Below are 54,280 nucleotides of genomic sequence, written 5' to 3'. Positions count from 1 at the left end.
GGCCCGGGCTCATCGCCCGCGCCGACAATAAGGTTTCGCAGGCCTACTTCAAGAGCGCCTGCGCCTCCTCGATGCCGAGGGCGGCCGGTTGCGTGCAGGTCGTGGTCAGGTCGATGAAACGGCCCTCTTCGCCAGATTTCAGGATCGAGGTCATGACGTCGACGCCGTGCAGCGTGCGGTCGAGCGAGCAACGCGCATCGCGGCCTTCGATCAGTGACATCGCCATGTCGGCAAGGCCGGCGGTGCGGTAGTTGGCGCGCGATCCGTTCGGGCTTTCCTGATTGATCTTGCCGAATGGATGCTCCCAGGCGTCGAGCTGCTTGATGTCCTTGTCGCGGCCGCTTGCCTCGACGGTACCGCCGAAGAAGTTCGGATCCGGCACGTAGAGCGAACCGTCGGTGCCGTAGAGTTCCATATTGGCATGGCGGTGCGACCAGACGTCCCAGCTCGCCGTCAGCGTCACCGTGGCGCCGTTGACGAATTCGAGCAGCGCCTGGATCGTCGTCGGCGTCTTGACCGGGATGATCTCACCGTTGCGCGGCTGGCTGGTGATGGTGCGGGTCGGCGACGCCATCGAGGTCATGCCGCCGACACGTTTGACCGGGCCGATCAGGTTGATCAGGTTGGCGATGTAATAAGGGCCGAGATCGAGGATCGGGCCACCGCCCGGCAAAAAGAAAAAGTCCGGGTTCGGATGCCACATCTCCATACCGGGGCTCATCACGTAACAGGCGCCCGAGGTCACCCGGCCGATGCCGCCGTCATCGATGAACTTGCGGGCAAGCTGATGGGCGCCGCCGAGGAAAGTGTCGGGCGCACAGCCGACGGCAAGGTTCTTTTCCTTGGCGATGCGACGAAGCTCCTCACCCTCCTCGAGCGAAAGCACCAGCGGCTTTTCGGAATACACGTGTTTTCCGGCCTCGAGGATCGCCTTCGATACCCGGAAATGCGCATCCGGGATCGTCAGGTTGACGACGACGTCGATCTCGTCATTGACGAGAAGCTCATCGATCGTCTGCGCTTTGACGCCATATTCCTTGGCGCGCGCCTCGGCCGCCTGCGCGTTGATATCGGCGCAGGCCAGCACCTTCAGCCCCTTGAAGAGCGGTGCCAGTGAGAAGTAAGTGGTGGAGATATTGCCGCATCCGATGATGCCGACGCCAAGTTCCCTAGTCATGATGAAGCCTCAGTAGGTCTGGAAGGATGCGATCGAGCGGCTGATGTTGCGGTCGATGTCATTCGGGTTATCGTGTTCGACGACGTAGTGCTTGGCCTTGGTGGCGCGCAGCGCCGTCATCAGCCTGGCCCACTCGACCTTGCCGTGGCCGACATCGGCCCAGCCGCTCTCATCCGCCGCTTCGCCCGCCGGCGCGATGTCCTTGACATGCACGGCGGTGATCCGCGGTCCGAGCTTCTCGACCCAGGCGAAGGGATCGGCGCCGCCACGGATAACCCAGGCGATATCGGCCTCCCAGGAAATGTCGGGCGCGCCTTCGAAGATGTGCTCGATCGGCCGCGAGCCGTCCTGCAGCTTGAAGAATTCGAAATCGTGATTATGCCAGCCGAATTCGTAGCCGGCAGCCTTATACGGCTTGCTGATCTCCTGCAGGCGCTTGCCAAAGGCGACCCAACCGGCGGCGTCGGACGGGCGTTCCTCGGCCGCCAGATGCGGCGCATAGATCGAATCCATGCCCAGGGTCTTGGCAATGTTCAGCGACTTCTCGACTTCCTTCTCCAGGAAATCGGGGCTGAAATGGCCGGTCGCCATGACCAGGCCGTTCTTGTCGAGATCGGCGCGAAGGCTCTTCAGCCCGGCATCATCGAGATCGGCATAGATGCCGCCGAAGCCCTCGACTTCGGCATAGCCAGCCTTGCCGAGCTTTTCGAAGATCGCCGAATAGGGCTGGAAGTTGCGGGCGCTATAGAGCTGGTAGCTAAGTTTCGTCATCATGTTCTCCTTGGGCCTCGTGCCCATTCTTGCAAGATCAATCTGCCGACTGGCAGGAATACAGGTCGTAGAACCGGAACTCCGGAAGCGCGCCACGATCAAGCGGCCGTGCTGGGGTAAAGGTGATCCGGCGGCTCTCGCCGGCCGCAAGATCGAAGGCGTTGTCGGAATATTTGCCGTCCGTCTCGGTCTCGATCATCACGAAAAGCGCAAGTCCCCTAGCGGTGACGTTGATGTCGACGGCGCCATTCTCCTCGACATATTCGTGGGTGACAGCAAGCCCCGCGGGCTCCAGCTCCAGCGCCTTGTAGGTGCCGTTGACGTAATGCCCCTCGCCGCCCGTACCGTTCGACGCGGTGAAGTGCCAGGCAAGCAGCGTTCCCTCTGGAATATCGGAGACGTCGATGCTCGTGGCAGTGACGGCCGCATCCGGCGAACACACGGCCTGCACGTCCTTCAGATGCCGGCGTTCGCCCTTCGTCGTCAGCAGCGAGATCGAAAGATCGACGCTGACATTGGCAAGCGTGTCGTTAACAAGCGAGAAGCGGATCGTCTTTCCGTCATCGGAAGGAATGGCAGCGACCGCGACCGGCTGGAAGAAGCGCTTGACGAGGTAGTGCATCGCTTTCCAGCGGCCGCCATAGTCGAGGCTCGACCAGGAGGCCACTGGCCAGGTGTCGTTGAGCTGCCAGTAGATCGTGCCCATGCAATGGGGTTTGAGCGACCGCCAGTATTCCACCGCCGTCTTGATCGCCAGCCCCTGCTGGATCTGGGAGAGATAGACGAAGTTCGGAAAATCCTTGGGGAAGCGGAAATAGCGGAACATCGTGCCGGCGATGCGCTCGTTGCCGCCGGCATTCTTCTGGTGCAGCTCCATGACGGGGGAAGCGACGTTCATGTCCTTCTCCTCGGCATAGGTCCTGATCACAGGCAGCGACGTATAGGACTGGAAGCCGAATTCCGAGCAGAAGCGCGGACGCACCGAGCGGTAATTGTCGAACGACTTGTTCTCGTGCCAGACCGACCAGTAGTGCATGTCGCCGGACCCGTCCGCATGCCAGGCATCGCCGAAATCGAGATAGCCGGACGCCGGGCTCGACGGCCACCAGAGCGCGCCGGGCAGCGCCTTCTTCACCGCCTGCTCGATGGTGCGGTTGAGGCGATCATAGGAGACGAGATAGCGGTCGCGGTCCTTCCTCGATTCCTCAAACCAGGTGAGCGCACCCACCAGCTCGTTGTCGCCGCACCAGAGCACGATCGACGGATGCGAGGAGAGCCGGCGCACCTGGTAATCGACCTCGATCGTTACATTGTCGAGGAAGTCCTCGGTCGAGGGGTAGAGGTTGCAGGCGAACATGAAGTCCTGCCAGACCATGAGGCCCAGTCGGTCGCAGAGATCATAGAAATGATCCTGCTCGTAGAAGCCGCCGCCCCAGACGCGGATCATATTCATATTGGCGGCTTTGGCCGATTGCAGCAGGTCCTCGGTCTTCTCAGGCGAAGACAGCGAAAACAGCGCGTCGGCCGGGATCCAGTTGGCGCCGCGGCAGAAGACCTCGTGGCCGTTGACCTTGAAAGCGAAGCGGCTGCCTGACGCATCCGGCGTGGTGATCAGCTCGATGGTGCGAAGACCGATCTGCTTGGTCACCTCATCCGTCGGCAATTCGACGGATAGCCTGTAGAGCGCCTGCTCGCCGCTGCCGGAGGGCCACCAGAGGCGCGGGTTGTCGATATGGAAGAGGTGGTTGACATGGGTCTCGCCGTTGACGCCGACATCGAGGCGCACGCGCTCGCCGTCGAGCTCGAAATAGACCTGGGCAATGTCTGGCCCCTTGGAAAACAGCGTCGCCGTCACTTTGAGATCGACCGAGCCGTCATTATTGTGGGTCTGGCGGGTGACGACGTGTTCGATGCGCGCCGTTTCGAGCTTTTTCAGCGCGATCGTCCCGTAGAGGCCGAGCGGCGCAATGGCAATGTTCCAGTCCCAGCCGAAATGGCATTGCGGCTTGCGCAGCATGTTGCCGTCGGGGATCGGCGAATTGCCCGTGCTGTAGGGAATGTAAAAGGGCTGCTGCTTCTGTCGCGCAGCGCCGACGGCAATGTTGGAGGCAAAGACGATGCGGATGCTGTTGTCGCCTGATTTCAGCATGCTGGAGACGTCAGGCCGGTAGCGGCGGAAGCTGTTGTCGGCTTCGAGCGCCAGGAAGCCGTTGACGTGGACGCTGGCGACCGTGTCGAGATAATCGATATCGAGATACCAGTCGCCTTCGACCTCCGGAAGCGTGAAGCTGCGCTCGACGGCCCATTCGCGCTCGGCCACCCACTGCACCTTTTCCTCGTTGCGGCCGAAATAGGGATCGGGGATCAGGCCTGCACGGTGGAGCGCGGTGTGCACGTCGCCCGGCAGCATGATCGCAGTACGGATCTCGCCGTCGACAGAGGCGAGCTGCCACGAACCGGAAAGGTCGATGTTGAAACCGTTCTTCGGCAAGGATGTCATAGTAGTATCCTGATCGGGCCGCTCCTGGGAGGCGCCGGACAAGCCGGACCGCGGCCGAATTTGGCTGGCCTGATGGCCGATTGGAGGTAGGGCGGCGCCATTTCGGCCCCGCCCGCAGAGTTCTCTAGAGACGCAGCTCGCTTTCGGCATCGAAGACCGAGGCAACCGTCATGTCGAAGCTGAGCTTCACCTTGGCTCCGACGTTGAAGCGGCGTGCGCCGTTGACACGTACAGACATCGTGTGACCGGCATGTTTCAGCCACAGCAGATTGTCCGCGCCCATCGGCTCCTCGATATCGACGGTGGCGTCATGTTCTTCGCCGCCGGTATTCTCGTTAACCTTGATGTGTTCAGGACGAACGCCGAGAACCACTTTGCGGCCGGGCTGCAGCGTCTCGCCAGCGTCGTAGTCAGCGAGCGAGAAAATGACGCCGTTGGCTAAAAAGGCAATGCCCTCGCCTGATTTGACCAGCTCACCGTGCAGGAAATTCATCGACGGCGAGCCGATGAAGCCGGCAACGAACAGATTGCGCGGCCTGTTATAGATCGTCGTCGGATCGTCGAGCTGCTGGATGATGCCGCTCTTCATGATGGCGATGCGGTCGGCAAGCGTCAGCGCCTCGATCTGGTCGTGGGTCACGTAGATCATCGTGTTCTTCAGCGACTGGTGCAGGCGCTTGATCTCGACGCGCAGCTCCGAGCGGAGCTTGGCGTCGAGATTGGACAGCGGCTCGTCGAACAGGAAGACGTCGACGTCGCGCACCAGTGCCCGGCCGATCGCCACGCGCTGGCGCTGGCCGCCGGATAGCTCAGCCGGCTTGCGCTTCAGCAGCGGCTGAATCTGCAGGATTTCGGAAGCACGTGCCACCCGCTTGTCGATCTCGGCCTGCGGCACCTTGGCGACGCGAAGACCGAATGACAGGTTCTTCTCGACGGTCATCTGTGGATAGAGCGCATAAGACTGGAACACCATGCCGATGCCGCGGTCCTTCGGCTCTTCCCAGGTAACGTTCTTGCCCTTGATGAAGATCTGCCCTTCCGAGGCGTCGAGCAGGCCGGCGATGCAATTCAGCAAGGTCGACTTGCCGCAGCCGGACGAGCCGAGCAGCACCAGGAATTCGCCGTCGTTGATGTCGAGATTGAGATCCTTCAGCACGCTCACCGCGCCGAAATTCAGGGACAGATCCTTGATGGAGACGCTTGCATTCATATTCATGAGATCAACCCTTCACTGCGCCGGCGGCGATGCCGCGGACGAAAAGCCGCCCCGACACGAAGTAGACGATGAGCGGCACGAGACCGGTGAGGATCGTTGCCGCCATGTTGACGTTGTATTCCTTCACGCCCTGGACGGAATTGACGATGTTGTTGAGCTGCACGGTCATCGGGTAGGTATCCGGCCGGGTGAAGACCACGCCGAACAGGAAGTCGTTCCAGATGCCGGTCACCTGCAGGATCATCGCGACCACGAAGATCGGCAGCGACATCGGCAGCATGATCCGCAGGAAGATCTGCCAGAAGCCCGCCCCGTCGACACGCGCCGCTTTGAACAGTTCCTCCGGCAGCGACACGAAATAGTTGCGGAAAAGCAGCGTCAGGATCGGCATGCCGAAGATCGAATGCACGACAATGAGGCCGGTCAGCGTGCCGTAGATGCCGATTTCGCGCAGGATGATGACGATCGGATAGATCATCACCTGATAGGGAATGAATGCGCCGACGATGAGGATCGAGAAAAAAAGCTCGGATCCTCTGAAGCGCCAGTTTGCCAGCGCGTAGCCGTTCACCGAGGCGATCGCGATCGAGATGATCACCGACGGCACCGTGATGCGAACTGAATTCCAGAAGCCGCGCGACAGGCCATCGCAGTTGAGCCCGGTGCAGGCCTGCGCCCAGGCTTTCACCCAGGGTTCGAAGGTGATCTCCATTGGCGGCGAAAAGATGTTGCCGAGACGGATTTCCGGCATGCCCTTCAGCGACGTCACGACCATCACATAGAGCGGCAGCAGATAGTAGAGCGCTGCGATCGTCAATGTGCCATAGAGCATGATGTTGCGCGCCGACACCGCAGGGCGCGGCCGGGGGCCGCTGGGGCCTTCGCCGAGTTTCGGCGCGACGGCGTCGATGCCGGCAGACGTGGTGTTGAGAGTTCCTACATCAGCCACGCTTGCGCCCTCCGCCGAATTCCAGATAGGCCCACGGAACGATAATGATCGCGACTGTGACGAGCATCATGGTCGAGGCAGCAAAGCCCTGCCCCAGGTTCTGCGCCTGGAACATGTAATCGTAGACATATTTCGCCGGCACTTCCGAGGAGATGCCCGGTCCGCCCGATGTCTGCGCGACCACGAGGTCGTAGACCTTGACGATGCCGGAGGCGATGATGACGATCGTCGTGATGAAGACCGGCCGCATCATCGGGATGACGATGAAGAGATAGGTCCTCCACATCGGAATGCCGTCCACACGCGCCGCTTTCCAGATGTCCTCGTCGATCCCACGCAGGCCGGCAAGCATCAGGCACATGACGAGACCCGTCCCCTGCCACAGCGCCGCGATCAGAATGCCGTAGATGACGATTTCAGGCGTATAGAGCGGATTGAAAGTGAAACTTGTCCACCCCATCGAGCGCACCACAGCCTGGATGCCGAAATCGGGGTTCAGAACCCATTGCCAGACGAGGCCCGTCACGATGAAGGACAGCGCGAAGGGATAGAGAAAGATGGTGCGGAAAGTGTTTTCGAAACGGATCTTCTGGTCCATCAGCGCGGCAAGCATGAAACCGATGACCAGGCTGAAGATCAGCGAGAGAATGCCGTAGACAGCCAGATTCTCGATCGCCGTCACCCAGCGCGGCGCAGCCCACAGGCGCTCGTACTGATCGAAGCCGACAAAGCTCAACCGCGGAAGGAGCTTGGAATTGGTGAAGGAATAAAAAACCGTCCACAACGTCCCACCGACAAAGATCACCAGCGCCGTCAGGATCATCGGAATGGACGCAATCTTGGCATTCAGATTGCGCAGTAACTTATTTGGCCGGCCTGCTCGCGCTTGACCCGTCATGAATACTTCTCCTCAAATCGCAACTGAGACCAGTGACAGATCGGCAAGGCGCCGCCTGTCGTCTCCATCTCCGAAACCTGCTGAAGATACCAGAGATACGCCGCCGCCCGCCGGACCATCACCTGCCGTCCGGAACGGTCCGGCACCATGGGTGCCGGACCGCAAGGGCAGCGAATCTGCTGATCAGTCAGCAGAAGCGATGATCCCGGCGAAACGCTTCTGAGCGTCTTCCGGCGTCATCGACGGATTGGCGAAGAATTCGGAGAAGAGGTCTTCCTTCTGCTTCTGGCTGTCGGCCGAAAGCAGCTGGTCGGTGCCTTGGATCACGTTGCCCTTGGCCAGGATGTCGAGACCCTTCTTCATGCAATCATTGGCGGCGGCGAGATCGACGTCGCCGCGAACCGGCAGCGAACCCTTCTTCAGATTAAAGGCAACCTGGGTCTTGGGATCGAGCAGGGTCTTGGCAAGCACGGCCTGCGCCTTGGACTTTTCTTCGTCCTTCAGCAGCGGGAAGTAGAAGGCGTCGCCGCCAGTCGAGATGATCTCGTTCACGCCGAGGCCCGGCAGGCAGGTATAGTCGGTACCGGCCTTTTGACCGGCGAGCGCGAACTCACCCTGCGACCAGTCGCCCATGATCTGGCCGCCGGCCTTGCCTGTGATGACAAGGTTGGTGGCCTGGTTCCAATCCTGGACGTTGCTGCCTTTGGCCATGCGCCGAGCGTCGTCGGCCGCCTTGAAGACCTTGGCGATTTCGGGACCGGCGGCAACTTCCGCATCCTTGTCCTTGAAGACCTTGTTGAAGGTATCCTTGCCGGCGACCGCAACCATCAGCACGTCGAAGGCGCCAGTTGCCTGCCACGGCTGACCGCCGACGGCGAGCGGAATGATGCCGGCCTTTTCGAGAGCCGGAGCAGCAGCGACGAACTCGTCCCAATTCTTGGGAACCTCGACGCCGGCCTTCTTGAAGGCGGCGTTCGAAAGCCACAGCCACTGCCAGGAGTGGATGTTGACGGGAGCGCAGTAGATCTTGCCGTCGATGGTGCAGGAATCGAGCAGGCTCGACGGACGAATAATGTCCTTCCACTTCTCGGCGGTCGCCACATCGGTCAGATCGCGCATCAGGCCGGCCTGGACAAGTTCCTCGGCCTGGCGGCCATGGTTGAACTGGGTTGCTCCCATCGGATCACCGCCGGTGATGCGGCTGATCATGATCGGACGGGCAGTGCCGCCGGAACCGGCGATAGCACCGTCGACCCAGTGGTTGCCGGTGGCGTCGAATGCCTTTGCCAACTCGGCGACGGCAGCGGATTCGCCGCCCGATGTCCACCAGTGCGTGACTTCGAGATCGGTGGCGTTGGCGGCGCTGAACGGAAGCGCGACCGAAGCGGCAAGCACGGCCGCCATTATACGGATTTTCATGAGTTCTCCTCCCTCACTGAAACGTTGCCGGAAAAACTTAGATCAATCGATTTCTCCACGCAACTGCCCGCAGGCAAATTTTTCCGTGATAACCGGAATTGCTACTTCTGCCTGTTTACATCAGGAGCACTGCATCCCCTTGAAACGATACCAGGCCGGGCGTTCCCGCACATGCGTTGCCACTTTATCAGTTTGAATTTGCGTAATAATTTTACACAATAAATTTAGCCTTCCAATTCAGTCTCTTCGCAATCGCAATAAAACAGAGCACGGATTGCCGATTCAACCTATACGTACAATGTTGCAATGCACACAACAAAAAGCACTCGACATTTCTACTGTATCGTTACAGATTGCATTCTTCAGGGAGGTGCGATTTTGGCATGCGGCGGGCTTACGACGCTGGAAAAAGCCTCTATAAGCGACACCAATTCGCGCAGGACGGCCTAAAGGGATGGAAAACAAGGGAAATTTCGGGAACGCGGCATCGACGCCGGCAGCGCGCGAGCGCCCGACGTTGAAGACGATCGCCTTCATGACGGGCCTTGGCGTGACGACGGTGTCGCGTGCGCTGAAGGATGCGCCGGATATCGGGGCCGAAACCAAGGAGCGCGTGCGCATGGTCGCCCGCCAGCTCGGCTACCAGCCGAACAGGGCGGGTGTGCGCCTCCGTACCGGCAAGACCAACGTCATCGCCCTCGTCCTCAGCATCGACGAGGAGATCATGGGCTTCTCGAGCCAGATGGTCTTCGGCATCTCCGAGGTGCTATCCGGCACGCCCTATCATATCGTCATCACGCCGCATTCGCACAGCAAGGACCCGATGCTGCCGGTGCGCTATATCCTTGATACCGGCTCGGCCGACGGCGTCATCATCTCACGCATCGAGCCAGACGATCCGCGCGTAAGGCTGCTGAGCGAGCGCGGCATGCCCTTTGCCACGCATGGGCGCACCGATGCGGGTCTGACGCATCCCTTCCACGATTTCGACAACGAGGCCTTCGCCCATAAGGCGGTGGAAAAGCTGGTCAAGCGCGGCCGGCGCCGCATCGCCCTGCTGCAGCCGCCGAGCAAACTCACTTACTACGCCCATATCCGCATCGGCTTCCAGACCGGCCTGCATGATTATGGCGCCGAGGAAGTGCCGCTGCGCATCAACACCGACGCCCCGCTCGCCGACATCCGCGACGTCGTCGAGGTGATGATGCGCTCGGCCAACGCACCGGATGGCATCGTCTGTTCGGCCGGCAGTGCTGCAATCGCCGTCAATGCCGGCATCGAAGCCGCCGGCAAGGCGCTCGGCCGCGATCTCGACATGGTCTCCAAACAATCGGTGCCGATCCTCAACTGGATCCGCCCCGAGATCATCACCGCCCAGGAGGACGTCCGCCACGCCGGCCGCGAAATGGCCAAAGCCGTCATCGCCCGCATCGACGGCGTCGAACCGGAACTGCTGCAGAGCATTAGTCAGCCGACCTGGCCGGAGAGTGGCAGGTAGGCAGTCGGTTGAAGGAACGGACCGTCGGGTTCAAATCCGACGATCCGCTTTGGATCATCACAGGTCTTCGACGACGAAATTCACCAGTCGCCCCGGAACCAGAACTTCCTTGACCACCGTTTTGCCGTCGAGCAAGGCCATAACGGAAGGTTCGGATCGCGCCGCTGCAAGCAGCGCCTCGCCGAGATCGGCGGCGGCTTCGAAGCGGTGGCGAACCTTGCCGTTGATCTGCACGACATATTCGCGGGTCTCCATCTCGATCATTGCAGGATCGAAAGTGGGCCAGGAAACCCATGTCAGTGTTTCCCCGTGACCAAGCTTGCTCCATAACTCCTCCGCGATGTGAGGCGCAAAGGGTGCGAGCAACAGCACGAATGTCTCCACCACTTCGCGCGGACGCACTGCTTCCGCCGTCAGTGCGTTGGCCAGTTCCATCAGCCGGGAAACCGCGGTATTGAACCGAATTGCTTCGATATCCGCCGTCACGGTCTTCACCGTCTGGTGGCGCAAGCGCAGAAGCTGCGGGCTGGGGGCCGCCTCCAGCACCACTGGAGAGAGGCCATCGCTCTCGTCGCAGACAATGCGCCAGGCACGCTCCAGAAACCGACGCACGCCGATCACGCCAGCGGTCTGCCAGGGTTTTGCCGCGTCCAGAGGTCCCATGAACATCTCGTACAGGCGCAAGGCGTCGGCCCCGAACTGATCGACAACATCGTCGGGATTGACAACGTTCAGCCGCGACTTCGACATCTTCTCGACGGCGCGCTGCACTTCGACCGACCCAGCGAACCATCTGCCCTCCTCTTCGACGACCGACGACGGCGCGTAATACCGGCCAGCCGCATCGCGGTAGGAATGAGCAAGGATCATGCCTTGGTTGAACAGCCGCTGGAACGGCTCTTCCGTCGAAACGACGCCGATGTCGTAGAGCACCTTATGCCAGAAGCGGGCATAGAGCAGGTGCAGGACCGCGTGCTCGGCGCCGCCGACATAGAGATCGACCGGCATCCAATAGCGCTCGGCCTCGCGCCCGACGGGTTTGCTGGTGTTCTCCGGATCGAGGAATCTGAGATAATACCAGCAGGAGCCCGCCCATTGCGGCATCGTGTTGGTCTCCCTCCGTGCCGGAATGTCGGTGCCCGGCACGGTCGTTTCGACCCAGGCCTGCGCACGGGCAAGCGGCGGTTCGCCATCCGGCGTCGGAGCGTAGTCGTCCAGTTCAGGCGGCAGCAGCGGCAGGCATTCCTCGGGCAGCGGCATCACCGAACCATCCGCCAGATGCAACACCGGGATCGGCTCACCCCAGTAGCGCTGGCGGGAAAACAGCCAGTCGCGCAGGCGGTGTATGACCTTCGGCCAGCCCGCGCCGTTCGCCTGCAGCCAGGCGATGATGGCGGATCTCGCCTCCGGCGAGCCCAGGCCATCCAGGAAGCCGGAGTTGGCCATCGCCCCCTCGCCCTCATAAGCCGCCTTTTCGATATCGTCCTCGCTGTCGATCACGCGAATGATCGGCAGGTCGTGCGCATGGGCAAAAGCGTAGTCGCGCGCGTCATGAGCCGGCACCGCCATCAGGGCGCCGGTGCCGTAGCCAGCCAGCACGTAATCGGCCACCCAAACCGGCAGCCGGGCTCCGTTGACAGGGTTGGTCGCATAAGCGCCGGTGAAGACGCCCGTCTTCTCGCGCCCGGCATCGGCCCGCACCGTCTCTTCCAATCCTTCGGCCTCGGCTATATAGGCGGCCACTGCCTCGCGCATTTCCGGCTCGATGATGGCGGCAACGGCAGGATGCTCCGGCGCGAGGACGATATAGCTTGCTCCGAACAGGGTCTCGGGGCGCGTCGTGAAGACGGTGATGACCTCTTTGCCGTGCTTGAGCGGAAACCGGATTTCGGCGCCCTCGGAGCGTCCGATCCAGTTGCGTTGCATGGTTTTCAGGTTTTCGGGCCAGTCGAGGCCGTCCAGTCCCTGCAGCAGCCGATCGGCATAGGCCGTGATGCGCAGCATCCACTGGCGCATCCTGCGGCGAATGACGGGATCGCCGGTCTCGACATAACGCCCGTCCCTGACCTCCTCGTCGGCAAGCACTGAGTTCTGGGCCGGGCACCAGTTGACCGCGACCTCCGCCTGATAGGCGAGGCCCTTCTCGAACAGCTTCAGGAAGATCCACTGCGTCCAGCGCACATAGGCGGGGTCGGTCGTGGCAAACTCGCGACTCCAGTCATAAGAAAAACCCAGCCTCTGCACCTGCCCGCGAAACGTCTCGATATTGCGCTTTGTCGTGATATCGGGATGCACACCAGTCCGCATCGCGTGGCGCTCCGCCGGCAGGCCGAAACTGTCCCATCCCATCGGATGCAGGACGTTGAAGCCGCGCATGCGTTTGTAGCGGCACGTTATATCCGTGGCCGTATAGCCGAGGGGATGGCCGACATGCAGGCCCGCACCCGAAGGATATGGGAACATGTCGAGTGCGTAGAATTTCGGTCTGGCCGGATCGATCTCCGCTCGAAAAATACGGTGATCGGCCCAATAAGCCTGCCACTTCGGTTCGATCGTCTTGGGATCATAAGGCATGCATCACTCCTGGCGCCGGCCGGCTATGCCGGCGACGTGTCCTAAAAATGAGAGGTACTCTTTGGTTCAGGAGCAGCTACGGCTGCCGGTGCTCCGGTGACGTCCGGCAGCCGCGGCTAAGTCGAAGCGCGCGCGAAGTTGCGGCGCACGACGTCTGCGCGACGCTCCGGACGAAAAAAGCGCGATGTGGCTTTGGAAGCGATCTGGTGTCCATGGACGGTGGCTCAAGGCAAATAAGGAGAAAGCAAACGACAGTATCAACCGGCTCCGATCAGGAGGCCGTGGTGGTAAGTCGTGCGTCGCGTGCGCGAACGCCTGCTGCTTGAGTTGCCATAATCATAAACCAAGAGTGCCCGATATGATCGCTCCTGCCAAGAGTGCATTCGCGCGAAAATCAGGATCTGTTCAAATCCCCCGGCGCGCTCTTTACCAGTTGATCGAGCACCGCCGCGATCTTCGGGTTACGCACCTCACCGCGCCGGGTAATGGCATAGATGCCCCGGTAGGTGGATGGCACCAGCGGCTTGACGGTCAGGCCTTCGCCAAAATCTCGAAGCGCCAGTCCGGGCATCACCGAAATCGAGCATCCGGCTTCGACCAGCGCGAACACGACTTCGAAACTATCGCTGAAACCGTTGATGACGGGCTCGTAACCGATGTCGCGGCAGGCCTGGCGGATGGCCCTGCAATAGGCGCTGGAGGCGACGTCGAGAGCCCAATGTTCATCCCTCAGCTGTGCGAGTTCGATGACGGGCTCGCTCTCCAGCCTGTGGCCAGCGGGCAGAAGCACGAAGAGCTGGTCGCGGCAGAGGAACAGCGTGTCGGCCGTGCCCTCCAGCGTATGCGGATCGAACGATATGTCGTCGGCAATGACGATATCGGCCTGCCAGGCCCGGAGCGCCGCCACGCCTTCGGCAGGTCCCATCGTCGTCATGACGATGTCGAGATGCGGATGGTCGATGGCGAGTTGGCGCATTGCGGCGGGAATGAAGGAGGAAGCCGCGGACGGCTGGGTGGCGATCCTCAGGTCGCCGGCGACGATATTCTGCAACTCGGCAATATCGGTCCTGGCTTCCTCGACAATGCCGAATATCCGGTCGGCATGCACAACGAGCCGCTGTCCGGCCGGTGTCAGCGTCACCCCTCGCCCGCGCCGCTCGACGAGCGCAATGCCGATTTCGTCCTCCAGTTGGGCGATCTGCTGGGAAACGGCCGATGAGGAAATGCCGAGCGCGTCGGCCACCGCCGCCATCGTCTCGCGGCGCGAAAGCTCGCGAAGCGTCCGTAATCTGAAAAAATCCAAACTTGGCTCCCTCGGCGGATCAATCAGCCATAATTTCTAACTTATATGCTTATTTTAATTAAGTAGACCTGAAGGAAAACGCACCCTACCGTCGGATTCGTTAGCGTGCATCGGCTCGAAAAAGCCCAGATTGCCCGCCATCTCAGAGACGAGTCACGGGGGATATCGACAGGATGCAGCAAAGCGGCGTGCCCTATTTCAGCCAATGGGAAACACCCGGCATGACGCTGCCGGTGCTTACCAAAGGATCGCAGGCTCTGCTCGGCGATCCGCTCTGGCGCCATTCGGGAGCCGCGACGATCGAGGAATATGCGCGCTGGGCGGTCAATGTCTGCGGCATGGCCTGCCTGAAGGTGATCCTTGCCGCGCGCGGCGAGATCCATCCTACACTCGAGCTTGCCCACGCCTGCACCGCCTATGGCGGTTATGTCGTCAACGAGATCGATGCATCGATCAAAGGGCTGATCTACGCGCCCTTCGTCCGCTTCGCCGCCGACCGTTTCGCGCTTAGCGCGGAGACGATGACCGGCGTCGAAACATCGGCCATTCCCCAGCTTCTGTCGAAGCGCCGGTTCTTCATCGCCTCGGTGAACTCGGGCATCCGCTGGCCGGAGCGCGAGCCGCCGTCGAAAGGCGGACACCTGGTGCTGGTGACGGCAGCCAGCGACGAGACAATCCGCTTTCACAACCCGTCCGGTCATGACGAAGCGAGCCAGGCCGATGTGACGCTGCCGCTAGCCGTCTTCGACCGCTTCTTCGCCAACCGCGGCATATCGGTCGACGCCTGATCCCTTTTTAAATCCTTTCGGAGGCTTTCATGACCCCATCCCCAAACAGGCTGCGCATTGTCGTGCTCTTCGGCGGCCGCTCGGCCGAGCATGAGGTTTCCGTGCTCTCGGCAACCAATGTCATGGGCGCGCTCCAGCCCGAAAAATACGACGCCATCCCTGTTTTCATCACCCGCGAGGGACAATGGCTGCTGAGCAATTTCGAGGACGGCATACTGGCGACACCTTCATCGGGCATGGAAATCTGCCTGGTGCCGGGTGGGCGCGGCCGGATGCTGGCGATCCCGGCTCATGGTGCCCCGCATGAGCTGGCGAGGATCGACATCCTGTTTCCCGTGCTGCACGGCCCGCATGGCGAAGACGGATCAGTACAGGGTGCGGCGGAGGTGGCCCGCATTCCACTCGCCGGTTGCGGCATCCTGGGTTCGGCCGCAGCGCTCGACAAGGACATCGCCAAACGCCTGCTGAGGGCGGCGGGCCTGCCGGTAGCGCGTGCGGTGACGATCCATCAGGGTACTGCCCCTTCGCTGGCAGCCCTCGAAGGTGAGCTCGGCCTGCCGCTCTTCATCAAGCCCGCGCGCCAGGGATCGTCGGTCGGCGTCGCCAAGGTCCATGCCAGCCAGGAATTCGCGCCCGCCCTTACTGAGGCCTTCCGCCACGATCGCACGCTGCTCGCCGAGGAATTCGTGCGCGGCCGTGAGATCGAATTCAGTGTGCTGGAGGATGCGGCAGGAGAACTCTTCGTCTCCCGGCCGGGCGAGATCGTGCCGGCGGAAAGCCACGGCTTCTATAGCTACGATGCCAAATATATCGACGAGAAAGGTGCGGCGTTGAAAGTGCCGGCCGAACTGCCGCAGGAGGTCGAGGCTGCCATGCGCGACGTGGCCGCAAAAGCCTTCAGAGCCGTCGGCTGCGATGGCATGGCCCGCATCGACCTCTTCCTGACGGATGACATGCAGTTCCTCGTCAATGAAATCAACACCATCCCCGGCTTTACCGATATCAGCATGTATTCCAAGGCGATGGCGGCAAGCGGCGTCACCTACGCCGAAATCATCGACCGCCTGGTGGACCACGGCTTGGCGCGCGACCGACGGGCGGCCTGACGGGAGCTCGATCATGAACAGGTCGGTCTTGATTTCGGGGTGTTCCGGCGGCGGAAAATCGACGCTGCTTGCGGAACTTGCCGCCCGCGGTCATGCCGTCGTCGAAGAGCCCGGCCGACGGATCGTCAAACAGGAACTCGAGGGCGACGGTGCGGCCCTGCCCTGGGTCGACATGGCGGCATTTGCCCGCCGCGCAATCGAGATGGCGATCGCCGACCACGCGGCGGCGCGTGAGCAGCTGGGCTGGACGTTTTTCGATCGTGGGCTGATCGATGCGGCGACAGCGCTGCAGCACCTCACCGGAGAACCGGTCCTGGAAAAATTGAGCGCCACCCGCCGCTATCACCCGAGGATTTTTCTCACACCGCCATGGCCCGAAATCTATACGACCGACCCCGAGCGGCGCCACGGCTTCGACGAGGCGGTCGCCGAATATGATCGACTTGCCGCCGTCTATCCGACGCTCGGCTACGACGTCGTCATGCTGCCGAAAATCGCGGTCGCCGACCGGGCGGATTTCATCCTCGACTGCCTCTCTCGGGAAACGAGGCAGCAGTAGACGAGACGTCAGTGCCTGCGAAAAACGCACCACTGGAACGACTGCCGGCCACCGCCGGGTGTCGTGTGTTCCTCCCGCCAGTCACGCTGAAGCGCGAAGGTGGACGAGAATTCAGTCGCAAGCGCCACCGCGTCGTAACGCTGGACCGGCAAGCCGCTGCACCGTTCCGGCCCGTCCGGCGCGAAGGTCGCGATGATCACGGCGCTGCCCGGCACCGTGCCGGTTTCGAGCGCGCGGCGATAGGCCAGCCGTTGCTCCGGTTCGGTGAGGAAGTGAAAGACGGCGCGGTCGTGCCACACATCGTAGTGGCGGTCGGGCTGCCATGAAGTGACGTCGGCAACCACCCAGGCGATGCGGACGGCTTCATCCCGCAGCCGCGCCTTGGCGACTTCGAGCGCCGGCGCGGCAATGTCGAGGACGGTGAGGTCGGACCACCCGCGTTCGACAAGACGGTCGACAAGGCTCGATGCGCCGCCGCCCACATCGATCAGCGACGCCGTTGCCGGCAGTTGCAGCTCGTCAAGCGCCCGCAAGGAAGGCCCAGGCGTCGGCTGATACCAGCTGACGCTGGCGGAAGGTTTCGTGCGGTAGACCTCGTCCCAGTGTTCCCGCTTCTCGCCCGTCATCCGATATCCCCATCTCTTGCAGAGCCCAATTCCCTAACTGATCAACATGTAAGAACTGAGACGTCTGCAACCAATCGCGGTGCGCCCAGGACCATGTTCCGCGTTTCAGGACGCGAGGTGACGGTAAACGAGATCGGCAGGATCCATTCGGGGTGCTGCGGGATCGAGACGCGCGCCCAGCCGTTTGGCAACGGCAACGGATGCAGCATTGCCGGGAGCGATATAGCTGACCAGCGACGGCAGCTTGAGCGTCGCGAAGGCCCAGTTGCGCAGCGCGAGCGCCGCTTCGGTCGCATAGCCTCTACCCTCGTATCCCTCGTAGACGAACCAGCCCAATTCCTTTTCGGGAAAGAGCGGTCCGTGATTGATCCCCACCTGACCGATGCATTCGCCGGTTTCGCCAAGCTCGATCATCAGCGCTCCGTGCCCGAAAAGCTGCCAAAGAGCGACGTCGTGACAGAACATTCCCCAAGCCGCGCGCAGATCGAACGGGCCGCCCATTCCGACGGATCGCGGCGACGCCATGATCTCAGCATAGGCGGCGAAATCGCCGATACCAGGCATGCGGAGCTTGAGACGCTCGGTTCGAATGGTCATCGCGCCCGCTTCGGACATGTGGTCACCTTCTCTGTCAGCTTGGGTTTGGAGTTTTGGCCGTTGAACGGAATATTCTAGCTTTCAAATGCCGGAGCGAATTGCAACGTCCCGCTTGGCGGAGGTCCGCGAAAGACAATCCGCTGCACCAGCCGCGTATCGAGGTCGAGATACGTCAGTTGTCCATCGCTGCTGAAACCGACACGGCTGTATATCTCGGGATTGCCGATCAGGGCGCATCCACTGGCGCCCATCTCGTTCAACAATTCGAGACCCCGTGCAATCATCGCCTTGCCGATACCCTGCCGCTGTCTCTCCGGCTTGACCGATATCGGCCCCAGCCCGAACCAGCCGTCATGCGCACCGTCGATCGTCACCGCCGAAAACGCCACATGCCCGAGAATCTCGCCGCCCTGCTCGGCCACCAGCGATATCTTGAGATCGCCCGCCGCGCGAAGTCTGCGGACAATCTCCGCTTCCGTACCGTCGCTGTAGGGCATCGGCTTGAATGCGGTCGAGGTCAGATCATGGATCGCATCGATATCATCAGGCGTTTCGTATCGGATAAGCATCTCTGTCAATTCCTCAAGCGCGTTGTCGTCAGTGCTGCCCGTACAAACAGTGTCTTATCCCACTGAAACGAAGTGTCGTAGATCCCAGAAAAATCTCGCGGGGATTCCGCTACCCTCTTCCGCAGAAGATTTCGAGGCTATAGACCTAGGCTCGTGGGCACCGTCCTGCTGATCGAAACATCGGAGCGTACCATCTCTGTCGGCACCGTCCGAAGGGTATTTGCGTCTCCGCAATCAGAGGTTCTGCGATGAATGATATCGCCGATCACGGTGTTCGTTTCGGACGAATTGCCGCCATGCTGCCGGTCAAGGACATGACCAAGGCCTATGATTTTTACGCCAATGTCCTCGGCTTCAAGAAAATATTCGAAAACGGCAATCCTGTCGGCTTCATGATCCTGAAGCGCGATCAGGGCGAGGTGCATCTCACCTTGCAGCCGAACCACAAGGCTGCGGACTTCAATGTTGCCCACCTGATGGTCGACAATGTCGATGCCCTGCACGCGGTTTGCCAGCAATATGGGCTGAGAATCATCAAGAGCCTTCAGGACAAGGACTACGGATTGCGGGCCTTCGTGTTTGAAGACCCCGACGGCAACCGTATTGACGTTGGCCAACCGATCTAGCCCAGCCATGAGAAGTGGGTGGGGATACAGTCCCCATCCAACTTTCGCACAATCCCGAATTCCGCAATGCTCGTCATTTGAGTCGAGCCCCTGCATCTTGTCCATCACAGGGAAAGTCGAAGACCAGCAAGCCGGGCTCCTCCAGCGGGAGCTGCGCCACGAGCTGCCCTTGCCGATTCAGCACGGCCGTCGGTCCCCAGGCGATGCGCCCGTCGCGCTCACCCGTTACGTCGGACGATATCAGCCACAGGCCTGTCTCACGGCATCTTTCGCCGCGAACGGCGTTATGCATTGGCTTGAATATTTCCGCCTTCTCCCGTGGCATCATGTTGTTGGAGAGGCATAAGATCAGCGACGCGCCAGACGCGGCGACCTTTGCGGCTGCCTCCGGAAAATTGGTGTCGTAGCAGATGTTGATCCCGAAGCGCAGGGTACCGATCGCAAACAGCGGACTGTCTTTTCCAGCCTCGAAAGCCCGTTCGCCTCGCAACAGGTGGGCCTTCCGGTAGCGGCCGAGGAGAAAGCCGCGCTGGACGACGACGGCGGTGTTGAACAATCGCCCGTCATCGATCTCGATCAGCCCCATGACCAGCATCGGTCCCGACCTCGGCAACCGATCCAGGACCGCCGCGAACTCGGCTGATGCGAGATCGAGGGCAACACGCCGCGCCGATCGTTCATCGGTCAGATAACCCTGCAGAAAACCTTCTGGAAAGACCAGCAGGGCAACCCCCTCAGCCTCGGCGAGCGCAGCGACCCTAACCGCATGGTCCAAGGCCGCCCCGACATTCTCCCGAAATTCCGGCGTCTGCGCGGCGGCTATCCGAATGCTCGTCACTTAGATCTCCGGGTTCTCGGCCGCGGCATCTCAGCAAAAGGCCCGGCGCAGTGGCCGGGCCTCTCCTTGAAAAATCGGTAGACCTCAGAAGGTCGAAGCACCGCTGCCCCAGGGGCCGTGGTGAAAGTCCTTGCCGTCCAGGCGGTCGAAGCCGTGGGCGCCGAAGAAATCGCGCTGTGCCTGGATAAGGTTTGCCGTTCCCCTGCCCTGGCGATAGGCGTCGAAATAGGTCAGCGCCGAGGTCAGCGCCGGCACCGGCAGGCCGGCGGCAATCGCTGCACCAACGACACGGCGCAGCGCCGGGATCGATTCCTTGACCATGTCGGAGAAGGCTGGCGTGACGATGAGGTTGGCAGCGTCCGGCGCCTTGGTGAAGGCCGAGGTGATCTCGTCGAGGAACTGCGAGCGGATGATGCAGCCGGCGCGCCAGATCCTGGCAATCGTCGGCATCGGCAGCGACCAGTTGAACTCGCGCGATGCTTCCGCCATCACCGCGAAGCCCTGCGCATAGGCGCCAATCTTCGCGGCAAACAGCGCCAGTTCGAGATCCTTGTTGAGCTCGGGGCCGTAAGCGATCGGGAAGGACACCGCTTGCGTGCCGAAGATTTTTTCAGCGGCTTCGCGCTGCGACTTCATCGAAGAGAGGCTGCGGGCGGCGACCGCGGCTTCGATCGCCGTTGCCGGAATGCCCATGTTCTGCGCTTCGATCGCCGACCACTTGCCAGTGCCCTTCTGGCCGGCCTTGTCGAGGATCATGTCGACCATTGGGCCGCCGGAAACCGGATCTGTGGCGGCAAGCACCTTCTCGGAGATTTCGATCAGGTAGGAGTTCAGCCGGCCCTTGTTCCATTCGCCGAAGATGCTGGAGATTTCGGAGGCACTCTTGCCGAGGCCGTCGCGCAGGATGCCGTAGATTTCGGCGATCATCTGCATGTCAGCATATTCGATGCCGTTGTGGATGGTCTTGACGAAATGGCCGGCGCCGTCATTGCCGAGCCAGGCGACGCAGGGCTCGTCATTGTAGCGCGCGGCAATCGAGGTCAGCACCTTCTCGACGCGCTTCCAGGACTCTTCGGTGCCGCCGACCATGATCGACGGGCCGTGGCGCGCACCTTCTTCGCCGCCGGAAACACCCATGCCGATGAAGGTCAGATCGGTATTCTTCAGCCGGTCGAAGCGGGCGACAGTGTCGCGGAAATTGGCGTTGCCGGCATCGATCATGATGTCGCCCTTGGAGAGATGCGGGCGCAGCAGCTCCATCTGCTGGTCGACGGGCTCGCCCGCCTTGATCATGATGATGATCGGGCGCGGCGGCCGGATCGCATCGACGAATTCCTCGATGGTCTTGCAGGGAATGATCTGCTTCTTCAGATCGCCGGCGCTTTCGTAGAATTCGTCGGTTTTCTCCGGCGTGCGGTTGAACACCGCGATTTTATTGCCTTTCTCCGCGATGTTGAGCGCCAGGTTGGAGCCCATGACCGCAAGGCCGATCAGTCCGATTTCTGCCTTTTCCACGACAAACCTCCGATGTGTCAATTGGACCGGTGTTGTGGCACTGTCTCGGTCAAACGGCAAGTCTCGCAAGGGTCTAATCGGTTCGCAAAAGCCAATGAAATGAGGCTTGCAATATCCCCGCTTGTCCGACAACCCACCGGCTGCCTCTTAATCCGAAGCCGCAAGTTTTTCGCGCGTCCTGCCCGTATTGCCCTATCTCATGTTATCATCAGTGCCTCGGGAGATATCGCATTGGCATCGGAAAAGCGAAAAGACATGGCCCTCCTGGCGGCCCGCGCCGGCCACTACCGCGAATACGCACCGCCGCCGGCGCTGCGACGCCATTTCAGCCGGCTCTGGTCTCATGCGCTCCACAACGGACCGCCGGCAATGGTGGCGATCGTGCCGGATGGCTATTGCGATCTCCTCTGGATCGACGGCCGGCTGGTCGTCGCCGGTCCCGACAGGACGGCGGCCTTTCCCGTCATCCAGCCGGGCACGACTGTCATCGGCGCACGTTTTGCGCCCGGCGCTGCAGCACCCTGGCTGAAGACGCCGCTCTCGGCACTGGTCGGCTGTTCGGTGCCCCTTGCCGACATCGGCCGGAAAGACACCGCCGAATTCGAAGCGCGGCTTACGGATTGTCCCGACCCCTCGGCCGCGACGGCGCTGTTTGGCCGCCTGCTTGAAGAGACCGCGCGCGATGCGGAGGAGCCCGCCCGCGACGCCGCCATGATCTTCGCCTCCGCTGACGACGGTCGCCCGTCCGGCCTTCTCGACCGGCTCGGCATCAGCGAAAGGCAGTTGCGCCGTCGCTGCCACCATCATTTCGGCTACGGCGCAAAGACGCTGGAACGGATCCGTCGGTTCCAGCGTTTCCTCGACCTCTGCCGCAAGTCGGGCACGATGCCGCTTGCCCGGCTTGCGCTCGAAGCGGGCTTTGCCGACCAGCCCCACATGACGCGGGAGGTCGGTGAGCTATCTACGCTGACGCCCGCCGTCATTCTCGACCAGCTCAGCATGCGGAAGAGAGCCGGCTGACCGTTTTGTTCAAGACGCTGCCGGCCGGTTTGTTACTCTGACGAAACCAAATGACAGGGACCTGCAAGCCATGACGACAATGCCCGCGAAAATCATCCACCGGTCGATCGAGCGCGATTGGCGCGACGTCTATGAATTCGCCGGCAAGCCGGAGAACATGCCGCTCTGGGCCTCCGGCCTTGCGACCGGGCTCGATCCGGATGGTGCCGACTGGATCGCCGATGGCGCTCTCGGAAAAATCAGGGTGAGCTTCGTGCCTGCCAATGAATTTGGCGTGATCGACCATACGGTGACGATCGAATCCGGACTCAGGGTCTATAATGCCCTGCGCATCGTGCCGAACGGCGATGGCTGCGAGGTCATGTTCACGCTGCTGCGTCTGCCCGGCATGACCGATGCGCAGTTTTCCGCCGATGCTGCCCATGTCGAGAAGGATCTCGCCATGCTGAAAGCCCTGATGGAGAGATAGATGGCCGAGAAGACAGAAAACCACGACCGCCGCATCGACTATGTCGAATTCAACGTCGCCGACATCGCCGCCGCCAAAGCCTTTTACGGCTCGGCCTTCGGCTGGCGCTTCACCGATTACGGCCCGAACTACTGCGAATTCGACGACGGCCGGCTAAAGGGCGGCTTTACCGATTTCGGCCCCGTGCGGCCGGGCGGCCCGCTGGTCGTCGTCTATGCCAGTGATCTGGAAGAAGTGCTGACCTCAGTCGAAAGAGCCGGCGGCACGATCTGCCGGCCGATCACCGATTTTCCCGGCGGCCGTCGCTTCCACTTCCTCGACCGCGATGGTTACGAGCTCGCCGTCTGGGCGGCTGCTTAGCCAGACTACCCGAGGCAGCCGAGTTGGTCAGGCTGCTTAAGGCTGCCGACCGGGATCAGGCAGCCTGCGACAGCCGGTCGAGATCTTCCATGACGAGCAGGGCGCCGATCACCGTACCGCCGGCATCGCGCAGCGGCGACATGCGACAGCGCACCTGCCGCGATTCGCCGCTGCCGGCCGAGCGCGCATAGGAATAGTCGATCTGTTCGCCGGCAAAACAGGCGTCGAGCTTATGCTTGGCGCATTCGGCAAACCGCTCCTCGCCGATGAATTCGGAAAGGTGGCGGCCGATGAGCTCCATCGGCTTCCTATTGAGATGGGCGCTGTTGGCCGGATTGGAATAGAGGTAGCGATAGTCCCTGGTCAGCACCGCCACGCGATCCGGCAGGCTTTCGAGGATCACCGCGTTGAGGAACTGGCCATTGTCTGTATCAGGCACATAGGCCGGCGGCGGCTCGATGCGCACATCCTGCGGCGAAGGCACGCGCCAGTCCGGCCCATGCGCCCCGAAATAGCGGTCGAGCAAATAGGAGAGCACCGACGTGTGCTCCGTGACGCTGGCGCTGTCGTCGGCATCCTGGCTGATCAGGTGGCTCACGAACTGCAATTGCATGCAGACTTCGAGCAGATTGGCTGCCCGGCAGGCGAGGATTGCCTCGACCAGCGGCTCCACATGGCGGTCGAGCGCCGTGACGCGCTGGTCGTCGCCCAGGCGTATGGCTTCCTCGATTTGCACGCAACGCAAAGAAAAAGCTCGAAAAAGCTCCAGCAAGACGCCTCCCACTCCCATTGTCCCAAGAGACGAGTCCGAAAACTCACATGGCTGCATTTCCCAAAAATGCGCCTTCCGGTAGACATTATTCGCGTCTTGGTAGTGACGGGTAACATGAAGTGCCCTCAGTTTCAATCCGAGAGCACCTGCCGCTTTTCACCGCTGATAAATGAGGGTGGACGTTTTTGGAGCATGATGCCGAAAAGTGTGAGCGGTTTTCGGCATCATGGCAGCCTGAAATCATGCTGTTCTAAGGCGCGAGCGTCTGCTTGATCTGCCAGCGGTCGTGATACCAGAGCCACTGTTCCGGATATTCGCGCACCCAGCTTTCCACCTTGTCGTTGAGCAGCTGGGCGGCGGCCGGCAGGTCGAGATTGCCCTTGGCGTCGCGCGGCATGTCCAGCCGCGGCTCGATTTCCAGCCGGTAGCGATTTCCGGGCAGCCGGATGCAGCGCGCCGGATAGACTTCGCAGCCGAACTGGCGCACCAGCTTCGGCAGCAGCGGATTGGTCTTGACGTCGCGCCCGAAGAAGGTGCCCTTCAGCCCCTTGCGGAATTTCTGGTCGACCAGCACGCCCACCCCCTGGCCTGCTTCCAGCTGACGGGCGAGCGCGAAGGAGGAGCCGGCATGCGAGGGCACCAGCTTGCCCATGCGGGCGCTGCGGAAGTCGAACACCTTCTTGGCGACATAAGGATTGTTCGGCGGCCGAAAGAGCACGGTGACGTTGAGCCCGAAGGCAGCACCCGCTACCGGCAGCAGCTCGAAATTGGCGGTATGGCCGGTAAAGACGATGAAGGGGCGCGGATTGTCACGCAGGTCGAGGAAGATCGGGACGCCCGACACCTCCACCCTGCCCGGCTCCGACTTTTCAGGATCATAGTCGAACAACTGGTCGAGGAAGACGTATTCCGCAGCAAGCCGGCCCATATTGCCCCAGCTGGCGAGCGCGATCTCCTCGATCTCGGCCTCGCTCTTCTCGGGAAAGGCGTTGCGCAGATTGGTCAGCATCAATCTGTGGCGGCTGGTCAGCCGGCCGAGGCGTCGCATCATCCTGTCGGCGAAGCGGATCGCGCCGTCGGCCGGAAACAGCTTCAGGAAATTCATGAAGCCGAACATCAGCTGAGCCACCAGCCATTGCTGGAAATTCCTGAGCGCCAGAACGAACCGGGTGATGAACAGCTTCACGCGGTCAATCCATCTTCAGGATGATCTTGCCGAAGATCTGGCGCGATTCCATCCGCTCCAGCGCCCGGTCGATATCACTGAAGCTGACCTCGGTATCGATGACGGGATGGACGAGCCCGCGGCCCATCTTCTGCATCGCATCCGCCATGTTCTCCATGCGGCAGCCGAAGGAACCGAAGAGCTTGAGTTGTTGCTGGAACAGCATCATCAGGTTCATCTCTGTCGAAACACCCGAGGTCGAGCCGCAGGTGACGAGGCGCCCGCCGCGCTTCATGCAGAGCATCGAGCCTGCCCAGGTGTCCTTGCCGACATGTTCGAAGACGACGTCGACGCCCTTCTTCTTGGTGAGCTTGCGCACCACGCCTTCGAAACGGTCGGTGCGATAGTTGATGACGTGATCGGCGCCGAGCGCCTTGGCCCTTTCGATCTTGTCGTCCGAACCGACCGTGGTGATGACGGTGCAGCCGATCTTCTTGGCGAGCTGGATCGCCGCCGTGCCGATGCCGGAGCCGCCGGCATGGACGAGGATCGTCTCGCCCGGCTCAAGCTTGGCATTGTCGAACAGCATGTGCTCGACCGTGCCGAAGGTGACAGGAGCAAGCGCCGCGCCGATCGCGTCGACGCCGGGAGGGGCAGGCACCAGCAGGCGCGCCGGCAGGTTGACCTTCTCCTGCGCAAAGCCGTCGAGATGGAAGCCGTGCACGCCCGAGACATGTTCGCAGAGATTGTCGCGGCCTTCACGGCAGGGACGGCAGAGGCCGCAGGTGCGCGCGCCGTAGATGGAGACGAGCTGGCCTGGCAGCACGTTGGCAACGCCCGGGCCGATCGATTCCACGACGCCGGAGGCTTCCGCACCGATGACCAGCGGCATCTTGCGCTTGGCGAATGCCATGCCGCGCCAGCCCCAGACGTCGATATGGTTGAGCGCCACCGCCTTGACGCGCAGCGTCACCTCGCCAGCGGCTGGAGCATCCGGTTCCGGCAGATCGGTGATCTCAAGCTTGCGGTCGTCGATCAGTTGCAAAGCGCGCATGGCAAAATCCCTCGCCTGAAGGCGTCATCTCGTCTCAAAAATTTGTCGGGACCCGCTTAAGCCGGTTCGAGCGCCATGACAAGGCTGGCATTCTGCCCGCCGAAGCCGAAGGAGTTGGAAAGCACGGCTGAAACCTGCGCTTCCCGCTTCTTGTTCGGCACGACATCGAGAACGATCGACGGATCGGGATTGTTGTAGTTGATGGTCGGCGGCAGCGTTCCGGTCAACATCGTCTGCAGCGAGAACACCGCCTCGACGGCGCCCGCCGCCGTCAGCGTATGGCCGATCATCGACTTGTTCGACGAAACCGGAATGCCGACGAGCCGCTCGCCGAACACGGCCGACATCGCACCATACTCCATCTTGTCATTCTCCGGCGTCGAGGTGCCGTGCGCATTGATGTAGCCGATGCCGCTCTCGTCGATGCCGGCATCGGCAAGGGCCGCGCGGATCGTCGCAATTGCCGGGCCGCCATCCGGCGACGACCGGGTGCGGTGGAAGCTGTCGGCCTTGTCGCCGGCGCCCTTCATGATGCCGAGCACCTTGGCGCCGCGCGCGACCGCCGATTCCAGCGATTCCAGCACCAGCGTCGCCGCACCTTCGGCGATGACGAAGCCGTCGCGATCCTTGCTGAACGGCTTGGAAGCCTTGGTCGGCGGATCGTTCTGCGTCGAAAGGGCTGACAGCAACGAGAAGCGGATCAGCGCTTCGGCACTCAGCGATCCGTCGGTCGCGATCGTCAGCGCGCGATCCGTGCGGCCCTGGCGGATCGCCTCGATGCCGAGCTGGATCGCCGTGACGCCGGAGGCGCAGGCGGTCGAAAGCGTGACGGGAAGGCCGCGGGTGCCGAACCGGTCGGAAAGGCGCTCGGAAATAGCGCCAAACAGGGCCGCCTCATGGAAGGCCGGGTCCGGACGCTGGCGCAACGCCGTCAGGAAGCGCTCATAGGCATCCCCTGGATGGTCGGAAGCCGGCGAACGGTCGGCAAGTTCGAAACGCGCGCTCCATTCCGGCTCGATCGGCGGGGCGGCAAGAAACAGAGGGCCGTTGAAATCGCCGGAAAGGCCGGCATCGGCAAGCGCCTCGATCGTCGTTTCGCGGGCGAAGGCATAGGAGCGCTCGACGGCGTTCGGCACCGGAATGCCGATGAAATCAACGGTGCCGGCGATCCGCGTCGACAGGCCCTCGGTCGGGAAACGGTTGATCTCGTGGATGCCCGACGTGCCTGACGAAAGCGCTGCCCAGTTGTCGCTGAGGCCCTGACCGAGCGAGGTGATGATGCCCATGCCGGTAACAGCCACGATCGGACGGCCGAGGTGATCTCTATAAGCGGAAGCTGTCATATCTCTCACTCCTCAGCATCTGCGGAAAGAACGGCAACGCCCTCGCCGCGCTGGTGTCCGACCGTGGTCACGACGGCGGCCGTGGCCCCTGCCCGCATCGGCGCCTCATGGGCGGCGTCGAAGGGCGGAACCTTGGCTTTGCCGTCGACGGCAAGGGCTGCAAGCGCCAGACCCAGCGTGAACTGCGTCTCGATCGTATGGCCGGTGACCCCGCCGAAGCCGCGGATCGCAACGTCGGGCAATTGATGTTCGAGCACCGCCCGCTCGCGAGCGGCAAGATCGTGCATGCCGGTCGATCCGGAAAAGATGGCCGTGCTCTCAGCGGCAAGCTCGGCAGCCGGTGCCAAAAGCCGCTCCAGCCGGACTTCGAGATTGCCGGAATTGCGGTTGCCGCGGTCGCCCTCGACCGCGTCGATGACGGCATAGATATGGGCACCGCGGGCCTCGGCATGCTTGCGGGATTCCAGCACCAGGAAGGCGCCTGCCGAACCGGTGATCATGCCGCCGCCGTCGCTGGGTCTACGCGACCAGAGCGGCACCCAATCGCCGCGCGCATGGGCGCCGATCGCTTCGGTGAGCAGGATCATGTCGGGCCGCTCGGCCGCGAAGGCGCCTCCAACAAGCGCATGCGAGGATTCGCCTGATTTGATGCGGTAGAAGGCGGTCTCGACGGCGGATATGCCGGCCGCTTCCTCGCCCATGAAGGTGCGCGACGAGCCGGTGACCTTGTGCACGATCGAGATATTGCCGGCGAGCAGGTTGGAAAGCTGGGCGAGGAACAGCGTCGGCCTCAGCTCGGTCGTCAGCTTCTCGTTGAGCAGCAACTCGCGGTCATTGCGCTTGAGCGCCTCGTCGACGATCAGTGTGTCGACATTGATGTCGCGCTCGCCGCCGCCGGCCGCCACGATCATGTCCATCGTGCCGCAGGCCTCGATATCATCCTTGAAACCGGCATCGTCGAGCGCAAGGCCGGCGGCGAAGACGCCGATGCGCTGCCAGTTCTCCATCTGGCGTTGATCGCCGCGCTTGGCGATCTGCTGCGACCAGTCGATCTCAGGCAGCGGATGCACCGGATAGGGCTTGAACTTCTCGGTCTCGACGATCGCCTTCGGAGTGCTCGCGGCCGAAAGCAGCGCGATATGCGCATCCTTGCCGACGCCCTGACAGGTGACGATGCCTATGCCCGAGATGACGACGTCGTTTGCAGCCTTGCTCATCCAATCACTCCCTGCGCCGCGATCGCTTCGAGAAGCCCGATCTCGCCGGCACGTTTCTTCACGATATCGCCGAGCGGCACCTCGGAAAACGGCATGGTGCGCAATTTCAGCTGCGCATCGCAGACCTTCTTGCCGCCGCTGGTGATTTTAGCCTTGGTGACCGCGAAACCCGAACCGTCATGCTCCAGCACCGCCTCGATGTCGAGCACGGCTTCCGGTTCGACGAAGGTGCGCATCTTGGCGCCGTCGACTGTCATCAGGAAGGGCATGGCGGCAAAATTGGTGACGGCAAGCACCAGCATGCCGGAGGCCTGGGCCATGGTCTCGATCAGGAGCACGCCGGGAACGAGCGGCATGCCGGGAAAATGACCCTCGAAGACGGGGCTCTTCGCCGGCACGACGGATCGCGCCTTAAGCGTGCCCTTCTTCAGGTCCACCGCTTCGACGCGGTCAATCATCTGGAAATATTCCAGCAGCATTCGGATCCTCCGGCCCGACAGGCCAGATCCGCCCGCCGGTGACGCCTAAAGCGCGTCTGGTTCGCACTTTAGGTCTTTGTTTTTATGCATGCCGTTGTCCCAAAACCGCTGCGCACTTTTGGGCGGCATGCACTAGTTAGGAACGAAACCGCCCGGCCGCCATATTCACGGCGGCAGGGCGTTCAAAAAAGACTGGTATATCGCTCAGGCCTTGGCTGCTTTGAGCTCGTCGATCTTGGCGCAGAGGTTCTTCAGCACGAAGTATTCTTCGGTGGAAACCTTGCCTTCGTTGACTTCCTGCGTCCACTTTTCGAGCGGGATCTTGATGCCGAATTCCTTGTCGATCGCAAAGACGATGTCGAGGAAATCGAGGCTGTCGATACCGAGGTCGTCGATCGTATGGCTCTCCGGCGTGATCGTCGCGCGGTCGATCTCGCTGGTTTCTGCAATAATGTCGGCAACTTTATCGAATGTAGCGGTCACGCGCTGTACCTCATGAAATGACGATTTAAACCCCCTCATAGGCAAATCCATTTCAAAAGCCAATGCTTTCGTCCCGGCGTTGCGGCAATTTGCCGGCTGGGTGTTGCCTAAACAGCAATGGAATGCCGGCCTTTGCCGTCACGCAAGGCGCGAGGCGATGCCGCTTTAGAAAGCCCGCCCTATCGGCGGGGCGAAGAAGCCGTCCGAATCAAACCCGCGGACGGCCTCTTTTCGGCGCAGGCGCTTCCCATAACAGCCATGGCACGGAAACTTTGATCTGGATCAAATCGCGATCCCGGCGCAATTGATAATCATCAAGCCGCGCTGGAAGAAATCGGGATAGCCGAACCCGCAATCGCGGCGTAATCGTCTAGGGTATACCCGGCATGCGCAGCCACACCCGGCACGCGCGGATTTCGAAGGGATCAGGACATGGACGTCGCACGCAGTGATGTTTCCGACTCCGGCACTCTCGTCGCCTGCCGTTCCTGCCAGGCGCGGCACGGCGTCGTCTGCGGCGCGCTGTCGAGCAGCCAGCTCCGGGAGCTCGGCCGCCACTCGCTGCGCCGCAAGGTCGATGCCGGCAGCGAGATCATCGCTCAAGGCTCGGAAAGCTCTTTCTATTCGAACATCATGCACGGGGTGGTGAAACTCTGCAAGGTGATGCCGGACGGGCGCCAGCAGATCGTCGGCCTGCAATTCGCCCCCGATTTCGTCGGCAGGCCTTTCGTGCGCGAAAGCACGCTGTCGGCCGAGGCTGCGACCGATTCCGAAATCTGCGTCTTCCCGCGCAACCTGCTCGACCGCATGATATCGGAGACGCCGGAACTGCAGCGCAGCCTGCACGATCAGGCGCTGAAGGAGCTGGATGCCGCGCGCGAATGGATGCTGACGCTCGGCCGGCGCACCGCCGAGGAGAAGGTCGCAAGCCTGCTCCACCTCATCGCCACCCACGCCGAACCACAAACGGCCACAAGCACCGCCTTCGACCTGCCGCTATCCCGCGCCGAGATCGCCGATTTCCTCGGGCTGACGATCGAAACCGTCAGCCGTCAGATGACCAGGCTGCGCAAGAGCGGCGTCATTCGCATCGAGAACTTCCGACATATCATCGTTCCAGACATGGATGAGCTGGAGCGGATGATCAGCGCATAAGAGGGATCAGCGCGGCGCATAACCCGTTGGGTTAGCGCGTAATGACCACGCGGGTATTGGCAAGGCCGGCCTGCCGCGTCAGCGAGAAGAACTGGGCAGCATTATCGGGATGCAGGCGAACACAGCCATGCGAGGCCGGCCGGCCCAGGCGCTTCAGGTCGAAGGTGGCGTGAACGGCATAACCGCCGTTGAAGAACACGGCGTAGGGCATCGGCGCATTGTCGTATTTCCTGGAGCGGTGATCGCGCGACAGCCACTTGGCGCGCCACGAACCGGTCGGCGTGACATAGCCGTTGCGCGCGGTCGAAACCTTCCAGCGATACTTGACGAAGCCGTTCTCGGAAACAGTCATCGTCTGCTTGCCGATGCTGATATTGGCGACCAGCGTTGCTGCCTGAGCGGCAACAGGAGAAAACTGCAGCAATAAACTTGCGGCCGCAGCCGCCAAAATCGTGTTCATCATAACCCCTCTTCGAACTCGCGCAGCTTAATTGCGCCCTCACGAAAGAGAGACTACGGCAATACTTATTAGATTGCTTTAATCCGAATGGTAATCACAATTTTAACGGCGCATGGCAGCAAGCGGGTCGCCGCAGGCTTACTGAAGCTTGCGCTTCGCCCCAGCCTGATTGAGCCCTTGGTAGGCCTTGTTCATCTTCTCGCGGATCGAGGCCATGGTGCCGAGATTATGGCCGCAGGCCGCACAGGTGATGATGTCGGTCTCCCGGATCTCGGGACGCTCGAACTTCATCTTGGTGCTCTTGCACTTCGGGCACGGTAATTCAACCTGAACTGTCATCGCTCTGCTTCCAATCTGATGGAGATATGAGGCGGTCGGAATAAACGTTTGAGTGGGGGCTGTCTACCGGCGGCGTGGGTGTGCTGTGTCGCACCCCCTCTCACGGCACACCCTATCCCGCGTGCACGGCGCAACCCTACAGAAAACACAGAAACAACCCGAACGTAGTACCAGCGAGCACCATGCAGCTGGCGTAAAATACCGATACGCCGTCCTCGATATCGCCTGAGGTCGCCACGTTGCGGCCGGTGTCGTTGATCATCGGCTCGCGCACGATGACGCCGCCATAGATGCGCGGGCCGGCGAGCTGGACATTCAGCGCGCCTGCCATTGCTGCCTCCGGCCTGCCGGAGTTCGGCGAACGGTGCAAGGCCCCGTCGCGCATCGCCACCCTGATCGCCTCGCGCCCGGCGCTTGTTCCCCGCCGGATCCAGGCGCCGGCGGCAATCAGCAGTATGGAGAGGCGCGCGGCCGGCCAGTTGGCGATATCGTCGAGCCGGGCGGCGGCCCAGCCGAAGTCGATGTATTTTTCCGACTTATGGCCGATCATCGAATCCGCCGTGTTCAGCATCTTGTAGGCGAAGAGCCCCGGCAGGCCGAAGACGGCATACCAGAGCGCCGGTGCGACGACGCCGTCGGAGAAATTCTCGGCAAGGCTTTCGATCGCCGCGCGGCAGACGGCTGGCTCATCCAGCGTCTCGGGATCGCGTCCGACGATGCGGGAAACGGCGGTCCGCCCGCCGGCAAGCCCCTCGTCGCGTAAGGCGACGGCGACGGCCGCGACGTGATCGGCAAGGCTTTTCTGCGCCAGGAAGATCGCCACCAGCCCGGTCTCCAGCAAGATGCCGGCAAGGCCAAACAGCGCGAAGAACCGGTTGAACACGAAGCCTGCGGCTATCGCCACCAGAAGCAGCACCAGGATGGCGGCGATACCGTTCATTCGGCGTTGCGAGCCGGTGAGACTTTCCGGGTTGAGCTGCCGGTCGGCATAAGAGATCGCCGCGCCGAACATGACGACGGGATGCGGCATCCGCGACCACAACCATTGCGGATCGCCGGCGATCCGGTCGAGCAGCAGCGCCAGAAGCAGTACGAGAAGGTTTTCGTCGATCGTCATCGCTCAAATCTCTGAAGGGCTTCGCCAAGCCGCCTGTCGGCCGCCGGATCGGGCGTCAGCCCGAAACGCAGCCAATCCGGCGCATAGTCGAACTTGCGGACGAGAATATGATGGCGGCAGAGATGCGTGTAAATGTCGCCGGCTCTCGCATCGGCGACAAGGGTGAAGAGCGCCGTTCCTCCAGCCATCCGCAACCCGGCGCCCTTCAGCACCGCATGCAGACCGGCGCAACGTTCATTGATGCGGCTGCAGATAGCAGAAACATCCGATCGCAGCAGCGAACCTGCAATCGAAAGGGCCGGTCCTGAGACCGCCCAAGGTCCGAGCCAGTCTTCGAAACGCGCGAGAATATCGCCGCGCGCAATCGCGAAACCGAGCCGGAGGCCGGCAAATCCGAAGAACTTCCCGAAGGAGCGGAAGATGATGAGGTTGGAAAGCTGCGGCGCACGAGATGCAAGGCTGAGCGCCGGATCGGTATCACCGAAGGCCTCATCGACGACGAGAAGCCCGCCTGCTGCCTTCATCCTGTCGTGCAGGGCAATCAGTGTTTCGGCCGGCCATGCCCGTCCATCAGGATTGTTCGGATTGACGACGATGGCCAACCGATGTCCGGCTCCGATCGCGGCAATATCGTCTACCACATCGATGGCAAAACCGGCCGAGGCGAAGGCGCGCGCATACTCGCCATAGGTCGGCGATACCACGGCAATCTTGTTGTCCGTCACGGCAATCTTGTTGTCCGTCACGGCAACCCTGTTGTCCGTCACATCGACTCGGTCGTCCGTAACGCCAACCAGCCTACCCTCGACCAGACGTGGCAGAAGCTGAATCACCGATTGTGTGCCGGGCACTGGTAGCGGCAGAATCTCGCCGCTGCCGTAGTGGTCGCGCGCCGCGCGCCTTGCCTCATCGACGAGGTGCCTGTCCGGCAGGCGGTGCCAGGCTCGCGCCGGAATGTCAGGCAGCGCGACGGGGCACGGATTGATGCCTGTGGAAAGATCGAGCCAGTCGTCCGGCCTGCCGCCGAAGGTAGCGGCAGCCGCGGTGATGCCGCCGCCGTGGACAATCGGTGCGCTCATGCGGCGGCTCCGGCAAGATCGATCAGATGCATGTAGGAGCCTGCCACCTGGTCGCGCCTGAGACCGGCGGCACCCAGATCGGTTCCGAGCGCATCCTGCACCTGAAAAAGCCGCTTGCCCTCGCCCTCGGAGACGACGCTGGAATAGTGGAATTCATGGGCCGTCATCATCCGCGCAAAGAAGGCGCCGTCGAGGGGCACAACACGGCGATAGCCGAGATGACGCTTTCGCTCGGCATAGGTGGTGACGACGGGCAGCAGGCCGAGCATCTCGTGGCGATGCCCCTTCGCATCGATCAGGCCCTCGCCAAGCACCATGTAGCCGCCGCATTCGCCATAGATCCGGATGTCGCGCGCTGCCGCATCGAGTATGCCGGCGCGGAAATTCTGCGCCTCTGCCAGCCGCCCGGCATGCAGCTCGGGATAACCACCGGGCAGATAGATCGCATCGGCATCACCAGCCGGCGCCTCGTCGGCGAGCGGCGAGAAAAAGGAAATCGCAGCACCCCGGCGGCGCCAGCCGAGCAGCATATGCTCGTAGGAAAAGGCAAAGGCGACATCGCGCGCCACGGCGATGCGGGCACCCAGCGGCGGTAACCGGTCGATATTGGCGGCCGATGGCCGGTTGAGCCCCTGTCTGGCGATGCGCAGCAGGAATTCAAAATTGCATTCCTCGGAGACGGCATCCGCCGCATGGTCGATGAAATTGTCGAGGGTTGCATGTTCGCCGGCCTGGACGAGGCCGAGATGGCGCTCCGGCAGGGAAAGCGCCTTGTCGCTGCCGATGACGGCGATGACAGGCATACGGATAGCTTCGAGCGCCTGCCGCAGCATCGCCTCGTGCCGTTCGCTGCCGACCTTGTTGAGGATGACACCGGCAACCCGCACATCGGCACGGAAACCGGCAAAACCAGTAACCAGCGCCGCCACCGACTGCGACATGCGCGAGGCATCGACGACCAACACCACGGAAAGCCCCAGCTGGGCCGCCAGATCGGCCGCCGTTCCCTTTCCGTCGGCCGCCCCATCGAAAAGCCCCATCATCGCCTCGATGACGAGGATGCGGTCGCCGGAGCGGTGAAGGGCCGCATTGGCCGAGATCAGCTCCGGGCGCATCGCCCAGGGATCGAAATTCAGACAGAGCGTGCCACTCGCTGCCGCATGGAAGGCAGGATCGATATAGTCGGGGCCGGCCTTGCCGGGCGCGACCGCGATGCCGCGCCGGCGAAGCGCCCGGAGCAGACCGAGCGTCACCGTCGTCTTGCCGGCGCCGGAGGAAGGTGCTGCGATCAGGAGGCCGCTCATGCCCGCACCTTGCCGGACCGGCGGAATGGATCGGGCAGCAAGCGCCGCCCAGCCAGTGCACCGAGCCAATCGAGTGAAGCTCTGAGCCGCACCACCTCGCCGACGACGACTACGGCCGGCGGTTCGAGCCCGGAAGCGGCAACGGCCTCGGTCGCCTCTCCGAGCGTCGTTTCCAGCACCTGCTGCCGGCCAGTGGCGGCATTGCAGACGAAGGCGACGGGCTCGGATGGCAGCCGGCCTGCGGCGATCAGACGGGCGCTGATCTCGGCGATATGCTTCATCGCCATGTACATGACGATGACAGGCGAGCCCCGTCCGATCGCCTCCCAGTTGATCCTGTCGGGCACGATACCTGACGAATCATGGCCTGTGAGGAAGGTCACGGCATGGTTGATGTCGCGATGCGTCACCGGGATGCCGGCATAGGCGAGCCCGCCGATGCCGGCGGTGATGCCGGGCACGATGCGGAAAGGGATGTTGTGCTCGACCAGCGTCAGCGCCTCTTCGCCGCCGCGACCGAAGACGAAGGGATCGCCGCCCTTCAGCCGCAGCACTCGCTTGCCGGCGCGCGCAAGCTCCACCAGCCGCAGCGAGATGTCGCGCTGCTTCGCCGAAGGCTTGCCGCCGCGTTTGCCGGCATATTCCACCAGCGTTTCCGGCCTTGCCAGCGCCAGGCATTCCTCGTTGACCAGCGCGTCGTGAACGATGACGTCGGCCTCGGAAAGTCCCTTGGCGGCGAGCAGCGTCAGCAAGCCGGGATCACCGGGGCCGGCCCCGACGAGCCAGACGCTGCCCGGCTCAAGCGCCGGAAGATGGGAGAATGCGGCATCGATCATCCTGCTGATCTAGGCCCCGCAAAGGGCAAGGTCAACGCCGCGCCCATCACCTCACTTGAAGTTGCTGAGATGAGCATGACTCACTTTGTGAAGTGTCGGATTCAAATCCTCGGAGAACCCTCATAACGCAATGAATATATAGCAATATATTCCGAAGGCCGGCCGCGATGCTGCCGGCCTTCAAGCTAGTCAGGCTGCAAGCAGTGTATTGCGGATGAGGTCCAGGACCCTCTCCGACTCAATGCCGGTGCAGACCACCTGGCTCGGCAAGCCATCCCAAGCGCCATCAGGCGGAAAACGCCGCCCATCTGGCCTGACGATCGTCTGGCCATCGGCGATGCCGCCGCAGACGACACGCACCGCACCCGATATTGACGAGAACAGCTCCGGCACCACGACATAGACGCAGGCGCAGCTGTCATGCACCATCATGCCGTCTTCAACCGCGTGCTTGTAGAAATCGATGTAGGACTGCGAGAGTGCGTCGAGCTGCTTGACCGCCTTGTCACCCCTCGCCGCCATCTCGCCGAGATAGCTGCGGCTCATCGTGGTAATCGCGGTGACGTCGAGGCCGATGACGGCCACCTTCCAGGGTGCGGTCATGACGATGTCGGCAGCCTCAGGATCACCGTGGATATTGGCCTCGGCGACCGGCGAGACATTTCCCGGCACATAGAAATTGCCGCCCATGATGACGACGTCCTTGGCCAGCGTCGCAATCTCGGGGTCTTCCTTCAGCGCCAGCGCCAGATTGGTCATCCGGCCGACGGCGACGAGGCGCACCTCGCCCGGATGGGCGCGCACCGTGTCGATGATGAAGCGATGCGCCGGGCGCGGATCGAGCGGCAGGTCGATCGTCTCCGGTACCTCGATATCGCCGAGGCCGTTGTCGCCATGCACCATGGCCGGCCATGGCCGTTCCGCACGCGCGGAATCGATGGTGACGCTGGCGCCCTTGGAAACGGGTGCCGGAATATTCCATTCGCGCTTGAGGAAGAGCGCATTGCGCGTCGTCGTCTCAACCGAGGCGTTGCCGAAGACCGTGGTGATGCCGAGAAGGTCGATTTCGGGATGGCGATGCAGGAAGAGAAGCGCCATGGCGTCGTCGACGCCAGGGTCGGTGTCATAAATGACCTTGTGCATGAGATATCCTCTAGATGTGAACCGTGAAGCTGCCGGACGGCGCCGCGAATTGGCGCCAACATAACGTCCACTAGGCTTTCTGCAACCCGCTGCGGGAAACTGCCGCTGTCGCATGTGCAGATTTGATCTTGGCGACAGCAAGCTCGGCATCCGGTCCCGCAGCTGCAAGCGCAGCGGCCTCGGCGACCCCATGGCAGCCGACGCGGGCAAAGACGATCGCAGAGGGATTCGCGAGCCGCGGCGTCTCCTCCTCCAGCCGCGGCGCGCCGAAGAAGACGGCAGGCACGGAAAAATGCGCGGCAACAGCAAGGATCGCCGGCTCCAGTCTTCGGCTGTCGATCGAGGCAATGGCTGCGAGTTCCGCCGCGCCAATACCGGCTACATCGAGCGCCTCGATCGCAAGCGCCAGCACCTCGGCAGGCGACGTCCCACGCTCGCAGCCGAGGCCGAGCACGTGGAGCCTCGCCGTATCGAAAGAGATATCGCTCATGGAAACCGTCAAATACGCCCTGCCCATGTCGTTGCAGCCATTGCAGCTTGGGACGGCAAATGCAACAAGGCCGTCCGAAATCCCTCCCCGGAATACCACCTTGCCCGATATCGCCTTCGATCTGCTTCTGCTGCTCTGCGCAGCGGCTTTCTTTGCCGGTTTCGTCGATTCTATTGCCGGCGGCGGCGGCCTCATCACCGTTCCCGTCATGCTGATCGCGGGCATTCCGCCGCTCCAGACCCTCGGCACCAACAAGGTGCAGTCCCTCTTCGGCGCCGCCTCGGCCACGATCGCCTACGCCCGCAAGGGCCATGTGCAGCTTGCGGAACAATTGCCGATGGCGCTGATGGCCATCATGGGCGGGGCGCTCGGCGCGGCACTCGCCACCATCGTTCCAGGCCAAGCGCTGCAGGCCATCATGCCGGTGCTCCTGGTGGCGATCGCCATCTTCTTCGCCGTCAAGCCGAACCTCAACGACCTCGACACGCACCGCCGCGTGACGCCCTTTACCTTCGGCCTGACGCTGGTACCTGTCATTGGCTTCTATGACGGCGTCTTCGGCCCCGGCACGGGCTCCTTCTTCATGCTGGCCTTCGTCACGCTCGCCGGCTTCGGCATGCTGAAGGCGACGGCCCACACCAAGCTTCTCAATCTCGGCTCGAATTTCGGCGCGCTGATCGTCTTCGCAAGCTTCGGGGCAATACTCTGGAAGATCGGCCTGTTGATGGGTGCCTGCCAGTTCCTCGGCGCGCAGCTGGGCTCGCGGTTTGCCATGCGCATCGGCGCAAAGCTCATCAAGCCGCTGCTCGTGATCGTCTGCGTCGCCCTTGCGGTAAAGCTGCTCGCCGACCCGGCAAATCCGCTGCGTGTCTGGCTCGGCGTCTGACCGAACCCTCGACCATCTTCCATTACCTCTGACGTAATTGATAAGATGCATCGCCTTCCCGCATGATCGAGCTGCCTGGAATTGACGGGCGATCAAAGGAGATGACCTGATGAACGACGCAAACACCAACGCAGAGCGCTATCTCGCCATCTGGAATGAGACGGACGCCGCCCGCCGCCGCGCTCTCATCGCCGAGAGCTGGAGCAAAGCCGCCACCTATATCGACCCACTGATGCGCGGCGAAGGCCATGAGCAGATCAATTCGCTGGTCGAGGCGGTGCAAAGCCGCTTCCCCGGCTTCCGCTTCGCCCTGATCGGAGCGGCCGACGGCTACGGCGACAACCTGCGCTTCTCCTGGGGCCTCGGCCCGGAAAACGGCGATGCGTTAATCAAGGGCACGGATTTCGCCGAACTCGAAGGCGGCAAGCTGAAATCCGTCCGCGGTTTCATAGATTTGCTGCCGGAAGCCGCCTGATGACGCCGACCGCCCGCTCCCTTGGAGACCATCTGCGCGAATGGCGCCAGCGCCGCCGCATGAGCCAGCTCGACCTCGCGCTGGAGGCGGAGATCTCGCAGCGGCATCTGAGCTTCATCGAGAGCGGGCGCTCGACACCGAGCCGCGACATGCTGCTGCATCTTGCCGAACGGCTCGACGTGCCCCTTCGCGATCGGAACCCGCTGCTGCTCGCGGCGGGTTTCGCTCCTGTTTTTGCCGAACGCGCGCTCGACGATCCTGCACTGGAACCGGCCCGTCGCGCCATCGACATGGTGCTGAAAGGGCACGAGCCCTTCCCAGCAATTGCCGTCGACCGCCATTGGACACTCATCGCAGCCAATGCGGCCATCGCTCCGCTGCTCTCAGCCGTTGCCGACCAGTCCCTGCTCACGCCGCCCGTCAACGTACTGCGCCTCAGCCTGCATCCACAAGGATTGGCGCCCCATATCAAAAACCTCTCCGAGTGGCGCGCCCACCTTATCGGCAGGCTGCGCCAACAGTTCTCGGCTTCGGGTGATCCAATGCTGGACAAGCTTTTGAAGGAGTTGCTGTCCTATCCAGCGCCTAAAACTGCTGGCGAGGTCCATGCCGACTATGCCGGCATCGCTGTTCCCCTTCAGCTTTCGACCAAGGCCGGCTTGCTTTCGCTGATCTCGACAACGACGGTCTTCGGCACCCCCGTCGACATCACTTTGTCGGAACTCGCGGTCGAATCCTTCTTCCCGGCAGACGACGAAACGGCCGCCATCCTGCGCAGCCTCGCGCTCAACTGACCGTCTCAGAACTCCACGCCCGGTTGACCCTTGATGCCGGAGCGGAAGGGGTGTTTGACGAGCTCCATCTCGGTTACCAGATCGGCGATTTCGATCAATTCTTCCTTCGCGTTGCGCCCCGTCAGCACGACATGCGTCATATGGGGCTTCTCGCTCTTCAGAAAGGCGACGACTTCGTTGAAGTCGAGATAGTCATAGCGCAACGCGATATTGATCTCGTCGAGCAGCACCATGGAATTGCGCTCGTCGCGGATCAGTTCCTTGGCCTTTTCCCAAGCGGCCGCCGCTGCGGCGACATCGCGGGCGCGGTCCTGCGTTTCCCAGGTGAAACCCTCGCCCATCGTGTGGAACTGGCAGAGATCGGAGAAATGCTTCTCGATCAGGTCGCGCTCGCCGGTCCACATCGCGCCCTTGATGAACTGCACGACGGCTGACGGCTTGCCATGGGCGATGTGGCGGAAGATCATACCAAAGGCAGACGAGGACTTGCCCTTGCCCTTGCCGGTATGGACGATGATCAGCCCCTTGCCATCCGTCTTGGTGGCCATGATCTTGTCGCGCGCGGCCTTCTTCTTCGCCATCTTCTCGGCATGGCGCGCATCGTCTTTTCCGGTTTCGTTTCCCGGGATCTCGTTCTCTGGTGCTTCGTCGCTCATTGGTTCACCTCATTCTATTGTCTGGCGGCCAGGTCGAACCGGGCCGAATTGCTGCGCGGCGTCCAGAGGCTGCGGTCGATTGCTTCGCTGAGCCGCTCCCTCATCTCGTCGAATGCCGCCGGGTTCTTCTCGATCATGAAGTCACGCACGGCCGGATCGGTGACAAAGGCCTGGTAGACGGCCTCGAAATGGTGTTCGCCGACCGCGCCCGTCGTCGCCGAAAAGGCGAAGAGATAATCGACGGTGGCGGCGATCTCGGCGGCACCCTTGTAGCCGTGGCGCATGACGCCCGCGATCCATTTCGGATTGACGACACGCCCGCGCACGACGCGGCCGATTTCCTCTTCCAGCGAGCGGATCACCGGCTTTTCCGGCCTGGAATGGTCGTTGTGATAGATCGAGGGACGCGCGCCGGCGAGCTGCTCGGCGGCGGCGGCCATGCCGCCCTCGAATTGATAGTAGTCGTCGCTATCGAGCAGATCGTGCTCGCGATTGTCCTGGTTCTGGATAACAGCCTGCACCGAGCGCAGCCGCTCCTCGAACAAGCCGCGTTCGGCCTTGCCCTCCTCGCCGGCACCATAGGCATAGCTGCCCCAGACGAGATAGGCCTCGGCGAGATCGGCGCGCCGCTCCCAGCCCTTTTCGTCGATCAGTGCCTGCAGCCCGGCGCCATAGGCGCCGGGCTTCGAGCCGAAAACGCGGTAACCCGCCCGGCGCCTTGCCGCGACTTCGTCAAGACCGGCAGCCGCAAGCCTTGCCGCTTCGCCACGCATGCGCGTCGCGATCGGATTGTCGACCTCGTCCTCTTCAAGCGCGCCCACGGCACGGATCGCCTTGTCGAACAGCGCGATCTGCTCGGGAAAGGCATCACGGAAGAAGCCGGAAATCCGGAGCGTCACGTCGACGCGCGGCCGCCCGAGCATTGCCGGCGGAATGATCTCGTAGCCGGTGACACGGCGCGAGCTCATGTCCCAGAGCGGCTTGACGCCGATCAGCGCCAGCGCCTGGGCGATATCATCGCCGCCCGTGCGCATGTTCGACGTGCCCCAGGCCGTCAGCCCGAAGGAGACAGGCCATTCGCCGTGATCCTGCACATAGCGGCGCACCAGCAGCTCCGCTGATTTCTTACCGAGCTCGTAGGCGGCCGGCGTCGGCACCGCACGGCTGTCGACCGAGTAGAAATTCCGTCCGGTCGGCAGTACGTCAGGACGCCCGCGCGTCGGCGCACCGGAGGGGCCGGGTGCGACAAAGTGGCCGTCGAGGCCCTTGAGCAGACCCTCGATTTCGGCGGGGCCGCAAGCGAGAATGGAAGGTTTGAGGCGGGTTTCAATCTCGGAGACTACCAACCCGGTTTGAGACCAGAGGGCTGGGCACTCTATCTCGCCGGAGACGAACTTTGCAGCGAGCAGTTCGATGCGCTCGACGGTGTCTCCGTTGGTCCGCCATGGGGCGTCAAGAATATCTGCGAGGATATCAGGACGTGGGCCGGTCCAGACGGCGGCCATGTCACAATCGAGAGGGTCGAAGATGGAGGCGCCCCCCTCTGTCCTGCCGGACATCTCCCCCACAAGGGGGGAGATCGAGGATGAGAGGCCTCGCTCAATCTCATGCGTCGAAGCTGCGGCATCTTCAAACAGTTCTTTTTCGGGAAGCCCAAGCCACTTGCCGATCTCCCCCCTTGTGGGGGAGATGTCCGGCAGGACAGAGGGGGGTATCCCCCCCACGCCGCCGCCCAATCTAGCATCCGCCGCGATCGCCCGCTGCAAACTTGCATCCCCACCCTCACCCAGCCCGCGCGGCACCCGCGCCAAAGCCACGGTGAGGTCCGTCAGCAACCGCCCTTCGGGCGAAACGCCGAACACATGCAGTCCATCGCGGATCTGCATTTCCTTGAGGTCGCAGAGATAGGCGTCGAGCTTCTTCAGCGCCTCGCCCTCGCTTTCGCCCTTGGCAATCCCGGCATCCCGGTCGAGGCCGATATCGGTGACAAGATCGAGGATCTGACGGCTGAGCAGACGAATGCGGCGGGGATCGCCGCCGGAGGCCTCGTAATATTCGTCGACCAGCGCCTCCAGATCCTTCAGCGGCCCGTAGCTCTCGGCCCGCGTCAAAGGCGGCGTCAGGTGGTCAATGATGACGGCAGCACTGCGGCGCTTGGCCTGCGTACCCTCGCCCGGATCGTTGACGATGAAGGGATAGAGATGCGGCAGCGGCCCGAGGATCGCCTCGGGATAGCAGCTTTCCGACAGCGCCAGCGCCTTGCCCGGCAGCCATTCGAGATTGCCGTGTTTGCCCATATGGATGACGGCATGGGCGCCGAACGCGCGGCGCAGGAAAGCGTAGAAGGCGAGATAACCGTGCGGCGGCACGAGATCCGGCGAATGATAGCTCTCTTTCGGGTCGATATTATAGCCGCGCGCCGGCTGGATGCCGACGAGCACATCGCCGAAACGGGCGAAAGGCAGGGCGAAGACGCCTTCGCGAAAATACGGATCATCTTCGGGATCGCCCCAGCGGGCTCTCACCTCATCCTGAATCTTATTGGGAAGAGATTCCAGGAAGCCGTTGTAGCGACTCAGGGAAAGCGTCTCGCGGATGATCTTTCCGTCGGAACCGGAATTAGTCGGCCCTTCCATCAGATGCCGTATCAGCGCGTCGCCGTCGGCCGCAATCTCGGCGGCCGGATACCCCGCCGCCCGCATAGCCTTCAGCACCTCGATGGTCCCGGCCGGCGTATCGAGTCCAACGCCGTTACCGAGCCGACCGTCGCGGTTTGGATAATTCGCCATGACGAGCGCAATGCGCCGGTCGCCGGCTGATGTCTTCCGCAGCCGCGCCCAGTTGGCGGCGAGCTCCGCCGTGTAGCGCACCCGGCCAGCATCCGGTTCGCTGGCGACAATATTCGTCTCGACGGCAGCATCGTAGCGCGCCGCCGTCTTGAAGGAGATCGCCCGCGACAGCACCCGGCCATCGACTTCAGGCAGCGCCACGTTCATACCGAGATCGCGCGCCGACAGGCCTTGCGAGGAAGCCGCCCATGCCTCCCTCGACGAGGCCGACAGGATCGCCTGCAACACGACTGCCTCGTTCGCTTCCAACACCGTCGGCTGCCGGTCCGCACCCGGTGCCGAGACGGCAAAGCCGGTCGTGTTGATGACGACATCGGGTTTCAGCACCGAAAACACGCTTTCGAGAATGCCTGTGGAGATGGGATCCTTGAGACTATAGGCAAAGACCGGCAGCGGGCGCAGGCCGAGTGTCGTCAGCGCTCCGATGAGAGCTTCTATCGGCCCCGTCTCGCCGCTCTGCACCAAGGCGCGGTAGAAGCTGATGGCGACGATGGGGGAAGATGTGGGTTCGAATCCCATCTTCTCTGCCGAGTTTGAGATACCCCCCTCTGTCCTGCCGGACATCTCCCCCACAAGGGGGGAGATCGAGGATGAGAGGTCTCGTTCCATATCCTCTGCAGAAGGTGCCGCGTCTTCAAGCGTTTCTTTTGTGGGAAGCCCAAGCGACTTGCCGATCTCCCCCCTTGTGGGGGAGATGTCCGGCAGGACAGAGGGGGGTGTCCCTAGCTCAACCGACAAACGGACAGCCACACGCGAAGACACCACGGCAGCAGAAACCAGCCGCCACTCCTCAACCCCGATCAGTCCACGCCCCGGCCACCAGATACCGGCTTTCATCAAAGGTGCCGCCGGTGCCGGCTTCTCCGTGCCTGCCAACATCGCCCCGGCATAATCGAGAAAGGCCCGCGCATTGGCATCGCCGCCCTCAATCAGATAGGCCCAGAGCGCGTTGAGATCGTCGAGATCAATATTGGAGAAAGGCACAAGCCCCGCATCCGGCTTAGCATCGCCCGGCAACACCGCAATCAGCGCCCCGGCGCGGGACGCTGCCGCATGCAGCGCTTCCAGCGCATAATGGAAATAGCTGGCGCCCCCGAGCGCCCGCACGACAATCAACTTGGCATGCCGCGCGGTGCGCTCGACATAGGTGTCGACAGACATCGGATGCTTCAGGCTCATCAGGCTGGCGAGCCGCAGCGAAGGCCCCGCCCCACGGTCGCGATGGGCGGCCGCGATCGCGGCAAGCTCGCTGTCGGCAGCCGACAGGAAAAGGATTTCGCCCGGCGTCTGCCCGAGATCGATTGCCTCCTCGCCGTCGCTGATCGTTCCCTGCTGGGCCAGAAGCAGATGCATCGGGTTACGCCAGCGCTTCGATCGCCGCCCTCACAGCGCCCTGATCCATCTCGTGCAGGCCGATGACGACAAGGCGCGTGGCGCGCTTTTCGCTTGGCGTCCAGGCGCGGTCGAAATAGTGATCGATGCGGCTGCCGACGGCCTGGAGCTGCAGGCGCATAGGCTTGCCTGACACATCGACGAAACCCTTGAGGCGCAGCACGTCATGGGCGGCAATGATGCTCTTCAGCGCTTCGACGAAGCCGACGGGATCGGCAATCGGTCCGAGCTCGACGACGAAGCTGTCGAATTCGTCATGGTCGTGCGGCGCGCCGTCCTCGTGCTCCAGCTCGTGATGCGACTTGCGATTGGCGACATCGTCCTCTGTGCCGATGCCGAGACCGAGCAGGATACCGGCCGACACTTCGCCGTTCTTCGCTTCGATCATCACGGGCTTGCGCACCGTGCGGGAGGCGACCTCGTCGCGCACCCTGATAAGGCCGGCAGCGTCGATCAGGTCTGTCTTGTTGAGCACGATGAGGTCGGCGCAGGTAAGCTGGTCCTCGAACAGCTCCTCGATCGGGCTTTCGTGATCGAGCGACTCGTCCTCGGCGCGGCGCGCATCGACAGCATCATGGTCATCGGCAAAACGCCCGGCGGCGACGGCGGCGCTATCGACCACCGTGATGACGCCGTCGACAGTCACCTGCGTGCGGATATCAGGCCAGTTGAAGGCGGCGACCAGCGGCTGCGGCAAAGCAAGGCCCGAAGTCTCGATGACGATATGGTCGGGCCTCTGCTCGCGCTCGAGCAGCTTCGTCATCGTCGGAATGAAGTCGTCCGCAACGGTGCAGCAGATGCAGCCATTGGTCAGCTCGATGATATCGTCCTCGGTGCAATTCTCCGCACCGCAGCCCTTCAGCACGTCGCCGTCGACGCCGAGATCGCCGAATTCGTTGATGATCAACGCAATCTTCTTGCCGCCGGCATTGGTGAGCAGGTTGCGGATCATCGTCGTCTTGCCGGCGCCGAGGAAGCCGGTGATGACGGTTGCGGGAATCTTCTGCTGGTTCATAGACTTAACCCTTCATTTTCAGCGGCAGGCCTGCCGCGATGAAATAAACTTCGGCGGCCTTCGCCGCGATCGATTGGTGCAGCCGGCCGGCATGATCGCGAAAATCCCGCGCCATGCGATTGTCGGGCACGATACCGAGACCGACCTCGTTGGAAACGAAAACGAGCCGCGCCTTCGCGGCGGGCAGGAAATCGGCAAGGGCTGCAAATTCCGCCGCCATATTCCGCTCCTCCATCATCAGATTGGTGACCCAGAGCGTCAGGCAATCGACCAGCACGATGCCCCCTTCGCCGTCTATGGCGGCGAGTTTACCGACCAGATCGAGCGGCTCTTCATGCGTTGTCCAGGACGGACCCCGGTCGGCCTTGTGTTGGGTGATGCGCGCCTGCATCTCCTCGTCCCAGGCACGCCCGGTCGCGACATAGTGACGGTCGAGGCCGGTCGCTGTGACGAGGGATTCGGCGAAACGGGATTTGCCGGAGCGTGCGCCGCCGAGGATGAAGGTGGCGGTCATACTCAAACGCCCCTCGGGGAGAGTGCGTAGTCGTGGCTTGCTCCGAATGCACCTTTCTCGGCTACTGAGGGTGTGACGCCCCCCTCTGTCCTGCCGGACATCTCCCCCACAAAGGGGGAGATTGAATCGCCGAGAGCTTTTCTCCAAACAATTGATGTAGGACGACGGTCGTGCTGCTTGCCGATCTCCCTCCTTGTGGGGGAGATGTCCGGCAGGACAGAGGGGGGTACCCAGCATTCGACATAAGCGGCCGAAAACACTCCTCTTGCAGCGCTGCTTGGAGGCGTGGCGTGCGCCGCACCAAGCCGCGCCGAATTCAATCGTTCAGCCAAGACAACCTCCGTGCTGGCAACGGGCATAATACCCAGGTGTGGGCTTCTCGCCCGGCACGCATGGCAGGTCTCCTGGCTCGCGGTTATCGGCCGCGATCGGGGCAGACCGGAAACCGGTCGCCCTGATCGTGCCAGCGGATCATCCTCGCCTTCCCGGCTGCATTAGTGAAAAGGTGGACGATTCGTAGACTTGAGAGGCGTCCGACCCCGGTTGATCACCATGCATATCCAGTGGCTTTTCCGGCATGTCGCCCATCCCGCCCGCCTGCATTATTGCAAGCCGCCGGCCGGAAGGGCCTGATGCCGGATGGAAGACCCTGACCGCTCTACAGTCGCGGGGTCGGCTGTGATGAAGGCGCCCGGCTTGGGTCCGCCCCTTCACATTCCCTTTTCATCCGGAAGGGCGCAACACCGATCCGGAACCATCCGTTATGTCAGGATGGTCAGTCGACCATCCGTTATCGGGATGGTTAGGCAAGCGCAGGGATGAAGTCAACCGGCCTTGGCGGCCACCCGATCGCTGGTTCCGAGATGCGGCTACTCAAACACGACTTACCCCATCTAAAATATCGTCATTTATCAGAGACTTACTTCATCGAAATTTGTTCCAACCGCCGGCTTTTCGCCGCAATTGCATCGCAAGCGGACTGCGCGACCATCTCCGCCCCTTGACCGGGCCTCTCCCCGCCTAGTTGTCTAGCCATGCTTATGAAATTGGATCGGCGCCGTTTCCGCGCGCTGCGTGTTTTCTTCGATCCGGGACGCCTGCGGGCGCTGGCCCGCCGTAGCGAGGTCGGCCTGTCGCTGGCAGGCGCCGTCGTCGGCGTCATCTCAGGTCTCGCCGTCACCGGCATGAGCTACGTCTCCAACGAGCTGCATCAGCTGGTCTTCGGCATCGCCGACAGCGAACGGTTGAGCTCGTCCGAGATCGAGAACAAGCTGCTGCTGCTCACCGCCCCGGTTATCGGCGGCGCTCTGCTCGGCCTGTTGCTTCTAGTGCTGGCGAAACGCCGCAAGAAACCGATGGTCGACCCGATCGAGGCCAATGCGCTGCATGGCGGCCGCCTGTCCTTGACCGACAGCATCATCGTTGCCGTGCAGAACCTGATCTCCAACGGTTTCGGCGCCTCGGTCGGACTGGAGGCCGGCTATACCCAGCTTGCCGCCGGGCTCGCGTCGAAATTCGGCCTGAAGCTGCAGCTTCGCCGCTCGGACCTGCGCACCCTTGTTGGCTGCGGCGCGGCGGGCGCCATCGCCGCCGCCTTCAACGCGCCGCTGACCGGCGCTTTCTATGCTTTCGAGCTGATCATCGGCACCTATACGATCGTCTCGCTGACTCCCGTCGTCGTCTCCGCCCTTGTCTCCACCCTGATCGCAAGGCTGCTTGCGGGTAGCGATTTCACCATCGATATCGGCAGCTTCGGCTCGGTCGTGCCGGCCGATTATATCCCAGCACTTCTGCTCGGCGCTTTCTGCGCCGGTGTGGGCATCCTGATCATGCAGGGCGTCGCCTTTGTCGAGGAGCTGGCGCGCAAGAGTTCGATCGCCCCACCCTTCCGCCCGGCGCTTGGCGGCATCATCGTCGGGCTGCTGGCGATGATCTCGCCTCAGGTGCTCTCGGCCGGCCACGGCGCGCTGCATCTCAACCTTTCCCATGAGGTGGCGATCCCGACGCTGATCGGCCTCTTCCTCTTGAAATCCTTCGCCTCGGCGATCTCGATCGGCTCCGGCTTCAGGGGCGGGCTGTTCTTCGCCTCACTGTTCATGGGCGCCCTGCTCGGCAAACTCTTCGCCTATTGCGGCCCCTATTTCGCCGATGCGACGCTGACGCCCGTCATCTATGCCGTGGTCGGCATGAGTTCGCTTGCCGTCGCCGTCATCGGCGGGCCGCTGACCATGACGTTCCTGGCGCTTGAAATCACCGGCGATTTTCCGATCACGGCGCTGGTACTCGCTGCCGTCATAACCTCCTCGCTCGTCGTGCGCTCGACCTTCGGCTACTCCTTCGCCACATGGCGCTTCCACCTGCGCGGCGAAAGCATCCGCAGCGCCCACGACGTCGGCTGGATCCGCAACCTGACCGTCGACAAGCTGATGCGTGCCGACGTCAAGACGGCAAGGGCGGGCATCTCTCTGGAGGAATTCAAGCAGGCCTTTCCGATCGGCTCGACCCAGCGCGTCATCCTCGTCGAGGAGAGCGACAAATATGCAGGCCTCGTGCTGGTGCCGGAGATCTACGCCAACCCAACCGACGCGCAGGACGAGGGCAAGGCGCTTGCCGATTTTATCCACTACCGCAACGATTTCCTGCAGCCGCAGATGAATGCCAGGCAGGCGGCGGCGATCTTCGACAAGAGCGAAAGCGAAGCGCTCGCCGTCGTCAACAACCTGATCGAACGCAAAGTGATCGGCCAGCTCAGCGAAAGCTATACGCTGCGCCGCTACAGCGAAGAACTCGACCGCCGCCGCCGCGAGGTCTCAGGCGAGATCTGAGCGTCGTCGCGCCGATCGGATCGACGCTTCAGGATACGGCGTCGGCGAGCTTGAACACGTTTACCGCTTTCGAAACCCCGCGCAATTCGAAGGATCCCAGACATTCGTTGGCAACGGCGCAGGTGACGGCGAAGCTTTCCGACATCAGAAGATGATGGCCGAGCGTGCCGCAGAGTTTTTCGAGGCGCGAGGCCTCATTGACGGCGCTGCCGATCACCGTGAAATCAAGCCTGCCGCGTGCGCCGATATTTCCATAGAAGACCTCGCCGAGATGCAGCACGACATCGACGCCGATGTCAGGACCTCCATCATTCCTCCGCTGACTGTTCAAAGCCTTGTTGGCTTCTAGAATATTCCGTGCGGAAGCCAGTGCGGCCATGCAGGCCTTTTGCGGATCTTCAGCATCGGTCGGAAAGATCGCCAGCACGCTGTCGCCCATGAACTTGAGGATCTCGCCGGAATTCTCCTCGACATGCCGGCCGATCAGCTCGAAATGCTCGTCCAGAAATCCGGCAATTTCGCCTGGCTGATAAACTTCGGTCAACGCTGTGAAATTCCTGAGATCCGCAAGCAGGATCGCAGCATTGATGGAGCCACCCTTTCCTCTCTGGATCTCGCCTGCAAGGATGCGCGCGCTTGTCTTGGCGCCTGTATAGACGGCAAGGATATCCGATGCGGTTTTCGATGCCGCGATGCGGTAGCAAGCCAGCCCCAACGCCGGGAAGAGCTTCGCGACGATCGCCAGTTGATCATCAGAAAATCCGCCCGGCCTGTCGCTTGTGAGAGACAGACTGACCCCGCGCAACGCAGCCTCCTTCGGAAACTCCAGCAGGCTCACCAGATGATCCGTGCCGCCACCATGCGCGAATTCCGCAAGCTGCGGGTAGTTATCGACACCCTCACCCTTGGCGATGTTCCATCGACCTGACGTTTCGCCACGACCCAAAAGAAAATAGATCGGGGTCTTCTCGAAACTCAGCACTGCCGCACTGCCATATTCGGCATTCTCGATAGTGGTCGCACCGCCGCGCACGAAATTGGCAGAGACGCCGCCATACATGGGATGAATAGACGGCATTGAGATGCTTCCCCGCCAGATCGGAAAGCCATCCGCGATCAGCCGATCGCACAATCCAGCTATCAGCTCGCCAATATGCTCGGCTGTGATTCCATGTTCTATAAGCCACTGAATATGATTGTTAATTTCCGAACCTCCAAATGACCGACGCAGTTTATGGTTGGAAATCGGGCAAATGGACGGCGATGACCAACCGGGGCGGCGCCACATCAACCAATAGTCGAGTCAGGCAGATATTTCTAGTCACCGACTCCGGCAACGACAACCACAGGGCAGGCTAAGAAGGAATGGTACCTGCCGTTGCCGTTATTGCCTGCCGACGAGAAGCGGTGGAGAGTGCGGCAGAAATGAAAGACGGTGCCGCAGCACCTGCGGATATCTCACATCCTGACCGTCATGCCGCCGTCCACCGTCAGCACGTGGCCGTTGACGAAGGAAGCGGCGGCGCTTGCCAGAAACAGCGCCGCGCCGGCGATCTCGTCCGGCCGTCCCCAGCGCTGGACCGGGATGCGCTGGCGCACGAAGGGCATCAATTCCTCGTTCGCAGCCATCGCCGCGTTCGTCTCGGTGGCAAACCAGCCGGGCGCAATTGCGTTGCTGGTGATGCCGTGCGGGCCGAATTCGACCGCCATGCCGCGCATCAGTCCGGTCAGGCCCTGCTTGGCTGCCGGATAGACGCAGTCACCGGGCATGACGACATGGCCGCTGATCGAGGTCACCGCGATCAGCCGGCCGTGATTGCGTCGCTTCATCAACACGGCAGCGTCACGCGAAAGCGTTATCGCCGCCGCCAGGTCGGTGCGCAGCAGCTCGATGATCGCATCATCGTCGAATTCGGCCAGGGGCCGCCTGTCGCGAGCGCCGACATTGTTGATCAAAATGTCGAGACGACCATGGATTTTGTCGATATCGGCCATCGCAGCACGCTGTGCCTCGCGGTCGGCGATATCGAATGCGGCCGCCTCAGCCGTGCCGCCCGCGGCACGGATGGTCTTTACGGCGCCTTCCAGCGTCGCCGCCGTGCGTCCGTTGACGATGACATGCGCGCCGGCCTCGGCAAGGGCGCGCGCCATCTCGAAGCCCAGACCACGCCCGCCGCCGGTCACCAGCGCCACCTGACCTGCCAGTGAAAATCTGTCCAATATGCTCATGATTTTCGTCGCTCTCGACCTCGTCCATCGCTGCAATTAATGGACTCAGTCAACTAATTTGGCAATAGCAGAACGAGATGTTATGCTGTGGCATCAGGAGGTCTGGCTTGGCTCCCTCTTCTCCCCAGCGGGGTCCGAAGGACGGGTTGAGACCCGCGGCTCGACCCAGGTCGGTGGCCCAAGGGTCGGATGGTCGGCCACGTCGGTGGCGCGGAAGGCCGGCCCTTGGCAATAGCGGGTATCTCGATCGAGATAAATTCACCGAACAACGTTGAATTCAAGCTCGAGGTCGAATACTCGACCATTGCCGTAGGACTCCCGGACCGTTGCCTTGTCCATTCCCACGTAGCCAGGCGCGGAGGTGTAATAGGAGACCACGCCGCCGGTTTTTATCCCATTGCATTTCGCTGCCTCGCCCTTGGCGTTCGGATAAACATCCTGAACCACGAGGTCGATCTTGCCATGGGCTGGCGGCGTCATCACGCGAACGTTCGGTGGCGTATCGGCGCTGCAGTCACGCTTCACATGCCAGGCTTGATGCAGGCGTGTGCGTTCCCCGCTGACCGCGGTGAACCGATGGCTTGCTTCTTTAATGCCGCCGGAGACGGTTGAGCAACTGGCCAACGATAAACCGAGTGCGACGGGAAAGAAGGCGGCGAACTTAAACATGCGACTGTGAACTCCTTCACTCAATGCTGCTCTCGATAACTACGCTCGGAATTCAGGGCAACTTGGTGAGGCATTTGGCCGCGCGCTCCACTGCACTCGATAGACCAGCCAGGTTCTGACATGCCGGATGATTGCCCCTTCCTCCTCACAGGAACTGAACGTTCGCCGGCTGCAGGCTCGCAACCGTCACGTTCTTGAGGATGATCTTGTCGTCCGAGTCTGCCGTGATGATCATGTCGCTGCCCGATTGTGTGGAGGCAGCCAAAAGATGCGCCCAGTCGGCGAAGACCGAGCTATCGACAGCGAGCACATCGTGGGCAGTTCCGGAAGCGGTAAAGCCCACGATCGTATCTATGCCACCGTTGGCGCCATAGGCGAACGTGTCCGCAGCCGCGCCGCCGATCAAGATGTCGTCACCCCCACCACCTGACAGTCGATTGGCGCCGCTGCCGCCGGTTATGACATTATCGAGCGCGTTGCCGGTGCCGGTGAACGCCGCCGTTCCGGTATAGGTCAGGTTTTCGACATTCGATCCAAGCGTATAGCTCGTCAGAGACGTCTTGACCGTATCGGTTCCTTCGCCGGCATTCTCGACGATGATGTCGCCAATATTGTCGGCGACATAAATGTCATTTCCGGTACCACCCGTCAGCGTATCGGCGCCGGTTCCACCATCAAGCGTGTCATTGCCCGACCCGCCCGAGATGACGTTCGCAGACGCATTTCCGGTTCCCACGAAATCCGAGGAACCGGTATAGACGAGGTTCTCGACATTCGTGAGCGAGGCCAGAGTATAGCTGGCGAGCGCCGTCTTGATCGTATCAATCCCGGCGTTGGCAGCTTCGGTGACCACATCGCCGGCTTTGTCGACGATGTAGGTATCATTGCCCGCACCGCCGATCAGCGTATCGATGCCGGCTCCCCCATCCAGGACATCGTTGCCAACGCCGCCGGTAATCGTATTGGCAAGCTCATTGCCCGTCCCCATGAAATCAGCGGCCCCGGTATAGGTGAGGTTTTCGACATTGCTGATTGCGGCCAGCGAGTAGCTGGCAAGCACCGTCTTGATCGTATCGGTCCCGGCTCCGGCATTTTCGATGATCACGTCGTTCAGGCTGTCAACGATGAACGTGTCGTTGCCAAAGCCGCCCATCAATGTGTCGTCACCGGCGCCACCATCCAGAATGTTTACACCATCGCCACCCCTGATGACGTTATTCAGCGCGTTGCCTGTGCCGTTAAACGCCGCCGTCCCGGTGTAGGTCAGGTTCTCAACATCGGCGACGCCTGCCAATGAATAGGTCGCAAGCGTTGTGAAGATCGTATCGCTTCCCTCGCCGGCATTTTCCGTCACCACGTCGCCGACATTGTCCACCACATAGTCATCGTCGCCGATGCCGCCAATCAGATGATCGGCTCCCGCCCCACCGTCGAGGAAATCATCACCGCCACCGCCAACAAGCGTATCGGCGCCGGCGCCGCCCGTCAGCGTGTTGCTGAGCTCGTTGCCGGTCCCTGTGAAGGCGGCAGTCCCGGTATAGGTGAGGAACTCGACATTGGCCCCGAGTGTATAGCTTGTGAGCGCTGTCTTGATGGTGTCCATGCCTTCGCCGATATTCTCGACGACGATGTCGCCGGCATTGTCGACGACATAAATGTCGTCACCGGTGCCGCCGATCAGCGTGTCGGTACCGGCTCCGCCGTCGAGCGTGTCATTGCCGGCTCCACCGGTGATGATGTTCGCAGACGCATTGCCGGTGCCGGTGAAGGCTGCGGTTCCGGTGTAGGTCAGGTTCTCGACATTGGCGAGCGCGGCCAGCGAATAGGTCGCCAGGCTCGTTCTGATCGTGTCGGTGCCCTCGCCGGCATTCTCGGTCACCACGTCGCTGGCATTGTCGACGACATAGGTATCGTCGCCCGTGCCTCCGATCAGCTTGTCGGCACCAACCCCGCCGTCGAGCGTGTCGTTGCCGGCCCCACCCGTCAGCGCGTCGGCGCCGGCACCGCCGGTGATCATGTTGTCGAGACCGTTGCCTGTGCCTGCAAAAGCCGCAGCGCCGGTATAGACGAGGTTCTCGACATTGGCAGCCAGCGTGTAGCTGGCAAGCGAGGTCCTGACCGTGTCGATGCCCTCGCCTGTATTCTCCGTCACCACGTCGCCG

The 54,280-nt window shown here is 62.1% G+C and carries 50 protein-coding genes and 1 riboswitch; of the genes, 13 read left to right on the top strand and 37 right to left on the bottom strand.

The window, feature by feature from the left end:
* Positions 1–43: 43 nt before the first annotated feature.
* The 7 genes from HX899_RS22010 to HX899_RS21980 all read right to left on the bottom strand — a co-directional run bounded on the left by HX899_RS22010 (position 44) and on the right by HX899_RS21980 (position 8,930).
* A complete protein-coding gene (locus HX899_RS22010) occupies positions 44–1,177 on the bottom strand; it encodes a Gfo/Idh/MocA family protein (RefSeq protein WP_181293394.1) in 1,134 nt (377 codons plus the stop codon).
* A gap of 9 nt (positions 1,178–1,186) precedes the next feature.
* Complete coding sequence (locus HX899_RS22005) at positions 1,187–1,948, bottom strand: sugar phosphate isomerase/epimerase (RefSeq protein ID WP_138329166.1); 762 nt, start codon at positions 1,946–1,948, stop codon at positions 1,187–1,189.
* A gap of 37 nt (positions 1,949–1,985) precedes the next feature.
* On the bottom strand, positions 1,986–4,448 hold the full coding sequence (locus HX899_RS22000) for a glycosyl hydrolase 2 galactose-binding domain-containing protein (RefSeq protein WP_181293393.1): 2,463 nt from the start codon (positions 4,446–4,448) through the stop codon (positions 1,986–1,988).
* 124 nt (positions 4,449–4,572) lie between these two features.
* The gene (locus HX899_RS21995) at positions 4,573–5,664 is read right to left on the bottom strand and encodes an ABC transporter ATP-binding protein (RefSeq protein ID WP_173862949.1); all 1,092 of its coding nucleotides are present in this window, start codon (positions 5,662–5,664) and stop codon (positions 4,573–4,575) included.
* A 4-nt stretch (positions 5,665–5,668) separates the two neighbouring features.
* Entirely contained in the window at positions 5,669–6,613 is a 945-nt protein-coding gene (locus tag HX899_RS21990) for a carbohydrate ABC transporter permease (protein ID WP_138390982.1), read from the bottom strand.
* Positions 6,606–7,511 (bottom strand): carbohydrate ABC transporter permease, encoded by a 906-nt coding sequence (locus HX899_RS21985; RefSeq protein ID WP_029870732.1) that lies wholly within the window; start codon positions 7,509–7,511, stop codon positions 6,606–6,608. Before HX899_RS21985 ends, HX899_RS21990 begins: the two co-directional genes overlap by 8 nt.
* Positions 7,512–7,694: 183 nt before the next feature.
* Positions 7,695–8,930 carry an ABC transporter substrate-binding protein gene (locus HX899_RS21980; RefSeq protein ID WP_181293392.1) on the bottom strand — a complete coding sequence of 412 codons (1,236 nt, stop codon included), beginning with the start codon at positions 8,928–8,930 and terminating at the stop codon, positions 7,695–7,697.
* Between the two features lie 454 nt (positions 8,931–9,384).
* Between HX899_RS21980 and HX899_RS21975 the strand changes: the two genes are divergently transcribed.
* The gene (locus HX899_RS21975) at positions 9,385–10,428 is read left to right on the top strand and encodes a LacI family transcriptional regulator (RefSeq protein ID WP_012757809.1); all 1,044 of its coding nucleotides are present in this window, start codon (positions 9,385–9,387) and stop codon (positions 10,426–10,428) included.
* A gap of 57 nt (positions 10,429–10,485) precedes the next feature.
* Here HX899_RS21975 and leuS read toward each other — a convergent pair whose 3' ends face one another.
* Positions 10,486–13,002, bottom strand: a complete 2,517-nt coding sequence (gene leuS, locus HX899_RS21970; protein WP_181293391.1) for a leucine--tRNA ligase — start codon at positions 13,000–13,002, stop codon at positions 10,486–10,488.
* Between the two features lie 394 nt (positions 13,003–13,396).
* Positions 13,397–14,305, bottom strand: coding sequence for a LysR family transcriptional regulator (locus HX899_RS21965; protein ID WP_181293390.1), 909 nt, complete (start codon positions 14,303–14,305; stop codon positions 13,397–13,399).
* A 173-nt stretch (positions 14,306–14,478) separates the two neighbouring features.
* Between HX899_RS21965 and HX899_RS21960 the strand changes: the two genes are divergently transcribed.
* Genes HX899_RS21960 through HX899_RS21950 form a run of 3 tightly spaced genes read left to right on the top strand, consistent with a single transcriptional unit; the run spans position 14,479 to position 16,758 of the window.
* On the top strand, positions 14,479–15,093 hold the full coding sequence (locus tag HX899_RS21960; RefSeq protein WP_181293389.1) for a C39 family peptidase: 615 nt from the start codon (positions 14,479–14,481) through the stop codon (positions 15,091–15,093).
* A gap of 29 nt (positions 15,094–15,122) precedes the next feature.
* Entirely contained in the window at positions 15,123–16,199 is a 1,077-nt protein-coding gene (locus HX899_RS21955; RefSeq protein ID WP_181293388.1) for a D-alanine--D-alanine ligase family protein, read from the top strand.
* A 13-nt stretch (positions 16,200–16,212) separates the two neighbouring features.
* Positions 16,213–16,758 (top strand): AAA family ATPase, encoded by a 546-nt coding sequence (locus tag HX899_RS21950; RefSeq protein WP_181293387.1) that lies wholly within the window; start codon positions 16,213–16,215, stop codon positions 16,756–16,758.
* An 8-nt stretch (positions 16,759–16,766) separates the two neighbouring features.
* On the opposite strand, the gene HX899_RS21945 is transcribed toward HX899_RS21950, so the two are convergent.
* From HX899_RS21945 to HX899_RS21935, 3 genes are all read right to left on the bottom strand, one after another.
* Positions 16,767–17,384, bottom strand: a complete 618-nt coding sequence (locus HX899_RS21945; protein ID WP_181293386.1) for a class I SAM-dependent methyltransferase — start codon at positions 17,382–17,384, stop codon at positions 16,767–16,769.
* 105 nt (positions 17,385–17,489) lie between these two features.
* Positions 17,490–17,999: a GNAT family N-acetyltransferase gene (locus HX899_RS21940; RefSeq protein ID WP_181293385.1), complete on the bottom strand. Its 510-nt coding sequence runs from the start codon at positions 17,997–17,999 to the stop codon at positions 17,490–17,492.
* A gap of 56 nt (positions 18,000–18,055) precedes the next feature.
* The gene (locus HX899_RS21935; protein WP_138390976.1) at positions 18,056–18,550 is read right to left on the bottom strand and encodes a GNAT family N-acetyltransferase; all 495 of its coding nucleotides are present in this window, start codon (positions 18,548–18,550) and stop codon (positions 18,056–18,058) included.
* A gap of 248 nt (positions 18,551–18,798) precedes the next feature.
* Here HX899_RS21935 and HX899_RS21930 point away from each other — a divergent pair, with 248 nt between their 5' ends.
* Positions 18,799–19,176, top strand: coding sequence for a VOC family protein (locus HX899_RS21930; RefSeq protein ID WP_138390975.1), 378 nt, complete (start codon positions 18,799–18,801; stop codon positions 19,174–19,176).
* Between the two features lie 73 nt (positions 19,177–19,249).
* Here the strand turns inward: HX899_RS21930 and HX899_RS21925 are convergent, their stop codons facing one another.
* Both HX899_RS21925 and gndA read right to left on the bottom strand, forming a co-directional pair.
* The gene (locus HX899_RS21925) at positions 19,250–20,014 is read right to left on the bottom strand and encodes a carbon-nitrogen hydrolase family protein (protein ID WP_138390974.1); all 765 of its coding nucleotides are present in this window, start codon (positions 20,012–20,014) and stop codon (positions 19,250–19,252) included.
* 84 nt (positions 20,015–20,098) lie between these two features.
* Positions 20,099–21,529 carry an NADP-dependent phosphogluconate dehydrogenase gene (gene gndA, locus HX899_RS21920; protein ID WP_181293384.1) on the bottom strand — a complete coding sequence of 477 codons (1,431 nt, stop codon included), beginning with the start codon at positions 21,527–21,529 and terminating at the stop codon, positions 20,099–20,101.
* Positions 21,530–21,760: 231 nt separating this feature from the next.
* On the opposite strand from gndA, the gene HX899_RS21915 reads away from it, so the two are divergent.
* From HX899_RS21915 to HX899_RS21905, 3 genes are all read left to right on the top strand, one after another.
* Positions 21,761–22,549: a helix-turn-helix domain-containing protein gene (locus HX899_RS21915; protein WP_181293383.1), complete on the top strand. Its 789-nt coding sequence runs from the start codon at positions 21,761–21,763 to the stop codon at positions 22,547–22,549.
* 70 nt (positions 22,550–22,619) lie between these two features.
* Positions 22,620–23,018 (top strand): polyketide cyclase, encoded by a 399-nt coding sequence (locus HX899_RS21910; protein WP_020050326.1) that lies wholly within the window; start codon positions 22,620–22,622, stop codon positions 23,016–23,018.
* Positions 23,019–23,378, top strand: a complete 360-nt coding sequence (locus HX899_RS21905) for a VOC family protein (RefSeq protein WP_138329151.1) — start codon at positions 23,019–23,021, stop codon at positions 23,376–23,378.
* A 55-nt stretch (positions 23,379–23,433) separates the two neighbouring features.
* Here the strand turns inward: HX899_RS21905 and HX899_RS21900 are convergent, their stop codons facing one another.
* The 7 genes from HX899_RS21900 to HX899_RS21870 all read right to left on the bottom strand — a co-directional run bounded on the left by HX899_RS21900 (position 23,434) and on the right by HX899_RS21870 (position 29,891).
* Positions 23,434–24,150, bottom strand: coding sequence for a PAS domain-containing protein (locus HX899_RS21900; protein WP_181293382.1), 717 nt, complete (start codon positions 24,148–24,150; stop codon positions 23,434–23,436).
* 250 nt (positions 24,151–24,400) lie between these two features.
* Positions 24,401–25,336: a lipid A biosynthesis lauroyl acyltransferase gene (locus HX899_RS21895; RefSeq protein WP_181293381.1), complete on the bottom strand. Its 936-nt coding sequence runs from the start codon at positions 25,334–25,336 to the stop codon at positions 24,401–24,403.
* Positions 25,337–25,340: 4 nt separating this feature from the next.
* Positions 25,341–26,369, bottom strand: coding sequence for a zinc-binding dehydrogenase (locus tag HX899_RS21890; protein ID WP_181293380.1), 1,029 nt, complete (start codon positions 26,367–26,369; stop codon positions 25,341–25,343).
* 56 nt (positions 26,370–26,425) lie between these two features.
* Complete coding sequence (locus HX899_RS21885) at positions 26,426–27,712, bottom strand: beta-ketoacyl-ACP synthase (RefSeq protein WP_181293379.1); 1,287 nt, start codon at positions 27,710–27,712, stop codon at positions 26,426–26,428.
* A gap of 5 nt (positions 27,713–27,717) precedes the next feature.
* Positions 27,718–28,929: a beta-ketoacyl-ACP synthase gene (locus tag HX899_RS21880; RefSeq protein WP_181293378.1), complete on the bottom strand. Its 1,212-nt coding sequence runs from the start codon at positions 28,927–28,929 to the stop codon at positions 27,718–27,720.
* Positions 28,926–29,408, bottom strand: coding sequence for a 3-hydroxyacyl-ACP dehydratase FabZ family protein (locus HX899_RS21875; RefSeq protein WP_003540474.1), 483 nt, complete (start codon positions 29,406–29,408; stop codon positions 28,926–28,928). The genes HX899_RS21880 and HX899_RS21875 overlap by 4 nt, the downstream gene beginning before the upstream one ends.
* Before the next feature lie 204 nt (positions 29,409–29,612).
* Positions 29,613–29,891 carry an acyl carrier protein gene (locus tag HX899_RS21870; protein WP_003540486.1) on the bottom strand — a complete coding sequence of 93 codons (279 nt, stop codon included), beginning with the start codon at positions 29,889–29,891 and terminating at the stop codon, positions 29,613–29,615.
* 432 nt (positions 29,892–30,323) lie between these two features.
* Between HX899_RS21870 and HX899_RS21865 the strand changes: the two genes are divergently transcribed.
* Complete coding sequence (locus HX899_RS21865; RefSeq protein WP_171598651.1) at positions 30,324–31,046, top strand: Crp/Fnr family transcriptional regulator; 723 nt, start codon at positions 30,324–30,326, stop codon at positions 31,044–31,046.
* A gap of 31 nt (positions 31,047–31,077) precedes the next feature.
* Here HX899_RS21865 and HX899_RS21860 read toward each other — a convergent pair whose 3' ends face one another.
* The 8 genes from HX899_RS21860 to HX899_RS21825 all read right to left on the bottom strand — a co-directional run bounded on the left by HX899_RS21860 (position 31,078) and on the right by HX899_RS21825 (position 37,814).
* Entirely contained in the window at positions 31,078–31,509 is a 432-nt protein-coding gene (locus HX899_RS21860) for a L,D-transpeptidase (protein ID WP_407073934.1), read from the bottom strand.
* A gap of 135 nt (positions 31,510–31,644) precedes the next feature.
* Positions 31,645–31,845, bottom strand: a complete 201-nt coding sequence (locus HX899_RS21855; RefSeq protein WP_003540491.1) for a hypothetical protein — start codon at positions 31,843–31,845, stop codon at positions 31,645–31,647.
* 136 nt (positions 31,846–31,981) lie between these two features.
* Positions 31,982–32,962 (bottom strand): adenosylcobinamide-phosphate synthase CbiB, encoded by a 981-nt coding sequence (gene cbiB, locus HX899_RS21850; RefSeq protein WP_171598650.1) that lies wholly within the window; start codon positions 32,960–32,962, stop codon positions 31,982–31,984.
* Positions 32,959–34,041 (bottom strand): threonine-phosphate decarboxylase, encoded by a 1,083-nt coding sequence (locus HX899_RS21845; RefSeq protein ID WP_171598649.1) that lies wholly within the window; start codon positions 34,039–34,041, stop codon positions 32,959–32,961. The genes cbiB and HX899_RS21845 overlap by 4 nt, the downstream gene beginning before the upstream one ends.
* A complete protein-coding gene (locus HX899_RS21840) occupies positions 34,038–35,345 on the bottom strand; it encodes a cobyrinate a,c-diamide synthase (protein ID WP_181293376.1) in 1,308 nt (435 codons plus the stop codon). The genes HX899_RS21845 and HX899_RS21840 overlap by 4 nt, the downstream gene beginning before the upstream one ends.
* Entirely contained in the window at positions 35,342–36,181 is an 840-nt protein-coding gene (gene cobA / locus HX899_RS21835; RefSeq protein ID WP_138390963.1) for a uroporphyrinogen-III C-methyltransferase, read from the bottom strand. Before cobA ends, HX899_RS21840 begins: the two co-directional genes overlap by 4 nt.
* Positions 36,182–36,370: 189 nt before the next feature.
* Positions 36,371–37,324 (bottom strand): nucleoside hydrolase, encoded by a 954-nt coding sequence (locus HX899_RS21830; RefSeq protein ID WP_171598648.1) that lies wholly within the window; start codon positions 37,322–37,324, stop codon positions 36,371–36,373.
* A gap of 70 nt (positions 37,325–37,394) precedes the next feature.
* Complete coding sequence (locus HX899_RS21825; RefSeq protein WP_138390961.1) at positions 37,395–37,814, bottom strand: cobalamin biosynthesis protein; 420 nt, start codon at positions 37,812–37,814, stop codon at positions 37,395–37,397.
* A 100-nt stretch (positions 37,815–37,914) separates the two neighbouring features.
* On the opposite strand from HX899_RS21825, the gene HX899_RS21820 reads away from it, so the two are divergent.
* From HX899_RS21820 to HX899_RS21810, 3 genes are all read left to right on the top strand, one after another.
* Positions 37,915–38,700 (top strand): TSUP family transporter, encoded by a 786-nt coding sequence (locus HX899_RS21820; RefSeq protein WP_181293540.1) that lies wholly within the window; start codon positions 37,915–37,917, stop codon positions 38,698–38,700.
* A gap of 109 nt (positions 38,701–38,809) precedes the next feature.
* Positions 38,810–39,175: a nuclear transport factor 2 family protein gene (locus tag HX899_RS21815; protein ID WP_003540515.1), complete on the top strand. Its 366-nt coding sequence runs from the start codon at positions 38,810–38,812 to the stop codon at positions 39,173–39,175.
* Positions 39,175–39,969 carry a helix-turn-helix domain-containing protein gene (locus HX899_RS21810; RefSeq protein ID WP_138390959.1) on the top strand — a complete coding sequence of 265 codons (795 nt, stop codon included), beginning with the start codon at positions 39,175–39,177 and terminating at the stop codon, positions 39,967–39,969. The genes HX899_RS21815 and HX899_RS21810 overlap by 1 nt, the downstream gene beginning before the upstream one ends.
* Positions 39,970–39,974: 5 nt before the next feature.
* On the opposite strand, the gene cobO is transcribed toward HX899_RS21810, so the two are convergent.
* Genes cobO through cobU form a run of 4 tightly spaced genes read right to left on the bottom strand, consistent with a single transcriptional unit; the run spans position 39,975 to position 46,395 of the window.
* On the bottom strand, positions 39,975–40,625 hold the full coding sequence (gene cobO / locus HX899_RS21805; protein WP_171598647.1) for a cob(I)yrinic acid a,c-diamide adenosyltransferase: 651 nt from the start codon (positions 40,623–40,625) through the stop codon (positions 39,975–39,977).
* A gap of 14 nt (positions 40,626–40,639) precedes the next feature.
* Positions 40,640–44,827 carry a cobaltochelatase subunit CobN gene (cobN, locus tag HX899_RS21800; RefSeq protein WP_181293375.1) on the bottom strand — a complete coding sequence of 1,396 codons (4,188 nt, stop codon included), beginning with the start codon at positions 44,825–44,827 and terminating at the stop codon, positions 40,640–40,642.
* 4 nt (positions 44,828–44,831) lie between these two features.
* On the bottom strand, positions 44,832–45,881 hold the full coding sequence (gene cobW, locus HX899_RS21795; protein ID WP_181293374.1) for a cobalamin biosynthesis protein CobW: 1,050 nt from the start codon (positions 45,879–45,881) through the stop codon (positions 44,832–44,834).
* Between the two features lie 4 nt (positions 45,882–45,885).
* The gene (cobU, locus tag HX899_RS21790; protein WP_181293373.1) at positions 45,886–46,395 is read right to left on the bottom strand and encodes a bifunctional adenosylcobinamide kinase/adenosylcobinamide-phosphate guanylyltransferase; all 510 of its coding nucleotides are present in this window, start codon (positions 46,393–46,395) and stop codon (positions 45,886–45,888) included.
* Between the two features lie 376 nt (positions 46,396–46,771).
* Positions 46,772–47,169, bottom strand: a riboswitch (cobalamin riboswitch).
* Positions 47,170–47,429: 260 nt separating this feature from the next.
* Here cobU and HX899_RS21785 point away from each other — a divergent pair.
* The gene (locus HX899_RS21785) at positions 47,430–49,220 is read left to right on the top strand and encodes a chloride channel protein (protein WP_181293372.1); all 1,791 of its coding nucleotides are present in this window, start codon (positions 47,430–47,432) and stop codon (positions 49,218–49,220) included.
* 28 nt (positions 49,221–49,248) lie between these two features.
* Here HX899_RS21785 and HX899_RS21780 read toward each other — a convergent pair whose 3' ends face one another.
* The 4 genes from HX899_RS21780 to HX899_RS21765 all read right to left on the bottom strand — a co-directional run.
* On the bottom strand, positions 49,249–50,508 hold the full coding sequence (locus HX899_RS21780) for an adenylate/guanylate cyclase domain-containing protein (protein WP_181293371.1): 1,260 nt from the start codon (positions 50,506–50,508) through the stop codon (positions 49,249–49,251).
* 170 nt (positions 50,509–50,678) lie between these two features.
* Positions 50,679–51,449, bottom strand: a complete 771-nt coding sequence (locus tag HX899_RS21775; protein ID WP_181293370.1) for an SDR family oxidoreductase — start codon at positions 51,447–51,449, stop codon at positions 50,679–50,681.
* Between the two features lie 258 nt (positions 51,450–51,707).
* Positions 51,708–52,118, bottom strand: a complete 411-nt coding sequence (locus HX899_RS21770) for a hypothetical protein (protein ID WP_138390951.1) — start codon at positions 52,116–52,118, stop codon at positions 51,708–51,710.
* A gap of 145 nt (positions 52,119–52,263) precedes the next feature.
* On the bottom strand, positions 52,264–54,280 hold a 2,017-nt coding region (locus HX899_RS21765; RefSeq protein ID WP_181293539.1), incomplete at its 5' end, for a calcium-binding protein.

This window comes from Rhizobium sp. WYCCWR 11146 (genome assembly GCF_013591995.1).
Lineage (GTDB): Bacteria > Pseudomonadota > Alphaproteobacteria > Rhizobiales > Rhizobiaceae > Rhizobium > Rhizobium indicum.
The sequence above is the reverse complement of the archived record's forward strand: the minus strand, read 5'-3'. Positions and strand labels throughout refer to the sequence as shown.

Excerpts from the sequence above, each read along its gene's own strand:
- HX899_RS21845 (WP_171598649.1), bottom strand. The coding sequence starts at position 34,041 with ATGAGCGCACCGATTGTCCACGGCGGCGGCATCACCGCGGCTGCCGCT.
- HX899_RS22000 (WP_181293393.1), bottom strand. The coding sequence starts at position 4,448 with ATGACATCCTTGCCGAAGAACGGTTTCAACATCGACCTTTCCGGTTCG.
- HX899_RS21825 (WP_138390961.1), bottom strand. The coding sequence starts at position 37,814 with ATGAGCGATATCTCTTTCGATACGGCGAGGCTCCACGTGCTCGGCCTC.
- HX899_RS21865 (WP_171598651.1), top strand. The coding sequence starts at position 30,324 with ATGGACGTCGCACGCAGTGATGTTTCCGACTCCGGCACTCTCGTCGCC.
- HX899_RS21980 (WP_181293392.1), bottom strand. The coding sequence starts at position 8,930 with ATGAAAATCCGTATAATGGCGGCCGTGCTTGCCGCTTCGGTCGCGCTT.
- HX899_RS21810 (WP_138390959.1), top strand. The coding sequence starts at position 39,175 with ATGACGCCGACCGCCCGCTCCCTTGGAGACCATCTGCGCGAATGGCGC.
- HX899_RS21840 (WP_181293376.1), bottom strand. The coding sequence starts at position 35,345 with ATGAGCGGCCTCCTGATCGCAGCACCTTCCTCCGGCGCCGGCAAGACG.
- HX899_RS21860 (WP_407073934.1), bottom strand. The coding sequence starts at position 31,509 with ATGATGAACACGATTTTGGCGGCTGCGGCCGCAAGTTTATTGCTGCAG.
- HX899_RS21935 (WP_138390976.1), bottom strand. The coding sequence starts at position 18,550 with ATGCTTATCCGATACGAAACGCCTGATGATATCGATGCGATCCATGAT.
- HX899_RS22005 (WP_138329166.1), bottom strand. The coding sequence starts at position 1,948 with ATGACGAAACTTAGCTACCAGCTCTATAGCGCCCGCAACTTCCAGCCC.
- HX899_RS21985 (WP_029870732.1), bottom strand. The coding sequence starts at position 7,511 with ATGACGGGTCAAGCGCGAGCAGGCCGGCCAAATAAGTTACTGCGCAAT.
- cobA (WP_138390963.1), bottom strand. The coding sequence starts at position 36,181 with ATGATCGATGCCGCATTCTCCCATCTTCCGGCGCTTGAGCCGGGCAGC.
- HX899_RS21995 (WP_173862949.1), bottom strand. The coding sequence starts at position 5,664 with ATGAATATGAATGCAAGCGTCTCCATCAAGGATCTGTCCCTGAATTTC.
- HX899_RS21940 (WP_181293385.1), bottom strand. The coding sequence starts at position 17,999 with ATGTCCGAAGCGGGCGCGATGACCATTCGAACCGAGCGTCTCAAGCTC.
- cobO (WP_171598647.1), bottom strand. The coding sequence starts at position 40,625 with ATGAGCGACGAAGCACCAGAGAACGAGATCCCGGGAAACGAAACCGGA.
- HX899_RS21830 (WP_171598648.1), bottom strand. The coding sequence starts at position 37,324 with ATGCACAAGGTCATTTATGACACCGACCCTGGCGTCGACGACGCCATG.
- HX899_RS21950 (WP_181293387.1), top strand. The coding sequence starts at position 16,213 with ATGAACAGGTCGGTCTTGATTTCGGGGTGTTCCGGCGGCGGAAAATCG.
- HX899_RS21975 (WP_012757809.1), top strand. The coding sequence starts at position 9,385 with ATGGAAAACAAGGGAAATTTCGGGAACGCGGCATCGACGCCGGCAGCG.
- leuS (WP_181293391.1), bottom strand. The coding sequence starts at position 13,002 with ATGCCTTATGATCCCAAGACGATCGAACCGAAGTGGCAGGCTTATTGG.
- cobU (WP_181293373.1), bottom strand. The coding sequence starts at position 46,395 with ATGACCGCCACCTTCATCCTCGGCGGCGCACGCTCCGGCAAATCCCGT.
- HX899_RS21815 (WP_003540515.1), top strand. The coding sequence starts at position 38,810 with ATGAACGACGCAAACACCAACGCAGAGCGCTATCTCGCCATCTGGAAT.
- HX899_RS21780 (WP_181293371.1), bottom strand. The coding sequence starts at position 50,508 with ATGTGGCGCCGCCCCGGTTGGTCATCGCCGTCCATTTGCCCGATTTCC.
- HX899_RS21875 (WP_003540474.1), bottom strand. The coding sequence starts at position 29,408 with ATGCTGCTGGAATATTTCCAGATGATTGACCGCGTCGAAGCGGTGGAC.
- cbiB (WP_171598650.1), bottom strand. The coding sequence starts at position 32,962 with ATGACGATCGACGAAAACCTTCTCGTACTGCTTCTGGCGCTGCTGCTC.
- HX899_RS21890 (WP_181293380.1), bottom strand. The coding sequence starts at position 26,369 with ATGCGCGCTTTGCAACTGATCGACGACCGCAAGCTTGAGATCACCGAT.
- HX899_RS21770 (WP_138390951.1), bottom strand. The coding sequence starts at position 52,118 with ATGTTTAAGTTCGCCGCCTTCTTTCCCGTCGCACTCGGTTTATCGTTG.
- HX899_RS21880 (WP_181293378.1), bottom strand. The coding sequence starts at position 28,929 with ATGAGCAAGGCTGCAAACGACGTCGTCATCTCGGGCATAGGCATCGTC.
- HX899_RS21775 (WP_181293370.1), bottom strand. The coding sequence starts at position 51,449 with ATGAGCATATTGGACAGATTTTCACTGGCAGGTCAGGTGGCGCTGGTG.
- HX899_RS21910 (WP_020050326.1), top strand. The coding sequence starts at position 22,620 with ATGACGACAATGCCCGCGAAAATCATCCACCGGTCGATCGAGCGCGAT.
- HX899_RS21955 (WP_181293388.1), top strand. The coding sequence starts at position 15,123 with ATGACCCCATCCCCAAACAGGCTGCGCATTGTCGTGCTCTTCGGCGGC.
- HX899_RS21960 (WP_181293389.1), top strand. The coding sequence starts at position 14,479 with ATGCAGCAAAGCGGCGTGCCCTATTTCAGCCAATGGGAAACACCCGGC.
- cobN (WP_181293375.1), bottom strand. The coding sequence starts at position 44,827 with ATGCATCTGCTTCTGGCCCAGCAGGGAACGATCAGCGACGGCGAGGAG.
- HX899_RS21930 (WP_138390975.1), top strand. The coding sequence starts at position 18,799 with ATGAATGATATCGCCGATCACGGTGTTCGTTTCGGACGAATTGCCGCC.
- HX899_RS21855 (WP_003540491.1), bottom strand. The coding sequence starts at position 31,845 with ATGACAGTTCAGGTTGAATTACCGTGCCCGAAGTGCAAGAGCACCAAG.
- cobW (WP_181293374.1), bottom strand. The coding sequence starts at position 45,881 with ATGAACCAGCAGAAGATTCCCGCAACCGTCATCACCGGCTTCCTCGGC.
- HX899_RS22010 (WP_181293394.1), bottom strand. The coding sequence starts at position 1,177 with ATGACTAGGGAACTTGGCGTCGGCATCATCGGATGCGGCAATATCTCC.
- HX899_RS21885 (WP_181293379.1), bottom strand. The coding sequence starts at position 27,712 with ATGACAGCTTCCGCTTATAGAGATCACCTCGGCCGTCCGATCGTGGCT.
- HX899_RS21785 (WP_181293372.1), top strand. The coding sequence starts at position 47,430 with ATGCTTATGAAATTGGATCGGCGCCGTTTCCGCGCGCTGCGTGTTTTC.
- HX899_RS21905 (WP_138329151.1), top strand. The coding sequence starts at position 23,019 with ATGGCCGAGAAGACAGAAAACCACGACCGCCGCATCGACTATGTCGAA.
- HX899_RS21945 (WP_181293386.1), bottom strand. The coding sequence starts at position 17,384 with ATGACGGGCGAGAAGCGGGAACACTGGGACGAGGTCTACCGCACGAAA.